We start from the raw sequence: 57,671 nt of genomic DNA on the forward strand, positions 1-57,671 counted from the left end.
CCTGCGTAAGGATGCGTTGCTCCCCAAAGTGTAATTACTTTTACACCCAACATCGCAGCAATATGTGCATTTCCAGAATCCATGGAAAGCATGATATCTAAATTGGAAATTACTTCTAATTCTTGTTTGAATTTTAGTTTTCCAGCCAAAACGATTACATTTTCGTGTTGGTTTTGTAATTGATTCAACAATTGAATTTCTTTTTCGCCTCCACCAAATAAGAAGATTTTATGATTTTTATTTTCTGCTAAACCATCAATTACTTCTTGCATCAAATCGATTGGATAGACTTTACTTTCGTATTGAGCAAACGGCGCAATTCCAATCCAATTTTGATTTTTATTCCCTGTTATTGAAAGAATCACTTTCGATAAAGTCGCTTTTTCAGGAAATTGAGGATTCGACAAATCAATTGAAAATCCAAGTTGCTTGAACGTTTCCACATGTCTTTCAACCATTGGTTTAACTGGAGCAAAGACTTTGTTGGTTAAACTGGTTAAGGCTTTCTTTTCGGCTCTACCTTTATCAGTTGCAGCGACTTTTTTTCCGCTTAAAGCGAATAAGGTTCGAACAACTTTAGAACGAAGTACATTGTGTAAATCGGCAACTACATCAATATTTAATTTTCGTAAATCAGAAAATAATCGAAGTAATCCGATGAAACCTTTATGACGTTCTTTCAAATCCACACCAAAGAAATCTACATTGGGAATTCCGTCAAAAAAAGGTTGAAAAAAAGGTCTGGAAACTACCGTAATTTTTACTTCGGGATATTGCAAAACTAAGGCTCTCAACACAGGAACCGTCATTGCGACATCACCCATGGCTGAGAGCCTTATTACCAATATGTGTTTTGGTTTAGACATCAAATGATGACTATTTTTTATTTTGATACAACACCGGATTTAACTCCTCGTCGTTGTACATTTTCATTTGTTTGTACACTTTCATGTATTTGTCACCCGCTTCAATATCTTCAATTAATTGACTGATTGAAGTAAACATATCGTTCTTTTGATCTAACAATACATTCAATTTTTCTTGACATTTTGCTCTGTGTTCAGCCGTTGCTTCTGCACGCGTTGCTTCTTCGTTCATGTGGTAAATTTTCAAAGCCAAAATCGATAAACGGTCAATTGCCCAAGCTGGACTTTCCGTATTGATTTTTGCATTTGGTTTTACTTGAACGTCTTTGTATTTATCTAAGAAATAACTATCGATGTATTCCACCATATCCGTACGAACTTGGTTGGAAGCATCAATTTTACGTTTTAAATCTAAAGCTGCAACCGGGTCAATATTTGGATCACGAACGATATCTTCATAATGCCATTGCACGGTGTCTACCCAGTTTTTTGCAAATAACAAATATTCAATAGTTCCTTTTTCATAAGGATTTACAACAGGTTGATACACATCGTCAATAATGTGATATGTTTTGATACTTTGTTCAAAAATGGGAAATGCAAATTCAGCAAACATAATTATCTCTTTTAAATTGATACAAAAATAGCGATTTTTTGTACTTTTATCCTGAATTACAAAAAATAAAATCGATGCACATTCATTATATCTCCGAACAAAACAGTATTCTTAATCATTTTTTGGCGCAAATTCGCGATGTGAACATCCAAAATGATAGCATGCGTTTTAGAAAAAACATTGAGCGTATTGGAGAAATAATGGCCTACGAATTAAGCAAAACACTTGATTATAAAAATATCGATGTGCAAACACCATTAGGAATTAAACACACTACAACTATTGCAGAACCTGTAGTTTTATGTTCGATTCTTCGTGCTGGTTTGGCCTTACATCAAGGTTTTATGAGCTTTTTTGATAACGCAGAAAACGGATTTGTTTCGGCATACCGTCATCATTATGACAACGATGATAAATTTGAAATTTTGGTAGAATATCAAGCAGCTCCATCATTTGAAGGGAAAAATCTGATTTTAATTGATCCAATGTTAGCTACTGGACAATCGTTAGTCGCTGTTCTACACAAATTACATTTGGAACAAAAACCAAAAGAAATTCACATTGCGGTTGTTATCGCGACTCCAGAAGGAATCGAATACTTAGAGAAAAACGTTCCTGAAAATTGTCACTTATGGGTAGCCGCCTTAGATGAAAAGCTAGACAAGCATAATTACATCGTTCCTGGTTTAGGCGATGCTGGTGATTTGGCTTACGGAATTAAATTATAATTGCATTACAAAGAAGAAAATTCCCAAAGCTAACAAGGAATAAACTACAATTTCTTTTACCCAATTGTTTTCAATTTTCTCGATAAAATTAGCTCCGATAATTGCTAATGGTCCAAAACAGAATGCTAAACTTCCATTGTTTTTATTTGCCGAAAGCACGTAAATTCCAACACCTAAGATAAAAGAAAACAAAATCGTTTTGTGTGACGATTGCATGTTCAAGGCTTTGTTTGGCACATCAAAAACATGCAAAACAAACGCAAATAAACTTAGTGATGTAAAAACCGCTAAAGCAATTCGTTGGTAAATATTTTCGAAATAATAAAAATCGAAACTGATATAGGTTTTACTTAACAATGAACTCATTAGACTATTATCTAACAAACTATTGGCAAGAAAAAACAAAATAGTTACAGCAAATAAAGCTATGAAAGGAATTATCCAATTTCGATAATCTTTAGAAACATGAAGAATGACAGCTATAAATACCAAAATAATGTAAAAAATACTCCAAAAGTGAAATAATGCTGCCAGGAAAATCCAAAATGAAGCATCAAAAATTTTCTCTTTGGTTTGTAATAATGATTTCAGAGAAATTAATCTTCTCAATGCCAAAAGCAATAAGAAATTGGAAATAATGATATTTTTATTCTGGAAAATGGACGAAAAAAACAGAAGAAAAATAAAAAACAACAATAAGGAGTAATTGTTTCCTTTGGTTAATCCGTTCTTAAGCGTGATGAAATTTAAAATGAATAATGAAGCAAAAAGAAGTAAGTATAAACCAAACTCTTCAGCATAGTAAATCCAATTAGCATTAGGTTGTGCCAGCGCTATTATCTTCACAGAAAAGAAAAATAGCGATAAAATACCTACTACTAAATAATTAAATGGTCTTGTTTTACTAAAAATGCTTGCTAACATTAGAATATTTTATATTTTTGTGGTGTAAATATAATACTTTATCAAAATGAAATCATTTTTTGAAGGAATACAATCACTTTTCGTAGATTTTTTATTCTTACCAATGGATTGGTTGAGAAAACTAGAATTAACTAATTGGTGGACTGCAAATATCTTAAACTGGATTTTTATTATTATCTGCTGTGCAGCTATGACTTATTGGATTAAGCAATTGAACATCTTCAAATCAAACAATGAAGATGAGCAAGATACTACTGCACACTCATTTTTAAAATAATCTTAAGATATTAGCAAGGATTACAAATCCTTACCAATATCGGTTCTAAAATACATCTTATCAAATTGTAGTTTTGCTATACTTTGATAAGATTTTTTTATGGCTTCTTGAAAGTCATTTCCGTACGAAGTTACTGCAATAACGCGACCTCCGTTAGTCACTACTTTTCCGTTTTCTAATTTTGTTCCTGCATGAAATGGAATAGAATCGGTGATGTTTTCCAATCCGAAAATCTCTTTTCCTTTTTCATAATCTTCTGGATAACCACCAGAAACCACCATAATAGTTGTAGCGGCTCTTTTATCAATTTCCAAAGTAATTTTATCTAATTCTTGGTTTGCGATGGCTTCAAAAATTTCAACTAAATCACTTTTTAATCTTGGCATAACCACTTCTGTTTCTGGATCACCCATTCGAACGTTGTATTCGATAACCATTGGTTCTCCCTTCACGTTGATTAATCCGATGAAAACAAATCCTTTGTATTCGATTCCGTCTTTTTGTAAACCTGCAATGGTTGGTTTTACAATTCGAGTTTCGATTTTTTCTAATAAAACAGCATCCGCAAACGGAACTGGAGAAACTGCTCCCATTCCACCTGTGTTTAATCCTGTATCACCTTCCCCAATTCGTTTGTAATCTTTTGCTGTTGGTAATACTTTATATGATTTTCCATCGGTTAAAACGAAACAACTTAATTCAATTCCGTCTAAAAATTCTTCGATAACTACTTTTGAACTTGCTTGGCCAAATTTAGCTCCAACTAACATATTTCTTAATTCGGCTTTCGCTTCTTCTAAATCCGATAAGATTAAAACGCCTTTTCCAGCTGCTAATCCATCTGCTTTTAAAACGTATGGTGCTTCTAAAGTTTCTAAAAATTGACAACCTTGCTCTACGGTTTCTTTGGTAAAACTTTCGTAACGAGCGGTTGGAATATTGTGTTTTACTAAAAATTCTTTGGCAAATTCTTTACTTCCTTCTAATTGCGCTCCCACTTTTGATGGACCAATTACAGGAATATGATTGATTTCAGCATCATTTTTAAAGAAATCATAAATTCCTAACACCAATGGATCTTCTGGACCTACGACAACCATTTCCACTTTTTCTTGTAAAACAAAAGCTTTAACGGCATCAAAATCATTCGGATTTAAAGCTACATTTTTTGCAATGGTTGATGTTCCTGCATTTCCAGGTGCAACAAAAAGAGAAGTGCATTTTGAAGATTGAAGCATTTTCCAAGCCAGTGCGTGCTCACGACCGCCAGAACCAAGTAGTAAAATAGTCATTTTGTGTGTTGTTATGTTGTTTGGCAAAAATACTTCGTTTTAAAGACAAATAATAATTTTTTTTCCTACCTTTGGCGTTAGTAACGCAAAAAGTATGATAATTTCTTTTGGAGATAAAAACACCGAGAAAATTTGGAATGGTATAGCCGTAAAAAAGCCTTCCGTCGAAATTCAAGAAATTGGAAGACGAAAATTGAGAATGTTACACAATTCAATTGATATCAATGACTTAAAAATTCCACCATCGAACCGATTGGAAAAATTAAAAGGAAACTTAAAAGATTTTTACAGCATCCGGATTAATAATCAATGGCGCATTATTTTTAAGTGGGAAAATAACAATGCATTTGAAGTTGAAATTCTAGATTATCACTAATTATGAGTAGATTAAAAAACATACATCCAGGTGAAATTTTATTGGAAGAATTCATGATTCCATTAGAAATAACAGCTTATAAATTAGCTAAAGATATTGATGTGCCTCAAACTAGAATATCGGAAATTATCAAAGAAAAAAGAAGAATTACGGCTGATACTGCAATTAGACTGAGTAATTATTTTGGAAATTCAGCCAAATTTTGGTTGGGATTACAAGACGATTATGATATTGAATTTGAAAAAACCCAAAAAGAAATCGAATTCAAAAACATCATTCCTTTTGATGATAAAAAAGTAGCCTAATGTTCAACTTGTTTCATCTTTCTTTAAAATTAAGCGGTTTTCCGATTGTGAAAGCTCAGGCTGATTTTGAGAAAATTCTACAAATTTCGGAAGCAGATTATCCCGATTATCTCGAAACTAAAAAGCGAGAAATTGTGGAATTTCATTTGAAAAATAACACTTTTTATCAAAATTTAGTTGGAAAAGAAAGCTTTGAAAGTTGGACAGATTTACCCGTTCTAACCAAAAAAGATTTGCAAAAACCATTAAAAGACCGACTTTCCAAAGGCTATTCTGAGAAAACTGTTTTTGTGAATAAAACTTCGGGTTCGAGTGGTGATCCATTTGTTTTCGCGAAAGACAAAGAGGCTCATGCGATTACTTGGGCTTCGATTATTTATCGTTTTGGTTGGTATGGTGTTGATTTTAATTCGTCATATCAAGCAAGATTTTATGGGATTCCGTTGGATTTTATTGGATATCGAAAAGAACGTTTGAAAGACTTTTTAAGCAAAAGATATCGTTTCCCAATTTTTGATTTATCTGATAAAGTTTTAGAGGGTGTTTTGAAACATTTTAAAACTAAAAAGTTTGATTATATCAATGGTTACACGAGTTCGATTGTGCTTTTTGGAAAATATTTACAAGCGCGAAATATCATTTTAACCGATGTTTGTACAACTTTGAAAGTTTGCATGGTGACATCGGAAATGTTGTTTGAAGAAGATAAAATTTTGCTAGAAAAACACTTGGGAATTCCTGTTGTGAATGAATATGGCGCTTCAGAATTAGATTTAATTGCTTTTCAAAATCCGAAAGACGAATGGCAAGTAAATTCGGAAACTTTATTTGTAGAAATTTTAGATGAAAATAATCAACCCGTTCCGTATGGAAAAGAAGGGAAAGTGGTGATTACTTCGTTATACAACAAAGCGCATCCGTTTATTCGTTATGAAATTGGTGATGTGGGAATTTTGGATGAAAAAAGCACATTGAAAAAACCAATCCTTAAAAAATTAATTGGAAGAACCAGCGATGTAGCACTTTTACCAAGCGGGAAAAAATCGCCTGGATTAACGTTTTACTACGTAACCAAAAGCATCATCGAAGACGATGGAAACGTAAAAGAGTTCATCGTTCGCCAAACAAAATTGGATAGTTTTGAAATTGATTATGTGAGTTCAGTAGAATTGACTTCATATCAGATTCAAGAAATTGAAAAAGCAATTGCGAAATATTTAGAGCCGGGATTGCATTTTACTTACAATCGAAAAGATGTTTTGGAACGCACAAAAAGAGGAAAATTGAAGCAATTTCAGTCGGTGATATAATTTTTAAACACGAATTTCACAAATTACACAAATTACACAAATTACTCTTAACATTAAATCTTTCAAAGCGAAGCTACTTCAATTAACTTTATTAAATTTTGTGAACTTTGCGAAAGACTTTAAAACTTTGCGTTAAAATCTAATTTCTATACTTCATAAAACCGCGATACATCCAATGCAACATATAATAAGCCGATTGAAAAATATTCAGCTTTTCAACTTCTCTGTAAAATTGCCATTGGTATTTAATTAAATCTGATTTTTTTCTTGAAAGTGAATTTTCTCTGATTCGGTAAATCGCTTGCGTTTCTTGGATTCCGTGAGCGAATGGAATTACTTTTAAATAGTTTAACCACAATCCCATATCTTGACGTTTTCGGATAAGTGGCATGTACTTTTTACCTAATTTTTTAATATCCAAAAATGCTGTCAAACAACTTATTGAATTGGACTTTAAAATATCGGTATACGAAACTTTATGTGGTACAATAAAATCAGAATACACAAATTCTAATTGTTCATTGGCCCTTCTGTAAGATGAAAACACAAATGGAATTCCAGTTTCTTGAATCGTTTTGATATTGTTTTCGATGAAGGTTGGGAACCAAATATCATCTGCATCAATAAAAGTCATATAATCACCAGAAGCTTTTTCAATTCCTGTATTTCTAGCTACTGCTGGACCAGAATTTTGGCTTAACTTATGAAATTGGATGCGATTATCATTTTGGAGTATCGATAAAACGACATTTTCTGTATCATCCGAAGAACCATCATCTACGATAATCATTTCCCAATTTGGATAGGTTTGATTTTGCACTGATTGAATGGTTTCAGCAATAAATTTTGCAGAATTATAGGAAGGTGTAATTATAGAAACTAAAGCATCATTCATTAGTAAGCTTTTTTCTCTCCTTTAATGGCGTTTACTACTGTTGCAAAAATAATTTTAATATCTAACAAAATAGACCAATTTTCCAGATAGAAAATATCATATTTTACTCTGTTAATGATGTCTTTTTCTGTTTCTACCTCTCCTCTAAATCCATTAGTTTGGGCTAAACCTGTAATTCCCGGTTTAATAAAGTGTCTTACCATAAATTTATCAACCGTTTTGGCATACATTTCAGTATGGCTTACCATGTGAGGTCTTGGTCCAACAACCGACATGTCTCCTAATAATACATTAAAAAATTGTGGTAATTCATCAATACTTGTTTTTCTGATGAATTTTCCAATTTTAGTAATTCTTGGGTCGTTTTTTTGAACTTGTTCAACATCTGCGATAGGGTTCAAATGCATCGAACGAAATTTATAACAATAAAATTCTTCGTAGTTTAATCCGTTTCGTTTTTGTTTAAAAAATATTGGTCCTTTTGATTCAAATAAAATCAACAAGGCTATCAAAGGTGTCAACCATGATAGTATTCCAATAATAATTAACAAAGAAAAAACAACATCAAATACTCTTTTTAATCGTTTATTTACTTCTTTGTCTAATGGTATTGTTCTTAACGAGATAATAGGGATATAATCGTAATATTCAACCGCTAAATTTCTTAAAAAAGTATTTTTACTATCTGGTAAAAATTTAATCGTTTTTAAATTATTATCTGCAAAATGAATTAAATTATCAATTTCCCTATTTGTAAGAGTATTAATAGAGGCGTATATTTCATCTATTTTATGAGCAATTACATAGTCATTACTCTCTAAAAGTTCGGTTTTCTTATTTCCTTTTAAATCAAAAATATGGACAAGATTGTATCCGTAATCTGGATTATTGGTAAAAAAATCCTTTAGTTCATCAACACTCTTTCCATGTCCAACAATGATTACGTTCCTATGATTTCCACCATATAAAAGGCGATACTTTTTGAGTAAAATAAAAATTGAAAATTTCAATAACCCAACTAAAAGAAACGACCAAAGGATATATCTTCCAACTTCTTCTGTTGTTACATATTTATATTTGTATCCAACATAAGCAAAAGTAATTAAGCTTATAAAGAAAAACTGCTTTAATAATTTCCCAAAAATCTCAATTCCTTTAGTAAAACGATAAACTTCATAATATCCGGAATAATAAGATATTATTAACCAAAAAACGGTTAGAATTGAGTGATAACCAAAATTACTCATAGCCGAGCGCATACACAATAACACTAATAGATTTACAATAACTAAATCTAAAAATATTATTATGGGCCTAATATAGACTGAGTATCTTCCGGTTTTATTTTTCAATTAGTGAATGAATTTTGTAAAATCTTTGTGTTCTTCCTTTAATAATTCTTCTGTTGACAAGGTCTTAAAATAATCATACGTAATTTTCATACCTTCGGATCTTGAAACTTTAGCTTCCCACCCTAAAATTTCTTTTGCCTTAGTGGTATCGGGTTGTCTTTGCATTGGGTCATTTACAGGTAACGGATGATAGACTACTTTTTGATTTGTACCTGTAAGCTTGATAATTTCTTCAGCAAAATCTTTAATTGTAATTTCATCTGGATTACCAATATTTACAGGCAAATGATAATCAGAATGCAACAATCTAAAAATACCTTCTACTTGGTCATCCACATAACAAAACGAACGCGTTTGACTTCCATCACCAAAAATAGTTAAATCTTCACCACGCAATGCTTGTCCAATAAATGCAGGAATTACACGGCCATCATTTAATCGCATTCTAGGACCATATGTATTAAAAATTCTAACGATTCTAGTTTCTACACCATGAAAAGTATGATAAGCCATAGTTATCGATTCTTGAAAACGTTTGGCTTCGTCATAAACTCCTCTTGGTCCAATAGTATTTACATTTCCGTAGTATTCTTCTGTTTGTGGATGAATCAATGGATCGCCGTAAACTTCAGAAGTTGATGCGATAAGAATTCTTGCCTTTTTTACACGAGCTAAACCTAATAAATTATGCGTCCCTAATGAACCAACTTTCAAGGTTTGAATAGGAATTTTTAAATAATCAATTGGACTAGCTGGAGAAGCAAAGTGTAAAATATAATCTAATTTACCAGGTACATGAACAAATTTGGTAATATCATGATGGTAAAATTCAAAGTTTTGAAGTTTAAAAAGATGTTCAATATTTTTTAAATCTCCAGTTATAAGGTTATCCATTCCAATCACAAAATATCCTTCCGCTATAAAACGATCACACAAATGGGAGCCTAAAAAACCTGCGGCGCCTGTTATTAATATTCTTTTCATTTTTACTTTTTTTCTAATTTCGAAGTGCTTTCTGCGTTAAATAAGCAATATAAAACCATAAAAAACAAAACACCTCTTTGTCTCCACAAGAAAGATTCTGTCAAAAATAAGCTTATCATTAAAACTGCAAAAGCAATATGCATAAAATCTTTAGTACCAAAGGCTTTTTTTGTGTTTATGTACAAAATAATCAGTAATAGTAAGAATCCAACTACACCTAACTCGGCAAAATTTTGTACGTATTGATTGTGAAAATTAAAAGTCCCATAACCTGGATACAAATTATATTGTTTTTCCTTTTCTAATAATTTATTTAAGGAAGCATTAAGGCCAAATCCTTTCCAAAAAATAACATCTTCCTCTAAAAATTCTGTAAACATTCTAAATTGATAAACTCGAAAAGCAGTTCCAGGAAAATAATCAGATGGATGAAATTGTTCTTTGGTCCAAGCATCAGCAATACTAATGTTGTTGATTCCTTCGCTTTTATTTAATGCTACATTGTGTGAAATACTTTTGTCAGAATTAGTTCTAAATTCCACCAAAAAGCGTTCTTTAATTTTACTGAAGGAAACTATAAATCCTAACAAAATTAATATAATGGTAAGATTTCGCAATCTAAGACGATTAGCAATTTTTGAATAGAAAAAAACCTGAATTAGAATTAATAAAACTAAAACTAAAATGATATTTTTAGAAGATAAAAGAATTACAAAAACAAACAATAAGATACTTGCAGCTTGTTCCCACTTTGTTTTGTGTTCTTTAATAAAAAAATAAAAGAATGCAATTGAAACATATACCGAAACGTGAATAGCATTTAATAATCTAGGTACTAATCCTGTATCCGTTTCATTATCTGGTCCGTGGTAAAAGAAAACGCTAGTATCCTTAGTTATTAAAAACCGAATTAAAGCTCGAATTAAAAAAAACACAACGTAAATCAACATTGTGTAACTGTAATATTTTAAAATCCTATCTTTTTGCTCTTTCGTAAAAGTAGGAATTAACATAAAGGCAATAGGAAGTAATAATAAAGCAATTTCTTTTGGTATTGCACTAAGAGTTCGTTTTAAGTCGATAGACCAAAAATAAGAAACACACATCCAAACAAACAAGAGAATTGGAATCAAAAAAGTAACCGACAAAACGAACTTGTTTTTTCTTATGTATAGAAGCGACGATAAAAAAAAGACTCCTAATAAAATATTATTAACTGCCATTGAAATTGGCAGAGTAATTAACAATAATAAAAAAGGAATAAACGCTTTGTTTTGTTTATTTTCTTCTAAAAGTTCCTTCCAAACATTGCTTAAAAAGCTGTAAATATTGTTCATTTATTTTCTCCCAATTAAAAGCTGAAGCTATTGCATCATAGTTATTCTCTACAAACTGCAAGTTATTACTTTTTTTGATTTCATTTAAGATTTTTTTAACCTCTTCGGCAGATGTAAAATAAAAGGCATTTTCTTTTAATACGCCTTTGTTGAAATCGTTATTGTGAGCTGCAATTAGAGCCTTTGATGCCATGGCTTCTAACAAAGAAGGATTGGTTCCTCCAACAGTATGTCCATGAAAGTAAAGGTTGGAATAATATCGTAAATTATTTAAGTGGTCTAAATTATAAACCGCTCCTAAAAATCGGATATGAGAAAAAGCTTCGAACTTATTTTTTAAATAAGTTCCATATTTAGTGTTGTGATTTCCAATTACTAAAATTGGTGTTTTATCTTCCGCCATGGCAACTCCTTCAAGCACCATATCTAAATTATTTTCAGGCTCAAAACGGGCCATAATCATGTTGAAATTTTCTTTTTCGACTTGATATTCTTTTAAAATTTCTGGATTAGGATCATTGAAATTATGTGCGCCATAGGCAATGTAAGTGCTTTCTTTTTGATACTTTTCTTTGATATATTTTTGAATTCCAATAGAGTCTGCAATTAAATAATCGCTCTTTTTTACCGCTAAACGTTCTGCTATTTGAAGTGCTTTTTGTACTTTTTTTGAATATTTAGTGCGTTTCCATTCTAAGCCATCCATATTGGTAATCACAATGGCGTTTTTGGGATGTAATGAAAACCAAACAGAGCTACTTGTATAGCCTAATTGAAGAATAATATCAAAATCTCTTTTTCTGGCGTCTCTAATGCAATTTAAGTCATAAATAAACTGACCAACAGTTCCTATTTTATTTTCAGGATCATAGCAATGCACAATATGTACACCTCTGAATTGCTTTTCTTGATAAGGATGACTATGGGAATTATAAACATATACCTCATGTCCTTGACTTGCGGCATAAGTGGCGAAAAATTCTGCAAACTGCTCAAAACCCCCATAATGATTAGGGATTCCTCGCGTTCCTAAAACTCCAATTTTCATTTAGATTTTTTTAACAAAAGCAAAAATAGGGGTTCTCATTTGTTTATTACTCATTTTAGACCATTTTTTTGAGGTTTATGACAAATGTCATCTAATTTATCTAATTTTATTTTCTATTTTTGCTACAATACAAGAATATTATTATGATAAATTTCGAGTTTTTAGAAAGCAATCAAGAGGCACTTAGAACAAAATATTTAACCGCTCAACCATTTCCGCATTTAATAATTGACGGATTTTGCGATGAAGAAAAATTAAATAGAGCTTATGCTTCAATTCCAGAATTAGAAAACAAGAGTAGAGATTATGCTTTTGCTAATAACAAATTCGAAAAATCAAATTACAAAGTTTTATCTCCTGAGTTAGAAGAACTTTATAATGACTTGTCTTCAGAGCGTTTTAATAAAATTTTATCATTTATTACAGCTAAAAAAGTGTTTGTTGATCCAAAGAATCATGGAGGTGGTTTACATCAAGGTAAAAAGAATAGTTTTTTAGATATGCATCTTGATTTTAACTATCATCCTATCAATAAAAATTGGTACCGAGAGTTAAACTTATTGCTTTATTTAAACAAGAATTGGAAACCTGAATACAAAGGAGGTCTTAAAATTAGAGATTTAAGAACAGATGAAGAAGCAGAATTAAATGTGCCTTTTAACAGATTAATCATTCAACAATGTGCTCCATATACACTTCATGGATATGATATGACCAATTTCCCTGAAGGAAATTATAGAACATCTATTGCTACATATGCATATCAAATTCATAATAGACATTTAGAAACTCCTCGTACCACCGATTGGTTTCCAAAAGAAGATGCTTCTTTCTTTAAAAAACAATTAGCAAAAAACTACAATTTTTTAGTACAAACTAAAAATAAATTGTTTGGTAGTGGAACTGCTAAAAATCAGTAATTAAAATGAAAAATGTTTTAATTGTCAATCAGTCGGCCGAATTATACGGTGCTGATAAAGCAATTTTGGAACTTATAAATAATTTCCCAGAAAATTATGCTCCTATTGTAGTATTACATGAGGAAGGTCCATTAAAACAATTACTTGAAAAAAAAGGGATACAAGTAATCTATTCATCAGTAATAAAAGTAAAAAGAGGAATTTTAAAACCCTCTTTTTTTATCAAATTACCTTTTGAAATTATAAAATCTTTTTTTTCAATAAAAAGACAGCTGAAAGGAAAAAAAATACATCTAATTCATTCCAATGCAACATCAGTTTTTATTGGTGCTTTTTATTCCTTTTTTTTTAGAATTCCACATCTTTGGCATGTACACGAAATAATTGAGAAACCTAAAAGAATTGCCTTAATTTATCCAAAAATTATTCATTTTTTTTCAGATAAAGTAATTTTTAACTCTATTGCCACTTCAAATCATTTTACTTCAATTTATCCGAAAATTAAGAGTAAATCGAACATTATTTATAATGGTCAGGAGAGAAATATTAACAAAATTGATGAAGTGGAAATTGCCAAAATTAAAAGTTCAATTTCCTCGGAAATTAAAAATAAAGTATTAATTGGATTAATCGGTAGAATCAGCCAAATTAAAGGTCAAGATTTAATGTTAGATGCATTTGTAATTTTACAAAAAAAACACTCTGATATCCACCTAGTATTTATCGGTTCTGCTGTAAAAGGAAAAGAAGAATATCTAGATAGAATATTGAAGAAAATTGAAGAAAATTCTTTGCAAAGTAAAGTTTCATTTGTTGATTTTCAGGAAAATATTTGGCCTTATTACGATATCATAGATATAACTGTTGTGCCTTCCACCGAAAAAGAATCATTTGGACTAGTCGCAACTGAAGCAATGCTTTCAAAAAAACCAGTAATTGCAGCTAATCATGGTGGTTTAGTAGAGATTGTAAAAGACCATGAAACAGGGTTATTATTTGAAGCAAATAATGCTAAAGATTTAGTAGAAAAAATTTCTCTCCTGTTAGAAAACCCAGAATTAATTAAAATTTATGGAGAAAATGGGTTTAAAAGGGTAAACGAGAACTTCTCTACAAAAAAATACGTAAAAAGTTTTTCGGATGAATATGAAAAATTAACTCGATAACTGATTTAACTTTATAATATCTTTTTCTACTTTTTCAACAGCTAATAAACCTCCTAGAATAAAAACTACTGCATCTATGGGAATATAAATTCCAGTAATAATTAACGAACTGAAAAAATAAAAAACACTAATACTAACAATAATTCTATCAACAAAATAAGCTTCTTCAGAAGTTTTTTTAGTATAAATTTTCAAGTATAAATTAATTAAAAAAACAAAATATAGTATCAAGCCTATAAAACCTGTTTTATACAAAACAAAAACATAGCCATTATGTATTCTTGAAATGAATTTCATGTCTTTCTCTCCAACAGGTGCTTTGAATTTTAAATTCACCAAAGAGCCATATCCCGCTCCTAACAAATAACTTTTAGGGTTTTCATTCATTAAGGCTATTGCTCTTTTTGCTTCATACCCGCGCCAGTGATCCCATAACTCTTTATGATTTTCCCTATCTATTTTGGTTTCGAAAATTTCTTCTGGAGCTATCTTTATTTTATATAAAAACGCTTCCACTCCTTTGGCATTTCGGTCAATTTTAACTGAAAATAAATAAGCATATAATAACCCAATCAGTAAAAATGCAAATCCTATGAATTTTAAGGTTCCTGTTGTAATTTTAGCATACCCGAGCATTGAAAAACCTACTAAAAAGAAGGCTACCAACATCGTTCTAGAAAAATAAAGATAAATCGATAAAAGAAAAACTACAACCAATACATAATACCATCTTCTATCTTCTACAATTGGTTTTCCTAAAAAGCGTTTGGAAAACAAAAGAATATATAAAGCAAAAATTTCAATAAAATTATCTAAACCAAAATCACCTCTTAATTCATGAATCGAATTGGATCTGAAATCTCCTAGTATAAATATTCCAAATAAATGTAAAAATGCCGTAAAAGCAGCAATAAACACAATTGCTTTTAAGAATAGAAACATATCATTTTGCTTCTTTATTAAGACATAGCTTAAAACCAAAACAATGATAGGTTTTAAAAAATAAGTAATATCTTTAATGGTGGCAGACAGCGGATAAAAATCTAGTAAATATCCTAGAAACCCAACAAGAAAAATGGATAATAAAGGAAGAATTGTTTTAAAAAAACGCAGAGAAATACTGGACTTACTGATAAAAACAACAATAGCTAAACTAACAAACTGAATAGCAAAATTTAACTTGTAAGAAGGCAAATAAAGTTCGCACAATAAAACAAGTGTAAATAACGTTATTGGGATGTGTTTTTTTGCAATCAAATTCTAGTATTTAGCCCCCAAATATAAAGCTATTTCACAAAATATATTGCTAAAAATTATACAATTACTTTTTAAGATATATATTTGTAGCTATTAAATTTTTTACCCGAGATGAAAAAAGCGTTAATTACCGGAATTAATGGGCAGGATGGTTCGTATTTGGCCGAGTTGTTATTAGAAAAAGGATACGAAGTTCACGGAATCATAAGAAGAAGTTCTACTTTTAATACCGAAAGAATTGAGCATTTATATATTGAATCTCTAATCAGAGACTTACATAAAGATAAAAAAATCAACCTTCATTATGGGGATATGACCGATTCTACGAGTCTAATCCGCCTAGTGCAACAAATAAAACCAGACGAAATTTACAATTTAGCAGCGCAATCGCACGTAAAAGTGTCTTTTGATATGCCAGAATATACGGCAGAAACCGATGCTGTTGGAACGTTACGTTTGTTAGAAGCAATCAGAATTTGTGGGTTGACCGAAACAACAAAAATTTACCAAGCTTCTACTTCTGAATTATACGGAAAAGTGCAAGAAGTACCTCAAAAAGAGACTACTCCTTTTTACCCACGTTCTCCCTATGGTGTAGCTAAAATTTATGCATTTTGGATTACCAAAAATTACCGCGAATCTTACGGCATGTTTGCTGTAAACGGGATTTTATTCAACCACGAATCAGAACGTAGAGGAGAAACTTTTGTTACTAGAAAAATTACACTTTCCGCTTCAAGAATTAAACACGGATTACAAGAGAAATTATATTTAGGAAACCTTAACGCTATGCGTGATTGGGGTTATGCTAAAGATTACGTAGAATGTATGTGGTTAATGCTACAACAAGAACAACCAGAAGATTATGTAATTGCTACAGGAATTCAATATTCAGTTCGTTACTTCTGTGAACTAGCGTTTAGAGAAGCGGGAATTGAACTAGAATGGCAAGGAGAAAATGAAAACGAAAAAGGAATTTGCAAAGCTACCGGAAAAGTAATTATTGAAGTTGATCCTAACTATTACAGACCTGCTGAAGTAGAAAGTTTATTAGGAGATCCTACAAAAGCTAAAACTCAATTGGGTTGGAATCCAAGTCGTACTTCTATCGAAGAACTAGTTAAAATCATGATGCAACACGATTTAAACTATGTTGTTCGTTTTAAAGACAGAGATTCATTAAAAAGATACGAATAATTTCTCTATGAAGATATTAGTTACAGGCGGTAATGGCATGGTTGGCAAAAATATTTTGGAACATCCAAAAGCAAATCAACACACCTTATTATCACCATCAAGTGCTGAACTGAATTTAAGAGATTATAACGCAGTTGATGCTTATCTAAAAAAACACCAACCTGATTTCATAATCCATTCTGCAGGTTTAGTGGGTGGAATTCAAGCCAATATGGCAAGACCTGTGGATTTTTTAGTTTTCAATTTAGACATGGGAAGAAATATCATCATGGCGGCTAAAGAAAACGGAATCAAAGGGTTTATGAATATGGCTAGTTCTTGTATGTATCCGCGTGAAGCACAAAATCCATTACAAGAAGAATTAATTTTAAAAGGCGAACTAGAACCTACAAATGAAGGGTATGCTATTGCAAAAGTTGTCGCTACTCGTTTGTGCGAATATATTGTAAAAGAAAATCCAACCTTGCAATACAAAACCGTTATTCCGTGTAATTTATATGGAAAATACGATAAGTTTTCACCTGAACATTCACACATGGTTCCGGCAGTAATAAAGAAAATTTATGAAGCCAAACAAAACAACGCTACTGAAATTGATATTTGGGGCGATGGTTTAGCCCGAAGAGAATTCATGTACACAGGAGATTTGGCCGACTTTGTATTTTATGCTTTAGAAAAATTTGACCAAATGCCACAAAACATAAACGTGGGATTAGGATTTGATTATACGATTAACGAATACTATCAAACCATTGCCAACGTAATTGGATTTGAAGGAAAATTTGTTCACGATTTGTCTAAACCAATCGGAATGAAACAAAAATTAATTGATGATACCAAACTGAAGCAATTTGGTTGGCAACATCAAACATCCTTAGAAGAAGGAATTAAAAAAACAGTTGAATACTTTAAAACATCGGTTTTACATGATTAAATATCCATTAGCATCCTCAACTTGGGATGAAAAAGAAATAGAAGCCATCAATGGTGTTATCGCAAAAGATATGTACACTATGGGCGAAGGCGTAAAACAATTTGAAGACGATTTTGCAAAATTTGTCAATTCAAAATACGCGGTTATGGTAAATTCGGGCTCATCTGCTAATTTAATTGCAGTTGCCGCAATGTTTTATACTAAAAATCCAAAATTAAAAAGAGGCGACGAAGTTATTGTACCAGCCGTTTCTTGGTCAACCACTTATTATCCACTATACCAATATGGATTAAAATTGAAGTTTGTAGATGTAGATTTACACACGTTAAATTTCGACTTAGACCAATTGAAATTAGCCGTTTCGGATAACACTAGAATGATTTTAGCAGTAAATCTTTTGGGTAACCCAAATAATTTTGATGCTATAAAAGAAATCATCGGTTCTAGAGATATCATCTTAATGGAAGATAACTGTGAATCAATGGGAGCGGAATTCAAAGGAAAACAAACGGGAACTTTTGGTTTAGTGGGAACTTTTTCTACTTTCTTTTCACATCACATGGCAACCATGGAAGGTGGTTTAATCGTAACCGATGACGAAGAAATGTATCATGTAATGGTTTGCTTAAGAGCACATGGTTGGACACGTCATTTACCAAAAGAAAATAAAATTTCTAACAAAAGTGATAATTGGTTTGAAGAATCATTCCGTTTTTTATTACCAGGTTACAATGTGCGACCAGTTGAAATGAGCGGTGTTATTGGGGTTGAACAATTAAAAAAATTACCTTCGTTCTTAGACCAAAGAAGAAAAAATGCAGCGTTGTTTATTTCTCTATTTAAAGATAGCAACGACTTCTACATTCAAAAAGACATCGATAACAGTAGTTGGTTTGGATTTAGTTTTATCATTAAACCCGAGTCTAATTTAAACCGATTGGATATCGTAAAAAAATTAGAAGAAAACCACATCGATTGTCGCCCTATTGTTACTGGAGATTTTACTAAAAATGAAGTTTTGAAGTACTTCGATTGTGAGATTTTTGGCGAAATGAAAAACGCACAATACTTAGACAAAAAAGGTTTCTTTGTTGGAAATCACCAAATCGATTTAACAGAAGAAATTAAGCACTTGCATCGAGTTTTAACTTCGCTGTAATTAAAATTTTTACTCATGAAACAATTTACTTTGGTTAAAACCAATTTCAATCACCATGTTTCAATGGACTTGTATTATGAGTTTGAAGCTAGAATTATAAATAAACCCAATTGGGAAATAATAAATGGAGTGGGAAGCATTCAAGCGCGAATGCTTCGCCAACTTCTTAAGTTTATTCCGCCGATTCAACTACCCTTTAAAAAGCATAAAAACTATGTGGTAATAGGGTATCAAAAAGAAAAGTTTTTCCCTTACTTTCATTTCAATGTCGATTTAAAAGTGCTTTGGATGTATGATGCTTGGGAACCTTTGTTTGATGAGATTGAAAAAACAATACGTGCTTATAAAATTAATTTAGTTTTCACAGCAAGTAAGCAATCGGCAGAATATTTCAACACTTTAAATATTCCGAATTTTCAATCGCATTGGATTCCAGAAGGAATTGATGTTACCCAATATCAATTTATACCTTATCAAGAAAGAACCACCGACGTTTTACAATTAGGCAGAAAATGGAATGAGTATCACAAAAAAATTAAATCCATTGAATCCGATTTAGTTTACCAATACGAAAAAAAAGCGGGTCAAATTATTTTTCCTTCACGCGAAGACTTTTTATTTGGTTTAGCCAATTCTAAGATATCTATTTGTGTCCCTTCAGACATTACACATCCTGAAAGAACTGGTAAAATTTCTACCATAACAAATCGTTATCTGCAATCGATGGCGTCTAGATGTTTAATTTTAGGCAAACTACCACACGATATGCTTCATCTGTTTGATTACAATCCTATTATAGAAATTGATGAAAAAAATCCCGTAGCACAAATTGAAGCTATTTTAGCTAACTTTGACACTTATATTCCGCTTATAGAAAAAAATTATGAAGTCGTGAAAAACTTCCACAATTGGGACAATAGAGTGACTCAAATTGAAAATTTTATTCTTAATTCCAAATAAAGAAACGCTTGCAAAAATCGAAACTTCTTTTCAATTCAATCGCTGCGATAGGACAAGTTCTCGTCGTGGGAATTGTTTATTTGCTTTTGTATCGTTACTTATTGGTTACATTAGGAATTGAATTACTGGGTGTTTGGTCTTTAATCATTGCTTCAACCTCATTAGCTTTAATTGCTAATTTTGGCATCAGTACAAGTATCGTTAAATTTGTAGCCACTTATCAAACCCGAAACGATTTTGAAAGTTTAAAAAAACTGATTTTTACTGCTTCCGTTTTTATAATCGTTACGTATTCCATTATTTCGGTTATCATTTTAATAGCGGGAAGTTATGTTTTACCTCATTTTATTGAAACTCAATATCTACCAATAGCATTAGAAATATTACCATTTTCACTAATCAGCTTAGTTATTAATGCCTTAGGAGGGGTTATTAGCAGCTGCTTAGATGGGATTCAAAAAAATTATATTAAAAGCTATATTGTTAGCTTTACTTCTATCTTGCTTTTTGTTTTAAGCGTTTTACTCACTCCAAAATTTGGCTTGAAAGGATTAATTTTTGCCCAAATTGTTCAAGCTGCAGTAGTCTTATTAACTTCCCTATACTTCTTGTCGAAATACATAAAAGGAATTTTTACCTTCCAATGGAACTGGTCAAAAAGCTTATTCAAAGAAATTATTGATTACGGCTTAAAAATGCAAGCTTTATCGTTCATGCAAATGTCATTTGAACCTATAACAAAAGCATTTTTAAGTAAATATGGTGGGTTAGCTATGGTGGGTTATTATGAAATGGCGAGCCGATTAGTAACACAATTGCGTGGTTTAATTGTAAGTGCTAACCAAGTTATTATTCCAGTTGTGGCTGAAGCAAAAGAAACCAATGAAGATTATGTAAAAACATTGTATATAAAAACGTTTTCAATAGTACTACTTTTTGATATTGTTTTAATTACAGGCATTATTATAACAGCTCCACTAGTTTCCTTCTTGTGGATTGGAGAAATTGTTCCGTTTTTCTTGTTTGCTGTAGTTTTAAACAGCATTGTTGCCTTTGTTAATATTTGTAGCAATCCGGCATATTTTAGTTACTTAGGAGAAGGCAAATTGAATTGGTTGATTTATTCGTATTTAGCCATTACAATCATCAACCCTATTTTTGGTTATTTTTTAGGAGTTCATTTTGGCGGTTATGGTGTAATATTAGGTTGGAACGTTGCGTTTTTAATTGGTTCGTTATTGGTTTTGTTTTCTTACCAACATGAGAACAAAATTTCATGGAAAAGCTTACTACTAAAAAATGACTTATTCTTTGTAATTTCAGCTATTGGTACAAGCTTTTTTGGATATTTTACCATAATTAGTTGGTTTAATGGTACTTTAAATTACTTATTTATCTGTATTTTTGTTTTATGTCTTATCTTTTTTGTTCTTTCATTTTTCAAGAACCAGTATTTGAAAAGTGTAATCGGAAAAGTAATGCAATTATTTACAAAAAAATAAATGAGTACAACCCCATTTTTTAGCATCGTTACCGCTTCTTACAATAGCGAAAAAACAATTTCAGATACCATCACATCGGTACTAAACCTAGATTTTAAAGATTTTGAATACATCATAATTGATGGTAATTCGTCTGATAACACTTTGGAAATTATACAATCATTTGTACCCAAATTTGAAGCTAAAGGAGTTCCTTATAAATTTATCTCAGAAAAAGACAAGGGAATTTACGATGCTTGGAACAAAGGAATACAACTAAGTTCGGGGGAATGGATTAGTTTTTTGGGATCTGATGATATGTATATGGATGACGCATTAATTAATTATTCAAACAAAATTAATAAAAGTGATATTGGAACCAATTATATTTCCTCACAAGTAGAAATTATTGATGAAAAACACCAGTTTATAAGAGTAATTGGAAAGCCATTTGTTTGGGAAAAAGTTGTAAGAAATATGAACATTGCCCAAGTAGGTTCCTTTCATAAAAAGGAATTATTTGAAAAAGTGGGCAAATTTAGTACAGCATATAAAATTGTGGGCGACTTGGATTTTTATATACGTTGTAAAGATTATATTCAACCAGCGTTTTTTGAAAGCATCACGGCTAAGATGCAAAATGGCGGTGTGAGTAATCAAATTTATAAAGCCCTTAAAGAAGCACTTGTGGTGAAATTAAAATATGGGTATAACCCTAGTTTCTTATCCTATTTTGATTTCTATTTTTCCTTGTTGAAATGCTACATAAAACTTATACTAAAAAAATAGGGAGCTAAAATTTAGCTCCCTATTTTTTTTATAATATTTAAAACGTTATTCTACTTTTTTAGCGTATAATGTTTCGATTTGTTTCTTTAAGTCTACTGTTGAACCTAAGATTGGATCATAAGGTTCTCCTTCTAATAATTTAATTTTAGCAGTTGTATTTACAGTATCAATTTCAACTTGAGTGTTAGGATAAAAATACTTGAAAAAATCTGCTGTAGTTCCTTCAATTTTTTTGTCTAAATACTCGATTTTAAAGCTTTTGAAAGGAACTTGCTTTAATTCTTTATTAGCTCCAATATCGAATCGTAAAGACATTGGCATAGCTTCTTTTGGTAATTCAAAAACTAAATCTTGTGGCTGAGTACTACCTTTGATGTTTATAGTTACTGCATCTTCTGGAGCAAAATTATCTCCTCCATCTTCATTGTAAAAAACTTGAAAAGTATCATCTTTTTCAACTACTGCGTTGAATGTAACTGTAAATGTCTTAGACTCTGCTTTTGCAGTTTCATTTGTATCAACTGCTTTGTCATCTTTACATGAAGTAAATAAAACACTAAGTAATAATCCTGATAAAATAAATGCTTTCATTTTTTGATTTTATTTTTGTGCAAATATATAATTTTTTGAATTGCAATTCGTTTTTTTTTTATAAAGTTAATTTTTTTTCAAATTGCTTATAATGAGAACTCTTCTCATTTGTATCTTCAATGATAACTCCTACTCTGTATTCACCTTTTGGTAATTCTTTTGTTAGAAACTTAAATTCAAATCCAGAATAATCATAATTATATTTATTCTCATTAGCTAAAGTAACATCGTTTCTTGTAACTAAATTAGTGTCATATAAATACATCTTAGATTTGGATAATAAAACTATTTTTATTTTACAATTTATTGAGTTTCTCTTTTCTAAAGCCGCCCAACCACTCATTTTTATAAAATTATTTTTGTTTTCAATGGTTTCTAAATTAGACATAATTATTGATTTAGAATCTGGTAATTTATTAATTAAAGTAAATGTTTGATATTTTCTTTTTCCAACTTCTGATAACTTATCTGTTTTAGAATAATGATATTTCCCGTTTTGATCTTTAATTACTATTCCTAGCTCATAAGATTGCTTAGGAAGTTTTTCCGTAAATAATGTAGTAGAAAATCCTGAATTATCTAAATTTCCTTTTTTGTAAACCGCAGTAATGTCACCTCTTGAAACAGCAGTTGTTGGAAAAAGATATGTTTTACCTTTGTTTGTTAATGCAATGAAAATAGAATCATTTAAATTAGTAGAAACTGATTTGTTAAAAGCCCAGCCACTAATCTGCATTACATCATCTTCAAATGAATAAGCTTCTACATTAAACTGGATGTTTTCTTTTGAATTCCAATTATTAGCAACTTCCTTAAAACTCATGTTTTTTAAATATGAATTCTTAACAGAATCTATATACTTTAAATTGAGTTCACTTGAGATAAAATCAGTTTTTAAACTTGTTCCCTTTGAATAAATAGCAATAAAGCCATCAAGACGTTTTAAATTAACTTTATCTTTATAAATCAATACGTTAAAATCTTTAAGATTGGCAGCGTTAGTTATATAAATTCTATTTTTAGCAATTTCTCCACTTTTCAATGAATTGATTATTGAATCTTTAAAGATTTGTCCTTCAACAACATTCTCTCTGGCCACATAACCAATTGAAATGGGTTTGTGAGATTTTAATGCAACATACATCAAATCTTGATAATCCATATTATAAACCATGTTATTGGTATAAGCTGGATAAGTTATTACCTCATCAAAATTTTCTAACAACAATTTCCATTTCTCCTCATCTAATTTTGAATCAAATGAACCATATTTTAAATCTCTAGAAGTTAGTAAATTTTCTATATCATATAATTGAAAAAACGTCAAACCAACAAAAACAAAATACTTAACATATGTATTAAATTTTAATTTATTAAAAATCAAAATTGAACCTATAATTAATAAATAATAAAAAGGCCAAGAAAATCTACCATTTGCTCTAAAAATATTTCCTAGCTTTTCGATAATACCTAATGTTGGATATTTAAACAAAACTTGCTCTCCATAAGTTACAATATTAGTTATTGCAAAAAATAACATTAATGTACAAAGCAATATTAATGGTAATAAATATTGATGGTTTTTGTTAACCTTTTTAGTAACAATAAAATATTGAAACACAAAAATTGAAGTGATTACTAAAAACAATAATCCAAGTCCAAGATATCCAAATCCTTCATGCTGTAAATCAGTTACCATTCCTAAATGTGGTATGAATTTTGAATAATGACCATAAGAATTAAAGAATGAATTCAAATTAAATCCATACTGACCATAAATATTTCCTACATCAAGATTAGTGGCTTTATTGAATTCAATTAATCCAAATATTATCCAAAAAAACAAACCTGAAGCGATTGATAAAAAGGGTAACAAAAAAACTTGTTTTATTAAAATCGATTTTTCATAATAATAGTTTTTTATAGCCAATACAATATTAAAGCCCGCCACCATAATAGCTAAATATGGGTTTATTGTTGCACTTAAAAAAAATAATATCCCTTGTTTTTTATAATTACTTACTGCGTTTTCTTTAGTTGTAGGAACCAAATAATAATAAAAAGATCCTAAAATAAGCCAATGAGCACACAAAGCAGGATGCATACCTCTAAAAACAATTACAGGATTTGTAACAATTAGAACTGCTGCTATATAGATAACTAAATTACTTACTTTAAATAATTTTAATATTTTAGTAGTATAAAAAGCATTTAAAAACAAACAAGATAATAACCAGATTCCAAAATATTGAAAATCTTCAGGAAGTAAAAAAGAAAAAATCTTGAAAACAAAAGCCAATAGTGGAATTGAATCTGTAAATCCAACATTAGTACCTACAGGATAATAAAAATTATCCATTTTACCTAAAGGAAAACTCCAGTCGGCATCTCTATAATAAGCCCATCCCAAATAATGCTGACCCCAATCATGGTACATCGACATTAACCAACTTATATTGGTTGGAATTAATGTTTCTAAACCATAAATAACGTCGTAAGCTATAAATGAAATTAAAAATAAAATAAAATAAACAATCTTGTTTCCCTTCAATATTCTATTTTTCATATGATATATCTTCTATAAAATCTTTGTAAATTTTTGGATTAGGTGCGCTTATATTTTTTCTTGAACTTAATTGCAATAACAATACAATTAAAGTAACTGAAAACAATTGTAAAATTATGCCTGATATAATCAAAATCAAGCTTGAAGCCCAACCTGGAATGGCATTATCTGTAAATAATTTTTGATACAAAATAAATAAAACCGAAACAAAACAAATTCCGATTCCATAAAGCGAATATCTTAATATTCTCAAGGATAAAAAATCAAAATAAACAGCAATAGAACTTAATCCGTGAATTATTAAACTATTAAAATTCATTTTTGAAACGCCTTTGTAACGCTTTCCTCTGTCGAGTAAAACTTTTTCAAAAGGAATTTTAGATTGGATAATTCCGCCCGAATAATGGTTCCAAATGTTATTTTGATGTACTACTTTTGAAAGTAACTTTTTTGGAATTACACTGAAATTTCCAAAGCTGATCTTTTGTCCTGTTAGGAAATAGAATAAGTATTTATAAAAGAAATACCCTATTTTAAAAAACGTAGATTCTTGACGTTTTTTTCGTTGGGCGAAAATGATTTTCTTTTCCTGTTCTTGTTCTGCTTTATTGATTAATTCTTTTATGTCTTGAGGCTTATCTTCACCATCACTATCCATTACCACAACAAAATCATAATCGGATACTTCATTGTAAATATATTGCAACCCAACAGCAATAGCTCTTTGGTGTCCAATGTTTATTTTTAAATTTAAAACCGTAGCAGATATATTCTTGTAATCAAAATCTTCAGGAATATCTTCAGTTGAACCATCATTAACGGCTACTATAAAAAAATTGTAAGTACTAAAATTTTGTTTTAAAAGACTTATTTCTTGAATCAAAACAGCAAAGCTTTCCCAATCGTTATAAATGGGTGTAAGGCAATAGATGTTCTTGTTTTGATTCATATTTAATAAATTACTCTTCCTCGATACACTTCATCCACATTTACAACGGGAGGTACATTTTTTAAAACAACATTTCCTGTTGCAAAAATAGTTCCTTCTATTTTTTGAATTGGATATACAAACATATCGTTTGAACCTCTGTGATATAATTTTATATTTTCAGCTCGTAAGTTTTCTCCATAAAAACGTCCATCTCCAAAGTAAAAATTTAATAACATTTCTGAACAATGTCCAGAAATATAAAAATTGGAAACATTATTACTTTCCACAACTAATTGCCCATTATCAACTGTTATGTGGAAGTCTGCAGTTCCTGCCCCATCACCATCATCACCAATTGAAAACAAACGAATAATTGGTGAGTGCAATATTCCATCAGACTGTATTTTTTGTTCTGTTTTACAATGTAATTCTAACTCTTGAACTAAAGGTAAAATAGTTCCATCAGGAATCGTTATATAAACTATTGTTTGTCCGTAATCCCTAGCAATATTACAAGAAGAATTATCTTTAATCACAAGCATATTTCCTTCTAACTTTACATCTAAGTTATCAATGATGTTTTCTGATGTTTTTATTTTAACTTCATAATTAGGTCCTTCTTTAACAACCAACCCAACACCATCATATACTTTTATTCTAGAAAAACCTTCAAAAGGAAAAGTTTGCGTAATTTGATTGCCATTTCCTTTAAAACAATCTTCGGAAATACCACAGCTTGTTACCAAAATTAGGCAACACAAAGTAACTATATGTAAAATAAATTTTCTCATCTTATAATCGTACTCCTAGGGTAGCTTCTATTGCTTCGGCTCTTCCGCCGTGAGTTTTTAATCCAACTCCTGTAAAAAAGTTTTTGTAAAGATAATATTTTGCTCCGATTCTTTGATAAATATCAATTTCATAATCAAATGGCTTATAAACATAATAGCCAAGTTGTGTTTCAATGGAAAGTTTATTAATAAATAATTCGTGTCCAACAAATAATCCAACTCTCTTATAATCGGTATCAGCGTCTGCATATGATTCATGTCCAGGAGGAAAAGCCACCGAAACAAAATCAATATAATCTTTCAAATATCTTGAAAAGAAAACATCGGTTCCTAATTGTAAAGCACTTTTTCTTCCTATCCTTTTATCGGCATATAAACCGATGTGATAAAATTGACGCTGTCCTAAATTTGGAACTGGTCCTTCAGAAATACCCGTTCTAAAAGCAATGTTATACTTAATTCGTTCTTTATACGTTGATGATGCTGGTAAAGAATCCTTAATGTATTCTTGCTTTTCACCTAAATTATAGTTTAATCCAACGTTTAATGCAATGGTGTTAATTCCGCTATTTGGAGCTTTGAATCTTCCGTTTGAAAAATGTGTTAGCATAAATCCTGCTTGAAAACCAATTCGATTAATAAGATTTTCTTTTTTATACTGCAACATAAAGTAGGTATTATCCATCACTTTAGTTCCAAAAGCGTTATTTTTATTGTTGGTTTCCTTATCATAAGGACTCGATGTCATCCCAATTCCTTGTGAAATTCGAAACATTAAATTTCGATTAAAAAAGTAAAAATTATAGTGTAATCCTAAGGCCACATTATACCCTAAATATTGATTTTTAAAGTCTAAATAGTGAAATGAAATTCCATAATCTGGATAATTATAAACTTGCTCCCATTCTTTTTTACCAAAAGTTTTCCAGTTGTAACTTACTAAAAATCCATCCGGATGACCTGAAATCAAATGCCCAACATCTTCTGAATGTTTTATAATATTTCCTCTAAAAAGTTGAACATCAAAATAACCCGATGATTTCTCTTGAGAGAAAGACAATGCCACTGAAAAACAGATAAAAAGTAAAGCTTTTTTCATTAATTTAAATGGTTTAAACTTACGGTTAAACTTTCTTTCCAATCTTTAATTTCAACTCCAAAAACCTTTTTTATCTTCTTTTTATCCAAAACACTATAAGCAGGTCTTTTAGCTGGCGTTGGATAGGAATCTGTTGGAATAGGCTTCAAATCAATCTCTATTCCTTTTTGATGGAATATTGTTGCCGCAAAATCGTACCAAGAACAAACGCCTTCGTTTGAAAAATTATAGATCCCGAAAACTTCGTGTGACTCAGTCTGACAAGATGTAATTATTTTTAGTAAAACCTCAGCTAAATCAACCGCATTTGTAGGTGTACCAATTTGGTCGTTTACAACAGATAAGTTATCTCGTTCCGAAGCCAAACGTAACATCGTTTTCATGAAATTATTTGCAAATTGAGAATACACCCAAGAAGTTCTTACAATGAAATGTTTTTCCCAATTTTTTTGAATGGCAATCTCTCCATCTAATTTCGTTTGTCCGTAAATACTTTTCGGATTTGGAACATCGGTTTCTAAATAAGGAACTTTTGAAGTACCATCAAAAATAAAATCTGTAGAAATATGAACTAAAATAGTATCGAATTCTTTACAAACTTTGGCTAAATTTTCAGGACCAACAGCGTTAATTAAATGCGCTTTATCCGATTCACTTTCAGCTTTATCAACAGCAGTATAAGCGGCTGTATTGATACAAAAATGAGGTTGGTGTTTTGCAAAAACTACTTTACAATTTTCAATATTAGTAATATCCATTTCTTGAAAATCGGTATATACAAACTCAATATTTGGATATTTATTAGCAATAAACTGTATCGATTGTCCTAATTGACCGTTAGCTCCCGTTACTAATACTACCATACTTTCTTAGTGTTTTCAAGATTAGGTAATATTTGATCTTTGTCGGAAATTATCAATTCATTCAAAGGAAAATTCCAATTGATATTAACGGTTGGGTCATTGTAAATTAATCCGCCCTCGCTTTCTTTATTATAAAAATTATCGCATTTATAAAAGAAAGTTGCGGTTTCAGATAACACTAAAAAACCATGTGCAAAACCTCTTGGAACAAAAAACTGTTTTTGATTTTCTGCAGAAAGCAACACTGCTTCATATTGACCGTATGTTTCAGAATTAGGTCTTAAATCAACAGCTACATCTAAAACTTCACCTTGTAAAACACGAACTAGTTTGGCTTGCGCATGTTCGCCACATTGGTAATGCAATCCTCTCAAAACACCTTTAGTGGAAAACGATTGGTTATCTTGAACAAAAGTTACTTTATGCCCTACTCCATCTTGAAAAGTTTTTTCATTAAAACTTTCCATGAAGTAACCACGTTCGTCTTTAAATATTTTGGGTTCAAGGATAAAACATCCTTTTAGTTTGGTCTCTATAAATGTCATATGCTACATAATGTGCCAATTTTTAATATGTCAATGAGTCCTTTTTGTTCACATTAGCATATTATCACATTGACAAATTGACTAATTAAATTAGGCTTATTAAATGTTTTCCATAACCGCTTTTTAATAACGGTTCGGCCAATGCTTTTAACTGATTTGCATCAATGAAGCCCATTTTGTATGCCGCTTCTTCAATGGCTCCAATTTTTAATCCTTGACGTTCTTCAATAACTTCAACAAATTGACCCGCTTGCATTAATGATTGAAACGTTCCTGTATCTAACCAAGCAGTTCCTCTATCTAAAATACTTACTTGTAATTTACCTCGGTTTAGATATTCTTTATTCACATCGGTAATTTCTAGTTCGCCTCGGTGACTTGGTTTAATATTAGCTGCAATATCTAAAACATCATTATCATAAAAATAAATTCCAGGAACAGCATAGTTTGATTTTGGTTGGACTGGTTTTTCTTCAATAGACAACACTTTTCCATCTTTATCGAAATCAACCACTCCATAACGCTCTGGGTCGTGTACATGATACGCATAAATAATGCCACCATCAGGATTGTTATTCGCTTGAAGTAATTCCGCTAAACCAGTTCCATAGAAAATATTGTCACCTAAAATTAAAGCAACTTTGTCGTTTCCTACAAATTCTTTTCCAATAATAAATGCTTCCGCTAATCCGTTTGGATGTTCTTGAACAGCGTATTCAAATCGACAGCCTAATTTACTTCCATCGCCTAATAATTGACGAAATAAAGGTAAATCATGAGGTGTTGAAATAATTAATATTTCACTAATTCCTGCCCACATCAAAGTTGACAATGGGTAATAAATCATCGGTTTATCGTAAATAGGCATCAACTGCTTACTCACCGCTAATGTTAACGGATGTAAACGTGTGCCTGAACCTCCCGCTAATATAATTCCTTTCATTAGTTGTTATATTTTTGTAAATACCATTCGATGGTTTTCTTAATACCTGATTCAAAATTTTCATCAGCTTTCCAACCCAATTCATTCTCGATTTTTGTTGCATCAATTGCATAACGCAAATCATGACCAGGTCTATCTTTTACAAATGTAATTTGATCTTGATATTTTCCTCCAGATTTTGGTTGTAATTCATTCAAAATCGAACAAACAGTGTCAACGATGTACAAATTATTACGTTCGTTTCTTCCGCCAATATTGTAGGTCTCTCCAGCTTTTCCTTTTTTGAAAGCTAATTCAATTCCTTTGCAATGATCCAAGACATATAACCAATCGCGTACGTTTTTTCCATCTCCATAAATAGGAATATTTTCACCTTGTATTGCTTTACGAATAATGGTTGGAATCAACTTTTCGTCATGTTGTTTTGGTCCGTAATTGTTAGAACAATTTGTGGTTACAACGTTCATTCCATATGTATGAAAATAACTTCTTACAATCATATCTGAACCTGCTTTTGAAGCCGAATAAGGACTATTTGGAGCATACGGAGTCGTTTCTTCAAACAAACCAGTTTCACCTAATGTTCCGTAAACCTCATCCGTAGAAACATGATGAAAACGAGAATTTTCAAATCCAACATTGTATTGATTTGGAGCAGACATCCAAAGTTTTCTTGCGGTATCTAATAAATTAAAAGTGCCTAAAACATTGGTTTTAATAAAAGCTTCTGGACCAGAAATTGAATTATCTACATGACTTTCTGCTGCAAAGTGAATGACATCGTGAAATTGATATTTTTGAAATAAATCTTCTACAAAATTTCTATCGCAAATATCACCTTGAACAAACGTATATCTTGGATGGTTTACAACTTCTTTTACATTGTCAAGATTCCCAGCATAAGTGAGTAAATCTAAATTTACTAAATGATAATTGGGATTATTCTCAATAAAGTAAGGGACAAAATTGGCTCCTATAAATCCTGCACCACCTGTAACTAATATATGTTTCATTATCCTTTAATTCTAGCTAATTGTTTTCTGTACAAATTATTAAACTTAAAACCAATCAAATAAAAAATTACAAATACAAAAGGTAAGATTAATTTCATTTTGTTATTAATACCTTTTGTGTTAAGATTATTTAATGAAACATTTATTACTTTAACTATTTGTTCGTATTCTCCTTTATTTAATTTTAAGTTTTGTGATTCTTTAATCAATTCATCTTTCTTATTAATCAATGCTGTAATACTACTATTTTCTGAAATAGTTACATTACTAGCGCTTTTAGAATCTGTTAATTTAATTATTAAGCCATCGATTTGTTTTACTAATGAGTCATTAAACTTGATTTTTTCATCAATATTCTCTTGATGAATCACTTGTTGCTTTTGATAGAAGGTGTTTACTTGATAATACTTCAAAATAGGATCGATGATTTCTTTTTGATTAATCTTTTCAGAAGTAGAAATGGTAATATTATGAGAATAGTAATTTTTACTTGTAAAATCTTCTTTTATAATTTCTTTCAAATTTCCATCTTCAGCCATTAATTTTAATAATTCAAAATTGGGCTCGCTTGAACTAATAAAACCAAAAACTCCATTAAAAGCTTCTACATTAATTTTAGTTATCTTTTTAAAATCTTTAACACCTAATGATTTAAAAAAAGCCTCGTCATTTTCTTTTAAACGTGATTGCAAAAAAGCAGTTTTGGTATACAAATACTCATTACTTCCAAAATTAGGAATTACCGAAATCTCTTGATTGTAAGAAAAATCTTTGTCTAAGAAAAAACCTAATACTATACCTACTACAAATAGACCTCCAATAATTACAATCTTCTTTTTAATAAAGAATATAAAATCGAAAATGGAATTCACTATTCCATTGAAAAAGTTCTTAATTCCGGTTCCGATTTGTCCTAAATCGATTTCTTGACCTTGAGAATTTGTACTCATTAATGCTTATTTAACGTTAAAGATTTGTTCTAATATTTTAATCGTAATTAAATACGTAGGTTTTACTCCTGTGGTTCCTAATCCACCCGATGCTAATGTACTTCCTGTTTCTAAAGGGTTATCAGAAGCATAATAAGCGTATCTCACTTTTACATCTGGATTAATACTTTTTCTAATTTTTGAAGCCGATTGAATTGCTTTTTGATAATAAGCTCCTTCCATTTCTAAACCAATCGCTTGCCAAGTGGATTCGTGGAAAAATTTCAACAAATCTCTATTTTGAAGCGATGTTCCTAAAACCGTAATCATAGGTCCAGCAAAAACTGGAATTCCATTACCCTCAAACATTGCTGCCGTTAACTCATTTTCAAAAGGATAGTTATCTGCTGTTCCTTCATTTACATGAGCGCACGGAATCATGATATCTCCTTTTCCACCCTCTAAAATTCCAGCTTTACCCATAATGGAAACCGATTCTACATTTAAGAAAATTTTATTTTTCTTTTCTGCTTTGTAAGGTTTCAATAATTCATCAATCGTTTCAAATGCTTGCTCACCAAAAGCGTAATCCATTACAATGATAACCGGTTTTTCTTTAGCTAATTTAGCTTCTGCAAATATTGTTTTCTTGAAATCAATTTTAGCTGTATCAAAAATTTGAACGTCGATATTGGTTCCTGATGCATCTGGCAACGAAATCATTCCTTGTTGTAACGCTAATTCTTCTACTTTCTTGCGTAACTCTTTGTTTGCCGAACTACTTAAATCCTCAAATATCTGAAATTCAGGTGTGTTTTTGTATTTTTTTCCTAAAACTGGTTCTGCAAAAATAGAATTCATCACACTGTGCATATTCGCACTAATAATGTGAATTGGTCTATCAATTAAATCGTTTTTAAGTAAAACTTCTTTAATTGTGGTTGCCCAAATATCCCCATAAATATGATGACCTAATCGTTCTCTCAAAATCGGGCTGAAAGTTATCGTTCTTTTGTTATTATCGACTACTTCTTCGATAGCTAATTTTCCTAACCAATACACTACGTGTAAGAATCTGTCTGGAGCTTCAGCTGTAGCGAAATCGTCGTAAATGTCTTGTACTTCAGCGAACGTTCTTCCTAATACGTTAGCAGCATGAGAAATTGCTTTTTCACGATCAATCAAGCTTAATTTTTTAGTTTGTTTTACCGCTAATTCTAATTTTTGCCAATCGCGTGAAACTGAACCTTCATCATCAATTAAAACTCTATCTTTAATTTTGTGCGATTCGATAAAAATAAAGGTCAAATGCGTTAAAATATCGTAAATATCCGAACGACCACGTGTGATTTCCACATTCATTTGTTCGTCGTCAATACGGTAACAGTTTCTTCTTCTTTTTGGTGGAACAATCGCTTTAAAGTGCGAATTTGAATAGCCTTCATCTGAAGTTAAATTGATGTAACGGCATTCTTCAATTCCAATTGGTAAACGTTCAATTACGTATAAAAGCCCGTTTAATTCTACCTTTTCTTCGGCGATAGAACCGTAAATTTCTGGTCGAAGCGCTAATAAAGCTTCTCTTAAAGTTTCTCCTGAAACACCCATTGGTTTATAGAAACCTCTGTTAAATAAATGTCTCATGGTAATGTACAGTCGCTCAATAGCTGCTGAGGACTCTTGCGCTCTTGAGCGCGAAATGTTTTTAATGTCTTTCATTAATTTTTATATTTTCTAACCTACAAATGTAGTGTTTTTTATTTTAGTTCGATAAAATTAGGTTTATTGAGGGCTCATTTACGCTGATTTTTTCTGAATTTTCACCAGATTGCTTACTCCATTTTCCGTAAGCATATGTATAAAAAAAGTCTCTTTCAACATAATTATACAATACATAAGGTTGGTATTTGGTACCGGTTTTGTTACTTTCAATTAACAATTTTTCATACGCCACAAACATTCCTTTTTCTGGGAAAACCAAATCAAATTGCGAAATATTAAAACGATGTTTGATAACCCCTTTTTTCAAGGTAACAATGTAATCTTTAGTTAACAATTCTTCGCCCGGAAATCCGTTTTCATCTACACTATAAAAGTGAAGTTTTATTGTCGCATCATCTATTCGACTATCAGTAAAAATAGTTACTTCTTTTATAAACTTTGTTTTACTGTACGAAGCTTGATAAGGAAAAAACTTCGCTTCGATTTTTGGTCCGTTATCAAACGATTGAAAAATAGCGTTCTTGATATCGCCAATTTCAATTTGCTTGGATTGCTTTTTATTTAGAATTACGATTTCTCTTAAATCATAAGTGGTAGGTTTTAAAAACACTTCCGAAATTTCACTTCCTTTCAACGTTTTTCTTTCGTAACCTAAAACCGAAATCACAATACTTTTTTGTTTTGAAGCTTCTAAGAAAAATGTTCCGTCAGCTTCCGAAGTAGTTCCAATCGTTTCATTCTCCACCCAAATATTCACAAACGGAATGGGTTCGCCAGAAATACTGTCTTTTACTACGCCTTTTATTTGGGCTGAAATTGAAATTGATATCAAAAAAAACAAATACTTCATTGTTTTATTCTGTTAATGTAAGTTTCAATGCTAATTCAATCGATGAATAAATAGGAAAGTCATGTTTATCTTTTCCTTCATGATTTAATAATCTTAATGTTTTTGATTCAGAATAGAAGCCTAGTATTGTTGGTTCATATTTATAACCTCTTTTTTTTCCTTTTATTCCTGATTCAGTATAATTATATTCATATCTATTTTGAGAAATTCTTAAATACTCAAAACCTATAATAATCCCTTCAGAAGGAATTCTAATATTATAATTTGATAAATCAACTTTATTAATTTTTTTCCCTTTACTTATTGTAACGATAATGTTTTCATTAGTAACTTCATTTATAACATTTCCTTCAAAATCTAGATTAAAAATTCTAATTCTAACTAATACATTATTTAAGTTAGACCTAGTTACAAATTCTAATGATTTAACTTGTGGAAAATTCTTAATTTTATCGTTTGATTTTATAAACTTACCCCAAATATGTGTTTCTTGTTGACCAGAATTTGAAACTCCTATTTTAAGTTTTATTTTTGAAAAATCTCCAATAACAATTTCTTCTGGTTTCTTTGGATTTGAAATCACCACTTCATTTAATTCAAAAACCTTAGATTTTAATAAAATGACCTCGTTTTTAAAGGATATTTTTTTTGTTTCATAACCCAATGCCGAAAAAACCAATACTTTTTCTTCTTTTATATCTAATGAAAAACTTCCATCTGCTTCCGAAGTAGTGCCAATCGTTTCATTCTCCACCCAAATATTCACATACGGAATCGGTTCGCCAGAAATACTGTCTTTGACCACGCCACGGATTTGTGAAAACACAAATTGGGAAACGATAAGAAAAAACCAAATCAATCTTTTTTCTTTCATCTTTATTCTTTTATCTCAAAAAACTGTGCAATTTTTCTATCGTTACTTAATCTAGGTAATTTATTTTGTCCGCCTAATTTGCCTATGGATTTCATATAGTCTTGAAAACCATTTTTTGGAACGCTTGTGATGACTAATGTTCGCAGCACATTCCCAACAATCAAATCGTCGTAATACACGTTTTGTTTGCGCATCGCAGCATCAATTTTTAACGCGAAATCTTCTAGATTATTGGGTTCATTTTCGAATTCAATAAACCATTCATGATACGGCAAACCTTCGGTTGGTGTAATTTGTGGCGCAACTGTAAATTCATTTACTCGAATATCTGTTCCCTCCATTACTTCTTTTAGTGCTGATTCCACTTCTTTTCCAATTACGTGTTCGCCAAAAGCAGAAATATAATGTTTAATTCTTCCTGAAACGATTACTCTATATGGTTTTAAACTCGTAAACTGAACCGTGTCACCAATGTTATAAGCCCAAAGTCCAGCGTTAGTAGAAATAATTAAAACGTAATTGACACCTAATTCTACTTCGCCAATCGTATAGCGTTTTGGATGTTCAGTGAAAAATTCGTCTGCTTTTATGAATTCGTAGAAAATTCCAGAATTCAATAGCAATAACATTCCTTTATCTTTCTGAGAATCTTGATAAGCAAAAAAGCCTTCAGAAGCTGGAAACAATTCAATCGAATCGACTTTTCTCCCAATTAAATTTTCAAATTTCGCTCTGTAAGGTTCGTAATTCACACCACCATAAATAAACAAATTGAAGTTTTTGAAGATTTCGCCAACAGGTTTTCCTGCTTTTTCCTTTAACTTTTCAAAATACATTTGCACCCATGACGGAATTCCAGAAATCACCGTCATATTTTCCTTGATGGTTTCTTCTACAATGGCATTGACTTTAGTTTCCCAATCTTCGATGCAATTGGTTTCCCAACTCGGCATGCGATTTTTTTGTAAATATTTCGGAACAAAATGCGCTACAATTCCAGATAATCTTCCGAGTTTGATGCCGTTTTTTTCTTCTAAAATGGGACTTCCTTGCAAGAAAATCATTTTTCCGGATACAAATTCGGCTTTTCCAGTTTCATGAATGTAACTTAAAATCGCATTTCGAGCGGCTTGAATATGAAACGGCATTGATTCTTTAGTGAGTGGAATATATTTCGCACCGGAAGTAGTTCCAGAAGTTTTAGCAAAATATAAAGGTTTTCCTTTCCAAAGTACATTCTCTTCGCCTTTTACGACTTTATCTACATAGTGTTTCAAACCTTCATAATCTCGAACGGGTACATTTTGTAGAAAATCGGAATGCGTTTTTATTGAACCAAAATCGTGGTCTTTTCCAAATTGTGTTTGAGCCGCTTCTCTGATTAATTCTTGAAATACTTTTTGTTGGGTTTCAATTGGATTATTAGCCCATTTTTGAGTTTTGGCATGAATTCTTTTGGCAAATAACTTGGCCGCAAAAGCTTTTACTGACATGTTAATTGAAATTGATAAATTGGGTTGGATCAATTGGGAAACCATCTTTCCATAATTCAAAATGTAAGGTCGCACCCGAATTTTGAAGCGTATTTGCGTTTCCTGCAAGAGCGATAACTTCTCCTGATTTCACTGTGTTTCCTTGTTTTTTAGTTACCGAAGCCGCATTTTTATACACCGATAAAATATCATCTTTATGACGCACAATCACCACATAACCTGAACTTGGAGTCCAATCGGAAAAAATAATGGTTCCGGCTGCTACGGCTTTGATTGGTGTGTTATTCGTAAGTGCAATGGTAACAGCTAAATGTTTATTTCCAACATTATATTTTTGTAAAATACTTCCTTGTGCTGGGGGAAACAATACAAAACTTACTTTAGGTTTTGAAGTTTCAAAAACATTGTATTTGTCTTCTTTTATTACTTGTTCGCGAAGTTCTTTTTCTTTTTCTGTAGGAGTTAATCCTGATGCGTCAATTTCAGAAACGTCTAATGCTTTTATAGAATCTTTGTTTAATTTGGCATACTCTAAATCGCCAGTAAGTACTTTTTTGATAGAGGCAATATAAGCATTATTAATCTTCACCGATTTTTCAAGAGAATCTGATTTTATTGCCATTTCCAAGGCTTCTTGCTTCAATTTAGTAGAGGCATAACCTGGAATATATTCACGAAGTGGTGTAAAAGCAATAATATAAGTCGTTACAAAAATGATTAATATAGCGCCAACACTTGCCACTACAAAGACGTTCATTAAATTTAATTTTAATGAAAAAGTTTCTTCAAAAGTGTCTTCGTTAAGAATAACTAACCTTCTCTTGTTGAATAATTTTCTTAATAAAAGTTGTCTTTTTAGCCTTTTATTAGCCATTTTTAAAAGATATTAATTACACAAATATACTAAATACAACGGGTTTCTAATTTCGAATTGTATAATTAATCGTTAAAAAATAATCATTTGTTAATTTCTTTATATCTTTGTACTTTAAAATTTAGAAAAAATGAATGCACTAGCTATATTTTTAGGAGTTGTTGGTCCAACACAAGTTATTCTTATAATCGCTATTATTGTTTTACTTTTTGGTGGTAAAAAAATTCCAGAATTAATGAAAGGAATTGGAACTGGTATCAAAGAATTCAAAAACGCAGCAAAAGACGACCAACCTGCTAATTCTAAAAAACAAGAAGAAACAAAAGAAAAAGAGTAATTTTTCTTTTCCTTGAATATTAAAAATCCTAAACTCCTATTTAATGAAGTTTAGGATTTTTTTTAATTATTAGTATATTTATAAATAATTTTTTAAAACTAGACTTATGAGAGTTCTTTTTCTCTTTATATTTATTCAAGTTACATTACTTTGTAATGCACAAAACCAAGCTGATGTTTATCAAAATTTTGGGTCATACCCTGGATTTGATGGATCAGTATATGCTAGTGCTATTCAAAGTGATGGTAAAATATTGGTTGGTGGAATTTTTTACTCTTATAGAGGTTTATCAACTAAATTTTTAACTCGTTTGAATCCAGACGGCTCTGTTGATACTTCTTTTTCATTTGGAGGTAGTGGTTTCAATGGGGTTGTTTTTTCTATTGACATACAATCTGATGGGAAAATACTAGTTGGTGGTGCATTTACTACTTTTAACGGAGAATTTGCGAGTAGAATTATTAGATTAAATCCTGATGGCTCAAAAGATACTAGCTTTGTGGCTGGATTTAATAGTATTGTTCACTCTATAGTTGTTCAAAATGATGGTAAAATACTTGTTGGAGGTGAGTTTACTTATAATAATGGAATAGGAAACCGACTTGTTCGATTAAATTCAAATGGAATTATAGATGTTGGATTTTATACTGGAACTGGTTTTAGTATTCAAAGTGTTCGTGCAATTGCCCTACAAACGGATGGTAAAATAATTGTGGGAGGAGATTTTCAATCATTCAACGGAGAGGTGGTAAATAAAATTGTTCGTTTAAATTCTAATGGTTTTAGAGACTACTCTTTTAATACAGGAACTGGTTTTAATTATAATTCACTTGCGCCTCCTCCTATCATATGTATTACAATACAAACAGATGGTAAAATACTTATAGGTGGAACATTTTCTACATACAATGGTGTTTTTCGTGATGGCATTATCCGTTTAAATATCGATGGAACAATAGATAGCTCTTTTAACATAGAAACTGGTTTTAGTGGTAATGTACATTCCATAAAATTACAAACAGATGGAAAAATTGTTGTAGGAGGAGATTTTATTTCTTATAATAACATAAACTCTATAAATAAGATTGCTCGTTTAAACATAGACGGAACTTTTGACAATACCTTTAATACTCAAGGCGGTTTTAATAATGCTGTCACTTGCCTTTCTATCCAAAATGATGGAAATATAATTGTTGGCGGGCATTTTATTTCTTATGATGGTTTACTTCAAAATAAAATTATGTGCATAACTCCAGCAGGAGCTAAAAACGAAAATTTTAATACGGGTTCAGGATTTGATACCTTTGTAAACGCAACTTCTCAACAAACGGATGGTAAAATAATTGTAGCGGGTGCTATTACTAATTACAAAGGAATTCCAGAGAAAAAAATAATTCGTTTACATACAGACGGAACTAAAGACATTACTTATAATACAGGAACTGGTTTCAATAATAATGTGCGTTGCATTGCTAAACAAAATGACGGTAAAGTAATCGTTGGAGGGGAGTTTACTACATTTAATGGTAGCGCTCAAAATTATATCATTCGTTTAAATACAGATGGAACAAAAGACACAAGTTTTAATATTGGAACAGGCTTTAATAATTTTGTGAATACTATAACTATTCAAAATGATGGGAAAATTCTTGTTGGTGGTGATTTTAACTTGTATAAAGGAGCATTAGAAAACAAAATTATTCGTTTAAACAGTGATGGAACTAAAGACACATCATTTAATCCTGGAGGAGCAGGTTTTAATGATTCTATTAATGCAATAGTTATACAAAATGACGGAAAAATTCTAGTCGGTGGTGCATTTACATCATTTAATGGTTTACAAGAAAATAGAGCTATTCGTTTAAATAATGATGGAACTAAAGATACTTCTTTTAACCTTGGAACAGGCTTTGATTCTTCTGTTCAAGGTATTGCGGTACAATCTGATGGGAATATTTTTGTATTTGGTAATTTTAACAACTTCAAAAATCTTTTAGATAAGAAAATAGTTCGATTGAATTCTACTGGTTCAAGAGATTCTTCTTTTAACACAGGTATGGGTTTTTCTAACTCTTATGTTGATTATGTAAAATCTGTAATTATTCAAAATGATGGTAAAATTATTATAGTAGGTGCTTTTAATTCTTACAAAGGATTAGTTGAAAACAACATTATCAGATTAAACTCTGATGGAACAAAAGACACCTCTTTTGATACAGGAATAGGTTTTAATAATAAAGTCAATTGCATTAGTTCCCTAAATGATGGTTCAATACTTATTGGTGGAAATTTTACCTCATATAAAAACCTTATAGATAGCTCATTTTTAGTTGCTTTAAACGGAAATAGTGTTTTGTCTAACGACAGTTTTGATTTTCAAAACGATGTTTATTTCTGGCCAAATCCAACAAAAAACAATTTAAATATTAAGAATTTAGATAATATTATTAATTCAATAACTATATATAATATTGAAGGTAAATTAATTTATGAAAATACAAATGTTGGCACTACTATCGATGTTAGTAATTTAACTTCTGGCTTATATTTAGCTAAAATTGTAACCGAAAAAGGAACAATTACTAAAAAGTTTATTAAAGAATAATTTAACTTCAAATCATAAAAAAATCCCAAACTCTAAATTTAGAATTTGGGATTTTTTGTTTTTACAAAATCATCGTCAACTGAATTCTCTTTCTCGCTTCATCCACCTCTACGACTTTTACTTGCACATGTTGGTGCATTTTTACTACTTCGTTTACATCGGAAACATAGCCTTCTTTTAGTTGTGAAATGTGCACCAAACCACTTTCTTTGATTCCTAAATCTACAAAACAACCAAAAGCGGTAATGTTATTTACAATTCCGGGTAAAATCATGCCGGTTTTTAAATCGGAAATAGAGCGAACATTTGGATCGAATTCGAAAATTTTTGCAGCTTTTCTTGGATCTAAACCAGGTTTTTCTAACTCTTTTAAAATGTCTTTTAAGGTTAAAATTCCGATTTCTGATGTGATGTAGTTTTCTGGTATTATTAGGGCGATTTTTTCTTTATTGGCGATTAATTCAGTGGTTTTGATGCCCAAATCTTTTGCCATTTTTTCCACGATTGGATACGCTTCTGGGTGAACAGCTGAGTTATCCAACGGATTTTTTCCATCACGGATTCTAATGAAAGCTGCTGCCTGTTGGTACGCTTTTTCTCCTAAACGCGGTACTTTTTTCAGTTGTTTTCTATCTTCAAAAGGTCCGTTTTCGGAACGATAAGCAACGATATTTTCCGCCATTTTTTCACCAATTCCAGAAACATAACTCAACAACGATTTACTAGCGGTGTTGATATTAATTCCAACAGAATTCACGCAACTCATTACAGTACTATCCAATGCGGATTGCAATTTGGTTTGGTCCACATCGTGTTGATATTGTCCAACTCCAATCGATTTTGGATCGATTTTTACCAATTCAGCCAATGGGTCACTTAATCTTCTTCCAATGGAAACCGAGCCACGAACGGTAACATCGTAGTTTGGAAATTCTTCTCTCGCAATTTTACTAGCAGAATACACCGATGCTCCCGCTTCCGATACTACAAAAACTTGGACTGGTTTATCAAAAGCGATTTTTTTGATGAAAAATTCGGTTTCACGAGAAGCCGTTCCGTTTCCAATAGAAATGGCTTCAATGTTATACGCATTTACCATCGAACGGATTTTTTTCATCGCCATAGCAGTGTCGTTTTGTGGTGCGTGTGGATAAATGGTTTCGTTGTTTAGTAAATCTCCTTTTTCATCCAAACATACCACTTTACAACCTGTTCTGTAACCTGGGTCGATGGCTAAAATTCGTTTTTCACCTAATGGTGGCGCTAACAACAACTGACGTAAATTTTCGGAAAATACGTCAATCGCTTTGATATCGGCTTTTGCTTTTGCTTCTTGTAAGGTTTCGTTTGAAATGGCTGGTTCTAACAAACGTTTGTAACTGTCTTTAATCGCTAATTCTAAATGTTCGGTTGAGTCCGAATTTTTATTTTTGATGATGTTTTCTTCAATAAAATCTAAAGCTTCTTCTTTTTCGATTGCGACATTAAGTTTCACAAAACCTTCTGCTTCGGCACGCAACATAGCTAATAATCGGTGCGATGGTGCTTTGGAAATCGGTTCCGACCAATCGAAATATTGGGAGAATTTTTGAGCCGCTTCATCATCTTTTTTAGTTTTCACGACTTTGGTTGTGATTTCAGCTTTTCGTTGGAACAAACGACGTAAATTTTTACGGATAAAAATGTTTTCATTAATCCATTCGGCAATGATATCGCGAGCGCCTTGTAAAGCTTCGTCTTCATTTTTTACATTCTCATTCAAATATTTCGAGGCTAAAAACTCAATATCCTCATTTTTTTGACTCATAATGATTTTTGCCAAAGGTTCTAATCCGTTTTCACGAGCAACATCGGCTTTAGTTTTTTTCTTCTTTTTGTAAGGCAAATAGAAATCTTCTAATTCTTGTAAATCAAAACTATATTCGATTTTCGATTTCAATTCAGGTGAAAGCGCATTTTGTTCTTCAATCGATTTTAAAATGCTTTCTTTTCGTTTGATGATTTCGTCAAATTGCTTGTTTAATTTCGAAATGGCTTCGATTTGTACCTCATCTAAATTTCCGGTTTGATCTTTTCGGTAACGCGAAATAAACGGAATCGTACAATCTTCAGAAAGTAATTTTATAGTAGCTTCAATGCTTTTTGGAGCAATGTTGGTTTGGTTTTGAATGAATTGAATGTTGGTCATCGTAAATAAAAATTGAATTGCTAAAATACTATCTTTGGACAAAATTCTTAGCTTTTGGAAGTACTATTTATTTATTTAATTGTGATCAACAGCCTTTGTTTTTTAACTTATGGCTACGATAAATGGCTAGCTAAAAATAATAAAAGACGCATTTCAGAATTCAATTTACTTGTATTGGCTGGAATTGGTGGTACTATTGGAGGAATTATAAGCATTTATCTTTTCAAACACAAAACCAATAAATTTTCTTTTATTTTGAGTTTCTACGCAATTGCGATACTTCAGATTGTTTTATTGTATTTCGGAATTCAAGCTTTTAAAAGCTAATCCGATATTCTCAATAACATCAGTTATCAACATACTTTCTTCGCTTTGTGTTTGAAGTGTAATATCAGCAGCTAATCCGTGCAGATAGACTCCTAATTTAGCCGCTTCTAAAGTTGTATAACCTTGCGCTAAAAATGAAGTAATCATTCCGGTTAACGCATCTCCAGAACCGCCTTTTGCTAAACCTGAATTTCCGGTAGTGTTTTCAAAAGTGTAAGTTCCATCCGTAATAAACGTTTTATGTCCTTTTAAAACAATAACGCAATTTAATTCTTTAGCTTTTTTGATGGCTGTATTTCTTCTTTCAGATTCGGAAATATGTTCACCAAATAATCTATCAAATTCTTTTGGATGTGGCGTTAAAATACTTTGGATTGGTAAAAGAGAAAGCCAATCTTGGTTTTTAGCTAAAATATTCAAAGCATCGGCATCAAAAACAACTGGATTTTTGACCTTTATTAAAACGGAATAAAGTAATTTTTGAGCCGCATCGTCTTGATTAAGTCCCGGCCCAATTCCTATAGAAGTAAATCCTGAAAAATCGAATAATTCATCTCTAAAATGAAACATTGCTTCAGGAATACTTGTTGCTAAACTAACTTTTTCTGATTTTGGTATAGAAACGGTTAGTAAACCAACACCACTTCTTAAACAAGCTTTTGAAGCAATGATGGCAGCTCCTATTTTATTTTCAGAACCAGCAATTAACAAAGCATGACCATGTGTTCCTTTATGAGAATCACATGGTCGTTTTTTATAAGTGTTTTTAATGCAATTCAAATCTAATTTTAAAACTTCCATTTGAATTGATTTTTAAGATTATTGGTTATTTACAAGCGATTTTTTTTACGCGATTAGCGTGTCTACCGCCTTCAAATGGGGTATTTAAAAATGTGTCTACCATTTCAACAGCTTGCTGAATAGAAGTGTAACGAGCTGGAATACTAATAATATTCGCATCGTTATGTTGGCGTGCTAATGCAGCAATTTCTTTTGTCCAACAAAGTGCACAACGAATATCTTGATGTTTGTTAGCGGTCATAGCAATTCCGTTTCCTGAACCGCAAATTACGATTCCTAAATCGGCTTTTTTACTTTCTACATCGTAGGCTACTGGGTGACCAAAATCAGGGTAATCTACACTATCAAAAGAATCGGTTCCGTGGTTATAAACCGTATGTCCTTTTTCTTCTAAAAATTGAACAATAGCCTTTTTGTAATCTGGACCAGCGTGGTCATTTCCAATTGAAATTTTCATAAGTTGTTGTGTGTTTTATAGATGCAAAAATACTAAAGATATAGGAGTAATAACAATATGATTCAGGTTTTGATATTTTTTTAATCATTTCGTTTAAAATCAGATAATTATACAATAAACTAACCTTAAAAATACAGTTTGTTAACTTCTAAATGTAAATCGTTGAAAATCAGTTAATATTAAATTAACATTCATTGTTAACAACTTTGGATAGAAATTTAGAAGTTTTTTTAGGTTGTAAAGAAAAAATTCTTAATCAAAAATTGAAATGAAAAAATCAAGCAGAGTTATTATTTTTTGTTGAAAAATTATCAATATAAATTCACAGGTTATTAACATAAATTAACAAGTAAACTTATTTACAATTTTATACTGAAATTTAATTTCAACAGTTGTTAATAAGTAGAAAATAAAAATAAAAATAACTCAGATTTTCAATTCATTAAATAAAATTAGCATTGTTAATTAGTTTGTATAACTAAGAATAACTTTTAAAAACTACTTCTGTAAAAAAACTTATTCCACATATTAACACGCTATAATAACCATCATAAATTTAAATTTAATTAAAAATATTTTTTGTTGTTTTTAATATATGTTGAAAACTTTCAGCTTTAAAAAAATTAAACAATTTTTAAATGATCGTCTTCGTTTAGTTTTTTAAGAATTTCTTTTACGGTTGCTTCATCGTTTGGATGTACTTTTAATTTGATTCCGCCGTAAGCTATTGTGGCAAAAGGATCGATTCCAACGATAGTTTCGTTTTCAAAAAAATAAGCAATTCCTTCTTGCTCTAATAAATTTTTAATAATTAAAGTTTCGTGTTGGTAGTTAAAAATAGCAACGGTTACAAAATTTTCCATCTGAATTGATTTACTCTATAAAGTTACGATAAGTTATTTTTATATTAAAACTGAAATACATTTTCGTTTTACATCGTTGTATTTTGTAACTTTAACCAATAATTGAAAATGATACAATGAGTAAGAAACCAAAAAAATTAGGAAATAAACCAAAAGATTTTACTGCACAAATATTTAAAATACTTTCAAGAGAACCTTCTAAATCTTTTAATTACAAGCAAATAGCTGCTGTTTTAGAGTTAAGCGATACCAAAAGCCGAAATGAAATAATTAGAGATTTAAAAATACTTAAAGCACAAGATAAAATTCACGAAACGGAAATTGGAAAATATCAAATTATTTCCAAAGCCGAATATTACGAAGGAGTTATCGATATGACGTCTCGTAAAACAGGATATTTTGTTTGTGACGAATTAGAAGACGATGTTTTCATTCCGTTTATCAACTTAAATCATGCTTTAGATGGTGATAAAGTAAAAGCTTATATCTACAATAGAAGAAGTTCACGTAAACCAGAAGCAGAAGTTTTAGAAATTTTAGAACGTGCTAAAACAGAATTTGTTGGGGTTATTGATGTACAAAAAAACTTTGCTTTTGTAACGACTGCCAATGCTAAAATGTATACTGATATTTTTATTCCAAAAAATAAAATTGGTGAAGCTGAACACGGTGATGTTGTTTTAGTAACTTTAGAAGATTGGCCTAAAAAAGCCGATTCTCCTTTTGGTTCTGTGATTAAAGTATTAGGAAAACCTGGTGAACACAATACAGAAATTCATGCAATTTTAGCAGAATATGGTTTACCTTATGATTTTCCAATTGAAGTAGAAGCGTATGCAAATAAAATTGATACTTCAATAACCGAAGAAGAAATTAAAAAACGTCGCGATATGCGTGATGTTTTAACGTTTACAATTGATCCAAAAGATGCTAAAGATTTTGATGATGCGTTATCGTTTCAGGTTTTAGAAAATGGAAATTACGAAATTGGAGTTCATATTGCCGATGTTTCACATTATTTAAAAGAAGGAACTATTTTAGATGATGAAGCGTATAAAAGAGCTACTTCGGTTTATTTGGTAGATCGAGTAGTTCCAATGTTACCAGAAGTGTTATCCAACTTTGCTTGTTCACTTCGTCCACATGAAGAAAAATATACATTTTCAGCTGTTTTTCAATTAAACAATAAAGCAGAAGTTTTAGATGCATGGTTTGGACGAACAGTAACGTATTCTGACCAACGTTTTGCGTATGAAGAAGCACAGAGTATAATTGAAACGAAATCAGATGTAATTCCAGCTGAAATTTCATTAACTGGAAGTGAATATATTGTTCCAAAACCAATTGTTGATGCTACTTTAAAAATGGATGAATTAGCAAAAATTCTTCGTAGAAAAAGAATGGCTGCCGGAGCAATTTCGTTTGATAAAGTGGAAGTGAAATTCAATTTGAATGAAGAGGCGGAACCAATTGGAGTGTACTTCAAACAAAGTAAAGATGCGAATCATTTGATTGAAGAATTTATGTTGTTAGCGAATAGAAAAGTAGCGGAATTCATTGGGAAACAAAAGAAAACCTTCATTTACAGAATTCACGATGAACCAAATGAAGATAAATTAATCAATCTTCAAACTGTGATTGCTAAGTTTGGATATTCTATAAATTTTAAATCTAAAAAAGACATTTCAAATTCGTTGAATAATTTACTTTCAGAAGTTGTTGGTAAAAAAGAACAAAATTTGGTTGATACACTTACAATTCGAAGTATGAGTAAGGCGGCGTATTCTACTGAAAATATTGGTCACTATGGATTAGCTTTTGATTATTACAGTCATTTTACATCGCCAATTCGTCGTTATCCAGATGTTATGGCACATCGTTTGTTACAACATTACATAGACGGCGGTAAAAGTGTAAGTGAAGAAGAATACGAAGAAAAATGCCAACATTCTTCACAAATGGAAGCTTTAGCCGCTCAAGCGGAACGTGATTCTGTGAAATACATGCAAGTAAAATACATGCAAGATCACAAAGATCAAGAGTTTTTAGGGGTAGTTTCAGGTGTTACCGAATGGGGAATTTATGTAGAAATCATCGAAAACAAATGCGAAGGAATGGTTCGTATTCGTGAAATTAAAGATGATTATTACACGTTTGATGATAAACAATATGCTTTAGTAGGTGAAGTTTCTAAAAACATCATACAATTAGGCGATGAAGTTTACGTTAAAGTAAAAAATGCCGATTTAGTGAAAAAACAATTGGATTTTCATTATTTGAGAAAGAGAGAATAGTTAATTTCTTAATAGGATTTAAATAAAATAAAATGAAGAAAATAGTTTTTAGTCTTTTATTAATTAGTTCAATAACTTTTGCCCAAACCGAAAAAAATGTTGGTGATTTTACTAAAGTAACCGCTTTTGATAAAATTGATGTCAACTTAGTAGCTTCAACTGAAAATAAAGTTGTTTTAAAAGGCGCTAATTCGCAAGAAGTAGAATTAGTAAATAAAAATGGCGAATTAAAAATTAGAATGCCATTGACAAAAATGTTAAGTGGTGACGATGTTTCCGCTACGGTTTATTACAAAAAAATTGATGCTGTAGAAGCAAATGAAGGAAGTAGAATAGCATCTAAAGATGAAATTTCTGCCATTAATTTTGATATTATTTGTAAAGAAGGTTCTGAAGTAAAACTAATTAATTTGCAAGCCGATAGATTACAAATTCGTGTTTCACAAGGAAGTATTGTAACTACAAAAGGAACAGTTAAAAATCAAGATATTGTATCGAATTCAGGCGGAAAATATGATGGTCAAGATTGTAAAACACAACAAACTGTAGTAACCGTAAATGCTGGTGGAATGGCAAATGTATATGCAACTGATTTTGTGGACGCTAAAACAAGAGCTGGTGGTGAAATCACTATTTATGGGAAACCAAAACAAATCAATCAGAAAACAATTGCTGGTGGAATTATCGAACAAGCTAAATAATAGTAATCAGTGTTCAGCTTTTAGTTGGCAGATTTTTTTCGTAAATTCGTTTTTTATTAAATGCACTGAACACTAATAACTGAATACTGAACACTTGATTTTACAAGACATACTTACCGCAATTCCTTGGGGACTTTTGTTAGCTTTTTCAATTGGTCCTGGTTTTTTTGTTTTACTTGAAACCAGTATTACTAAAGGTTTTAGAGCAGCTTTTGTTTTTGATTTAGGAATTGTTTTTGGAGATATTATCTTTATTTTAATTGCGTATTTAAGTACCAATCAACTTTTAGAACAATTAAAAGATAATCCGACACTTTTTGTTATTGGTGGAATTATTATGTTGGCTTACGGATTGATTTCGTTCATTATGCTAAAACGAAATTTTCAAAAACAACAAGTAATAGAACAAGACGATGATAACATTCCTAAAAAGAACTATTTCGCTTTATTCTTTAAGGGTTTTTTATTGAATTTCATTAACATTGGAGTTTTAGGTTTTTGGATGATGATTATCATTACTTACGGACCTCAAATGGAAATGAATACTTCTCGAATTTCTATCTTTTTTGCTGCCATTTTATTCTTTTATTTAGCTTTTGATGTAGCAAAAATTCTATTAGCAAAACAACTAAAACACCGATTAACACCAATAAACATTTACAAAATCAAGCGTGTTATTAGTTTAGTAATTTTAATTTTCGGATTGTTTTTTATCCTTCAAGGTTTCTTCCCAAAAGAAAAAGAAATGATAACGAATAAGTTGTTACCTGATACAACAGTTACTGAATAATTTTAAAACTTCATACTATGAAAAAGCTTCTATTATTCCTATTTATAATTAGTTTTCATAGTTATGCTCAAGACACTATTCCAGCTGCAAAAAGTGTAGTTGCTTTAGATAAAATGAACGTGGTTTATCGTGGTGTTGAAAATCCTATATCAATTGCCGTAAATAATGCTAAATCATATGTTATTTCAGGAAGAGGAGTTTCAAAAAAAGAGGATGGAAGTTATGTTCTTCGTCCAGGTTCAGGTAGTGAAACAAAAGTATTTGTTGAAATAGAAAATTTTGATGGTTCAAAAGTTATTGAAGAGCATGTATTTAGAATTAAAGGATTGCCTGCGCCAATAGGTACTTTAAATGGTGAATATAGTACTAATGGAAATTTATTTTTTTCTTTAAAAGAACTTGAAGAAGCTGAAATTAGTTTTAAGTTTATTGATTTTCTATTCCCAATTGATTTAAATGTTACACGTTTTTCTATAAAAGTTTCTAATTATCCAATTGTTAATATTGAAGGAAACAAAATTACTAGTGAAGTTTTTAATTTATTAAAGAAAGCTAGAAAGAATGATTTAATTGTTATTAGCCATATTAGAGCTAAGTATATGGAAGGTGATGGTTATCATAAATCAATAGGACCAATTATTTTTCAAATTATTAAATAAAAAAACCTCTAAGTTTCCTTAAATTTTTTAGAGGCATCGCCCGGATTCGATATATCTTTTAATTAATTTTTTCTAAAAATTATCCCATAAAAAAAACCTCCTAATTTCTTAGAAGGTTTTTGAGGCATCGCCCGGATTCGAACCGGGGTAGACGGTTTTGCAGACCGCTGCCTAGCCGCTCGGCCACGACGCCATTAGTTGAACGGACTGCAAATGTATATAAAAAGTTTATAGTTTAAAAGTTTAAAGCTTAAAAAGTTTTACAATTAACCCGAAACTTTTACCTCAAAACGTGTTTATTAATTTCTGAATTCTTCCATTTCAATCGTAACTGCTTCTACATCACCACCAATAGGAGGATTTAATTTAGAAACCGCTAATTTTATTCGAGAAATTGAAGGAATTTCAGCAAAACATCTAGTGATAATGCGTTGGGCAACATGTTCTAATAATTTAGAGCGAATCGCCATTTCTTCCACCACAATTTTGTTTAGATGCACATAATCAACGGTATCGGCTAAATCATCCGTTTGAGACGATTTACGTAAATCAGTTTTTATCTCTAAATCTACGCGGTAGTCTGAGCCTATTTTTCCTTCCTCAATTAAGCATCCGTGATAAGAATACGTGCGAATATTTTGTAATTTAATTGTTCCCATAAAATTTTAGTTTCAAGTTTGAAGTTTTTTAGGTTTCAAGTTGTTTTTCTTTCTTCAAAGTTACATAAAACCTGAAACTTTTAAACTTGAAACCTGAAACATTTTCTATCTTTGCATAAATTTTTGATACTATGTCAACAGAAGAAAAATCATTGAATTTTATAGAGCAAATCATTGAAGAAGATTTAAAAAATGGTTTGTCAGCAGATAAATTACGTTTTCGTTTTCCACCAGAACCAAATGGGTATTTGCATGTTGGACATGCGAGTGCTATTTGCTTAAATTTTGGTTTAGGAATCGATTACAAGGCTCCAGTTAACCTTCGTTTCGACGATACGAATCCTTCTAAAGAAGAGCAAGAATATGTTGATGCTATCAAGCGCGATGTGGAATGGTTAGGCTATAAATGGGATAAAGAATGTTATGCTTCTGATTATTTCCAACAATTGTATGATTGGGCAGTGGAATTAATCAAAAAAGATAAAGCGTATGTAGATAGCCAAACTTCGGAAGAAATGGCAAAACAAAAAGGTACGCCAACTACTCCAGGAACTGATTCTCCTTACAGAAATCGTTCTATCGAAGAGAATTTAGACTTATTTACACGCATGAAAAACGGAGAATTCGAAAAAGGAACTCACGTTTTACGTGCTAAAATTTCAATGAGTGCTAACAATATGTTGATGCGTGATCCAATCATTTATCGTATAATGCATGCGCATCACCACAGAACTGGAAACGATTGGTGTATTTATCCAATGTATGACTGGGCACATGGTGAAAGTGATTATTTAGAGCAAATTTCACACTCGTTTTGTACGTTAGAATTCTTGCCTCACCGTGAATTATATGATTGGTTTTTAAATCAAATTTATGATCCAACGAAAGTTCGTCCGAAGCAAAGAGAATTTGCGCGTAGAAATTTATCGCATACTGTAGTTTCGAAACGTAAATTATTGCAATTAGTTGAAGAAAAGCACGTTACAGGTTGGGATGACCCAAGAATGTCAACGATTTCTGGTATGAGAAGACGCGGTTATACGCCAGCTTCAATCCGAAATTTTGCTAAAACTATCGGAATTGCAAAACGTGATAATTTGATTGATGTTTCGCTTTTAGAATTCTGTGTTCGTGAAGATTTAAACAAAATTGCACCACGTGTAATGGCGGTTTTAGATCCTGTGAAATTAGTAATTACGAATTATCCAGAAGGACAGGAAGAATGGTTAGAAGCCGAAAATAATCCGGAAGAAGAAGTAATGACATACAGAAAAGTGCCGTTTTCTAAAGAATTATATATAGAAAGAGAAGATTTTCAAGAAGAAGCTCACAAGAAATTTTTCCGTTTGACATTAGGAACTGAAGTTCGTTTGAAAAATGCGTATATCATTAAAGGTGAATCAGTTGTAAAAGATGAAAACGGAAATATTACCGAAATTCACGCTACTTACGATGTAGATTCTAAATCAGGAAGTGGAACAGAAGCAAGTCAAAGAAAAGTAAAAGGAACCATTCATTGGGTTTCGATTCCTCATGCAAAAGAAGCGGAAGTTCGAATTTATGACAGATTATTCACTAACGAAAGTCCAGATAAAGACAAAGAAGTTGATTTTAAAGAATATATCAATCCAAATTCATTAAAAGTAATTACTGGTTTTGTAGAACCAAGTTTGGTAACTTCAAAAGAATTAGATCATTTCCAATTCCAACGTTTAGGTTATTTCTGTGTAGATAGAGATTCAACAGCAGAAAAATTAGTTTTCAACAAAACGGTTGGCTTGAGAGATACTTGGGCTAAAATTTCAGAACAATAAAAATTTCGATTTTTGTCAAATCGAACGAAGTCGAGATTTTTTAAATAATTTAAACCTGCAAAATTTCTTTGCAGGTTTTTTTATTTTAATTTGAATAAAATAAGTATTACTAATTATTTTTAATTTTTTAATCTGTTTTTATTATCATTAATAAAAACTATTGAAATAAAATTTTTAATAATTAAAAACTTAAAAAAGTGACTTTCATAAATTAATTGTAAGAAAAAAACTTTTTTAGCTAAAGTGTTTTTACATCTTTAGTATTGAAAGTGTCAGAAATCGCTTTATTTTAATTTTCGCTTAAAATCGAGGTAGTTTTTCTCTAATTTTCTTTTCTTGGAGCGGATTTTAAAAAATTATCACTAAAATTATAAATTTCTAACATTTGGTTATAAAAAAACCACCAATTAAAAATTGATGGTTCTAAAATTAATTTTGATAATTCTATTATACTTCTTCTGAATTTTCAATTCCGAAATTTTCGTTTGAAGCATCTTTCTTATTTACCTTTTTGGTTTTGTGTGCATTTTTCATTGCTTCACCTACTTGGTTACTTGCTGTAAAACTCGCTACCATGTTGTTCAACATATCACTTCCCGCTTGAGGTGAATTTGGTAATAAAATTAAATTACTATTTGCATCAGCACCAATTGCTTGTAAAGTATCGTAATGTTGTGTTACAACAATTAAAGCGGAAGCTTCTTGAGAATTGATTCCCACTTTGTTCAACACATCTACTGATTCTACTAAACCACGAGCAATTTCTCTTCTTTGGTCAGCAATACCTTGACCTTGAAGTCTTTTACTTTCTGCTTCTGCTTTAGCTTTAGCAACAATTCTAATTCTTCCAGCTTCTGCTTCGTATTCTGCAGCTGTTTTTTCACGGTCAGCCGCATTGATACGGTTCATCGCATTTTTAACTTGAATATCTGGATCAATATCAGTAATTAACGTATTGATGATGTCATAACCATAAGTTGTCATCGCCTCGTTTAACTCACGTTTTACTGCTACTGCGATATCATCTTTTCTTTCGAAAACGTCGTCTAATTTTAATTTTGGAACTTCAGCACGCACTACGTCAAATACATAAGACGTAATTTGATCGTGTGGATATTCTAATTTATAAAAAGCTTCGTATGTTTTTTCTTGTAACACTTTGAACTGTACCGAAACTTTCATTTTAACGAATACGTTATCTTTCGTTTTGGTTTCGATGATAACATCTAATTGTTGAATTCTTAAATTAACTCTTCCAGCAATTCTATCCACAACCGGAATTTTTAAATGTAAACCTGAATTTCTCAAGCTAAGAAATTTTCCAAAACGTTCCACAACAACAACAGTTTGCTGTTTCACAGTAAAGAAAGAAGAAAAAAGTACAATTAATCCAACGAAAATAATTGGAAACATGATAAACTCCATAATTTTATAGTTTTAGTTATAATGATTATACGCTTTTTAAAGTAAAAAGTTACAAAAAACCAATTTTTAAGTTTACTTTTGGCGCTTAAATTTTTACAAATGAAGAAATTAGCTTTCATATTTCTTATGATTTCAACAGTTGCACTTGCGCAACGTGGTAACAAAGACAGTAATCGAATTGGAATAGGTGGGGGTTTAACCCAATTAAATATTTTTACCGATAATTTTACCGTAACACCAGAAAGTGGATGGATCGGAGGTTTAAGTGTTAGAGGAAATTATTACAACAATTGGCAAATGAGTTTTGGTATGTTTTTTACCGATAGTAATTTTTCGATTCCAACACAAAAAGGATTATTACAAACACAAACTAGTTTCAAAATGTCTGCCGTTCAAATTTATATTGTACCAAGTTATGTGGCAATTCCCGATCATTTGAATTTAGAATTTGGTCCCGTTTTACAAGTAAATGGTAAGTTAACTATTGATGATTCAGATGAAAATAACATTTTGTTAGACCAACCTACCTTACTTGCTAAAGATATTTTAGATGTTTCAAAGTTTAATGCAAATATTTATGTTGGTATTAATGGCGGAATCAAAAACGTAAGAGCAAGAATTGGTTACCAATATGGTTTAACGAATTTCTTTGGAAATCTAAACAACAATGATAAGATTGAACTACTAGGCGAAAAAATGAAAGGAAATATTGGTTTAATTAGTGGTCAGATTACGATATATCTTTAAAAAAAAACCCTCTGAATTTCAGAGGGTTTCTTTTTTATAAACTAGCTATTGCTTTTTCTATTCTCTTCACTGTTTCTTCTTTTCCTATCATTTCAATAATGTCGAATAAATGTGGTCCTTTTAAAGCTCCTACTAAACTTAATCGTAGCGGTTGCATTACTTTCCCCATTCCAATTTCGTTAGCTGTCATCCATTCTTTTAATAAGGTTTCGATGTTAACGGAAGTAAAATCTTCAATCTTTTCTAATTCCGAAATCACTTGTTGCATTAATCCTGGTGTTTCTTCTTTCCAGTTTTTAGCTGCTTTTTCGTCATAAGAAGTTGGAGCCTCAAAGAAATAATCGGCTAAATCCCAAAATTCGTTTACGAAATGCGCTCTTTCTTTAATTAAAGAAACAACTCTTTCTAAATCCAATGTTGTTGAAACACCTCTTTTTTCTAATTCTGCAGCAAAACTTATCGCTAATGCCTTATCACTTTTCCCTATTAAATACTGATGATTGAACCATTTGTTTTTCTCTGGGTCAAACTTTGCTCCTGCTTTGTGAATTCGGTTTAAATCAAATTTTTCAACCAATTCTTCTAACGAGAAAATCTCTTGTTCGGTTCCATCATTCCAGCCTAATAACGCTAAAAAGTTGATAACCGCTTCTGGGAAAAATCCGTTTTCTCTGTAACCAGATGAAATTCCTTCTTCTGTTTTCCATTCCAAAGGAAATACTGGGAATCCCATTTTATCGCCATCACGTTTTGATAATTTTCCATTTCCAATTGGTTTTAAAATCAATGGTAAATGCGCAAATTCTGGAGCATTCCAACCAAAGGCTTTGTATAATAAATGATGTAAAGGCAAACTTGGTAACCATTCTTCACCACGAATTACATGAGAAGTTTCCATCAAATGATCATCTACAATATTCGCTAAATGATAGGTTGGCATTCCGTCCGATTTGAATAATACTTTATCGTCTAACAAATTCGTATCAAACTTAATATCACCACGAATGATGTCTTTCAATTCTAAAATTTCATTCACAGGTGTTTTAAAACGGATTACATAATGTTCGCCAGCAGCAATTCGTTCTGCTACTTTTTCACGTGAAACCGTCAACGAGTTATCCAATTGTTCTCTTACCGAATGATTGTAAATAAACGTTTTCCCATTCGTTTCAGCTTCTTTACGCATCGCATCTAAACTTTCAGCCGTATCAAAAGCATAATATGCCCAACCTGAATTTATCAATTGATCCGCATATTGTTGGTACATCGCTTTACGTTCGCTTTGACGATATGGTCCAAATTTTTCATTCTTTCCTACAGTTTCATCAGGTGCAATTCCTAACCATTCTAAAGCTTCAAAAATATAAGCTTCTGCTCCTGGAACAAAACGCGTTTGATCGGTATCTTCAATTCGTAAATAGAAAGTACCACCATGTTTTTTGGCAAATAAATAATTGAATAAAGCGGTACGAACACCACCAATATGCAAAGGTCCTGTTGGACTAGGTGCAAATCTTACTCTTACTGACATTTCATTAAATTTTTGCAAAGATACGATTCCAATTTAGAAGTAAGAATTTAGATTTTAGAAAATCATTAGGTTATTAACAATCCAAAGCTACAAATGTTAAGTTTCACTAAAAACCTATTGACAATTCTAGGAAGATGTTGTATTTTTATCGGTTATAAACAGTATATCAACAATTTTGGAAGCAAAAAGCATTATTTTCGATAAGCTTGAAGAGTTTATCAAGAAGTTTTACACCAATGAACTGATAAAAGGAGTCATTCTTTTCATCGGATTGGGCTTGTTGTATTTCATTTTTACTTTATTGATTGAATACTTTTTATGGTTATCAACATCTGGAAGAACTATTTTGTTTTGGTTGTTTGTTGGTGTGGAATCGTTTTTATTTATTCGATTTATCGCATTTCCATTGTTTAAATTATTCAAATTGCAACAAGGAATTAATTACAAACAAGCCTCAGAAATCATCGGAAATCATTTTTCGGAAGTACAAGATAAATTGTTGAACTTTTTGCAATTAGCAAATCAAAGTCAAACTTCGGAATTATTAGCAGCTTCTATCGAACAAAAAGCAGCTTCGTTACAACCAATTCCGTTTTCGAATGCGGTGAATTTTGCTAAGAATAAGAAGTTTTTGCCTTATGCGATTATCCCAATTCTATTATTGATACTGTTTTTCGTTACCGGAAATTTTGAAATCATATCGAAAAGTTTTACTCGAGTTGTGAATTATGAAACGAAATTCGCTCCACCAGCTCCGTTTGAATTTGTGGTGTTGAATAAATCGTTAACCGCACAACAGAATTCCGATTTTGTACTTCAAGTGAAAACACAAGGAAAAGTATTGCCTGAAAATGTAGCGATTCAAATTGGTGATGAAGAATATTTTCTACAAAGCACAAAACCAGGAGTTTTCGAATATACATTTTCAAAATTATCGAAAGATGTTACTTTTTCACTTCTAGCTAATGGATTAAATTCGAAAGAATATCAGATTAATGTTGTGGATGTTCCTACGATTGCCAACTTTGAAATGGTGTTGCAATATCCATCTTACTTGGGAAAGAAATCAGAAATCATTCAAGGAACTGGAAATGCTGTAGTTCCTGAAGGAACAGTTGTTAATTGGAGAATTAACGCTTTGGCAACCGATAAGGTTAGTTTCAAATCGAATAACCAAGTAAGTGTTTTTGCTAATAAAGAAAATAACTTTTCGCTT

At 31.1% G+C, this 57,671-nt stretch carries 55 protein-coding genes and 1 tRNA gene (2 of these 56 cut by a window edge); 23 read left to right on the plus strand and 33 right to left on the minus strand.

What is annotated here, in order from left to right:
- Together IM755_RS03335 and IM755_RS03340 are read right to left on the minus strand one after the other, a co-directional pair.
- Nucleotides 1-866: the 5' portion of a glycosyltransferase family 9 protein gene (locus IM755_RS03335; protein ID WP_194093614.1), read on the minus strand. The gene continues 172 nt to the left of window position 1, outside the view; 866 of the gene's 1,038 nt are visible here — the first part of the coding sequence; the start codon lies at nucleotides 864-866; its stop codon lies beyond the left edge, outside the window.
- A 10-nt stretch (nucleotides 867-876) separates the two neighbouring features.
- Nucleotides 877-1,482, minus strand: a complete 606-nt coding sequence (locus IM755_RS03340) for a DUF4254 domain-containing protein (RefSeq protein ID WP_194093615.1) — start codon at nucleotides 1,480-1,482, stop codon at nucleotides 877-879.
- 74 nt (nucleotides 1,483-1,556) lie between these two features.
- On the opposite strand from IM755_RS03340, the gene upp reads away from it, so the two are divergent.
- Nucleotides 1,557-2,210: a uracil phosphoribosyltransferase gene (gene upp, locus IM755_RS03345; RefSeq protein WP_194093616.1), complete on the plus strand. Its 654-nt coding sequence runs from the start codon at nucleotides 1,557-1,559 to the stop codon at nucleotides 2,208-2,210.
- Here upp and IM755_RS03350 read toward each other — a convergent pair.
- Complete coding sequence (locus IM755_RS03350) at nucleotides 2,205-3,134, minus strand: DUF6427 family protein (protein ID WP_194093617.1); 930 nt, start codon at nucleotides 3,132-3,134, stop codon at nucleotides 2,205-2,207. The genes upp and IM755_RS03350 overlap by 6 nt on opposite strands.
- A 46-nt stretch (nucleotides 3,135-3,180) precedes the next feature.
- Here IM755_RS03350 and IM755_RS03355 point away from each other — a divergent pair, with 46 nt between their 5' ends.
- Nucleotides 3,181-3,411 carry a DUF6341 family protein gene (locus tag IM755_RS03355; RefSeq protein WP_194093618.1) on the plus strand — a complete coding sequence of 77 codons (231 nt, stop codon included), beginning with the start codon at nucleotides 3,181-3,183 and terminating at the stop codon, nucleotides 3,409-3,411.
- Nucleotides 3,412-3,431: 20 nt separating this feature from the next.
- Here the strand turns inward: IM755_RS03355 and purD are convergent, their stop codons facing one another.
- Nucleotides 3,432-4,703 carry a phosphoribosylamine--glycine ligase gene (gene purD / locus IM755_RS03360; RefSeq protein WP_194093619.1) on the minus strand — a complete coding sequence of 424 codons (1,272 nt, stop codon included), beginning with the start codon at nucleotides 4,701-4,703 and terminating at the stop codon, nucleotides 3,432-3,434.
- Nucleotides 4,704-4,797: 94 nt separating this feature from the next.
- Between purD and IM755_RS03365 the strand changes: the two genes are divergently transcribed.
- Genes IM755_RS03365 through IM755_RS03375 form a run of 3 tightly spaced genes read left to right on the plus strand, consistent with a single transcriptional unit; the run spans nucleotide 4,798 to nucleotide 6,694 of the window.
- A complete protein-coding gene (locus IM755_RS03365; protein ID WP_194093620.1) occupies nucleotides 4,798-5,079 on the plus strand; it encodes a type II toxin-antitoxin system RelE/ParE family toxin in 282 nt (93 codons plus the stop codon).
- A gap of 2 nt (nucleotides 5,080-5,081) precedes the next feature.
- The gene (locus IM755_RS03370) at nucleotides 5,082-5,384 is read left to right on the plus strand and encodes a HigA family addiction module antitoxin (RefSeq protein WP_194093621.1); all 303 of its coding nucleotides are present in this window, start codon (nucleotides 5,082-5,084) and stop codon (nucleotides 5,382-5,384) included.
- Entirely contained in the window at nucleotides 5,384-6,694 is a 1,311-nt protein-coding gene (locus tag IM755_RS03375) for a phenylacetate--CoA ligase family protein (protein WP_194093622.1), read from the plus strand. The genes IM755_RS03370 and IM755_RS03375 overlap by 1 nt, the downstream gene beginning before the upstream one ends.
- 139 nt (nucleotides 6,695-6,833) lie before the next feature.
- Here the strand turns inward: IM755_RS03375 and IM755_RS03380 are convergent, their stop codons facing one another.
- The 5 genes from IM755_RS03380 to IM755_RS03400 are packed head-to-tail and all read right to left on the minus strand — an operon-like array spanning nucleotide 6,834 to nucleotide 12,310.
- Nucleotides 6,834-7,589: a glycosyltransferase family 2 protein gene (locus IM755_RS03380; RefSeq protein ID WP_194093623.1), complete on the minus strand. Its 756-nt coding sequence runs from the start codon at nucleotides 7,587-7,589 to the stop codon at nucleotides 6,834-6,836.
- The gene (locus tag IM755_RS03385) at nucleotides 7,589-8,941 is read right to left on the minus strand and encodes an exopolysaccharide biosynthesis polyprenyl glycosylphosphotransferase (protein ID WP_194093624.1); all 1,353 of its coding nucleotides are present in this window, start codon (nucleotides 8,939-8,941) and stop codon (nucleotides 7,589-7,591) included. The genes IM755_RS03380 and IM755_RS03385 overlap by 1 nt, the downstream gene beginning before the upstream one ends.
- Entirely contained in the window at nucleotides 8,942-9,925 is a 984-nt protein-coding gene (locus IM755_RS03390; RefSeq protein WP_194093625.1) for a UDP-glucuronic acid decarboxylase family protein, read from the minus strand.
- Between the two features lie 2 nt (nucleotides 9,926-9,927).
- Nucleotides 9,928-11,262: an O-antigen ligase family protein gene (locus tag IM755_RS03395; protein ID WP_194093626.1), complete on the minus strand. Its 1,335-nt coding sequence runs from the start codon at nucleotides 11,260-11,262 to the stop codon at nucleotides 9,928-9,930.
- Nucleotides 11,204-12,310, minus strand: a complete 1,107-nt coding sequence (locus IM755_RS03400) for a DUF1972 domain-containing protein (RefSeq protein ID WP_194093627.1) — start codon at nucleotides 12,308-12,310, stop codon at nucleotides 11,204-11,206. Before IM755_RS03400 ends, IM755_RS03395 begins: the two co-directional genes overlap by 59 nt.
- Nucleotides 12,311-12,453: 143 nt before the next feature.
- Here IM755_RS03400 and IM755_RS03405 point away from each other — a divergent pair, with 143 nt between their 5' ends.
- Nucleotides 12,454-13,230, plus strand: coding sequence for a 2OG-Fe(II) oxygenase (locus IM755_RS03405; RefSeq protein ID WP_194093628.1), 777 nt, complete (start codon nucleotides 12,454-12,456; stop codon nucleotides 13,228-13,230).
- 5 nt (nucleotides 13,231-13,235) lie between these two features.
- Nucleotides 13,236-14,396: a glycosyltransferase family 4 protein gene (locus IM755_RS03410; RefSeq protein WP_194093629.1), complete on the plus strand. Its 1,161-nt coding sequence runs from the start codon at nucleotides 13,236-13,238 to the stop codon at nucleotides 14,394-14,396.
- Here the strand turns inward: IM755_RS03410 and IM755_RS03415 are convergent.
- The gene (locus IM755_RS03415; RefSeq protein WP_194093630.1) at nucleotides 14,385-15,338 is read right to left on the minus strand and encodes an O-antigen ligase family protein; all 954 of its coding nucleotides are present in this window, start codon (nucleotides 15,336-15,338) and stop codon (nucleotides 14,385-14,387) included. The genes IM755_RS03410 and IM755_RS03415 overlap by 12 nt on opposite strands.
- Nucleotides 15,339-15,764: 426 nt before the next feature.
- On the opposite strand from IM755_RS03415, the gene gmd reads away from it, so the two are divergent.
- From gmd to IM755_RS03445, 6 genes are read left to right on the plus strand one after another with little or no spacing between them, the layout of a single operon-like run.
- Nucleotides 15,765-16,850 carry a GDP-mannose 4,6-dehydratase gene (gmd, locus tag IM755_RS03420; protein ID WP_194093631.1) on the plus strand — a complete coding sequence of 362 codons (1,086 nt, stop codon included), beginning with the start codon at nucleotides 15,765-15,767 and terminating at the stop codon, nucleotides 16,848-16,850.
- A 7-nt stretch (nucleotides 16,851-16,857) separates the two neighbouring features.
- Entirely contained in the window at nucleotides 16,858-17,784 is a 927-nt protein-coding gene (locus IM755_RS03425) for a GDP-L-fucose synthase family protein (RefSeq protein WP_194093632.1), read from the plus strand.
- Nucleotides 17,777-18,943 carry a DegT/DnrJ/EryC1/StrS family aminotransferase gene (locus IM755_RS03430; RefSeq protein WP_194093633.1) on the plus strand — a complete coding sequence of 389 codons (1,167 nt, stop codon included), beginning with the start codon at nucleotides 17,777-17,779 and terminating at the stop codon, nucleotides 18,941-18,943. The genes IM755_RS03425 and IM755_RS03430 overlap by 8 nt, the downstream gene beginning before the upstream one ends.
- 15 nt (nucleotides 18,944-18,958) lie before the next feature.
- Entirely contained in the window at nucleotides 18,959-19,903 is a 945-nt protein-coding gene (locus IM755_RS03435; RefSeq protein ID WP_194093634.1) for a glycosyltransferase, read from the plus strand.
- An 8-nt stretch (nucleotides 19,904-19,911) separates the two neighbouring features.
- Nucleotides 19,912-21,405 (plus strand): oligosaccharide flippase family protein, encoded by a 1,494-nt coding sequence (locus IM755_RS03440; protein WP_194093635.1) that lies wholly within the window; start codon nucleotides 19,912-19,914, stop codon nucleotides 21,403-21,405.
- Entirely contained in the window at nucleotides 21,406-22,173 is a 768-nt protein-coding gene (locus IM755_RS03445) for a glycosyltransferase family 2 protein (protein WP_194093636.1), read from the plus strand.
- Nucleotides 22,174-22,218: 45 nt separating this feature from the next.
- On the opposite strand, the gene IM755_RS03450 is transcribed toward IM755_RS03445, so the two are convergent.
- From IM755_RS03450 to IM755_RS03520, 15 genes are all read right to left on the minus strand, one after another.
- The gene (locus IM755_RS03450; RefSeq protein ID WP_194093637.1) at nucleotides 22,219-22,764 is read right to left on the minus strand and encodes a hypothetical protein; all 546 of its coding nucleotides are present in this window, start codon (nucleotides 22,762-22,764) and stop codon (nucleotides 22,219-22,221) included.
- Nucleotides 22,765-22,822: 58 nt separating this feature from the next.
- Nucleotides 22,823-25,330 (minus strand): DUF6311 domain-containing protein, encoded by a 2,508-nt coding sequence (locus tag IM755_RS03455; RefSeq protein WP_194093638.1) that lies wholly within the window; start codon nucleotides 25,328-25,330, stop codon nucleotides 22,823-22,825.
- Complete coding sequence (locus tag IM755_RS03460) at nucleotides 25,320-26,279, minus strand: glycosyltransferase family 2 protein (RefSeq protein WP_194093639.1); 960 nt, start codon at nucleotides 26,277-26,279, stop codon at nucleotides 25,320-25,322. The genes IM755_RS03455 and IM755_RS03460 overlap by 11 nt, the downstream gene beginning before the upstream one ends.
- A 2-nt stretch (nucleotides 26,280-26,281) precedes the next feature.
- Entirely contained in the window at nucleotides 26,282-27,052 is a 771-nt protein-coding gene (locus tag IM755_RS03465) for a GIN domain-containing protein (RefSeq protein ID WP_194093640.1), read from the minus strand.
- Between the two features lies 1 nt (nucleotide 27,053).
- The gene (locus tag IM755_RS03470) at nucleotides 27,054-28,151 is read right to left on the minus strand and encodes an acyloxyacyl hydrolase (protein WP_194093641.1); all 1,098 of its coding nucleotides are present in this window, start codon (nucleotides 28,149-28,151) and stop codon (nucleotides 27,054-27,056) included.
- Nucleotides 28,151-29,014 (minus strand): dTDP-4-dehydrorhamnose reductase, encoded by an 864-nt coding sequence (gene rfbD, locus IM755_RS03475; protein WP_194093642.1) that lies wholly within the window; start codon nucleotides 29,012-29,014, stop codon nucleotides 28,151-28,153. Before rfbD ends, IM755_RS03470 begins: the two co-directional genes overlap by 1 nt.
- Nucleotides 29,008-29,559, minus strand: coding sequence for a dTDP-4-dehydrorhamnose 3,5-epimerase (gene rfbC, locus IM755_RS03480; RefSeq protein ID WP_194093643.1), 552 nt, complete (start codon nucleotides 29,557-29,559; stop codon nucleotides 29,008-29,010). The genes rfbD and rfbC overlap by 7 nt, the downstream gene beginning before the upstream one ends.
- Nucleotides 29,560-29,644: 85 nt before the next feature.
- On the minus strand, nucleotides 29,645-30,502 hold the full coding sequence (rfbA, locus tag IM755_RS03485; protein WP_194093644.1) for a glucose-1-phosphate thymidylyltransferase RfbA: 858 nt from the start codon (nucleotides 30,500-30,502) through the stop codon (nucleotides 29,645-29,647).
- Nucleotides 30,502-31,515, minus strand: coding sequence for a dTDP-glucose 4,6-dehydratase (rfbB, locus tag IM755_RS03490; protein WP_194093645.1), 1,014 nt, complete (start codon nucleotides 31,513-31,515; stop codon nucleotides 30,502-30,504). Before rfbB ends, rfbA begins: the two co-directional genes overlap by 1 nt.
- Entirely contained in the window at nucleotides 31,515-32,465 is a 951-nt protein-coding gene (locus IM755_RS03495) for a hypothetical protein (RefSeq protein ID WP_194093646.1), read from the minus strand. The genes rfbB and IM755_RS03495 overlap by 1 nt, the downstream gene beginning before the upstream one ends.
- A 6-nt stretch (nucleotides 32,466-32,471) precedes the next feature.
- Nucleotides 32,472-34,163 carry a DUF6909 family protein gene (locus IM755_RS03500; RefSeq protein WP_194093647.1) on the minus strand — a complete coding sequence of 564 codons (1,692 nt, stop codon included), beginning with the start codon at nucleotides 34,161-34,163 and terminating at the stop codon, nucleotides 32,472-32,474.
- A gap of 43 nt (nucleotides 34,164-34,206) precedes the next feature.
- Nucleotides 34,207-35,016, minus strand: coding sequence for a carboxypeptidase-like regulatory domain-containing protein (locus tag IM755_RS03505; RefSeq protein ID WP_194093648.1), 810 nt, complete (start codon nucleotides 35,014-35,016; stop codon nucleotides 34,207-34,209).
- A gap of 4 nt (nucleotides 35,017-35,020) precedes the next feature.
- The gene (locus IM755_RS03510) at nucleotides 35,021-35,890 is read right to left on the minus strand and encodes a carboxypeptidase-like regulatory domain-containing protein (RefSeq protein ID WP_194093649.1); all 870 of its coding nucleotides are present in this window, start codon (nucleotides 35,888-35,890) and stop codon (nucleotides 35,021-35,023) included.
- Between the two features lie 2 nt (nucleotides 35,891-35,892).
- Nucleotides 35,893-37,383 carry a GH3 auxin-responsive promoter family protein gene (locus IM755_RS03515; RefSeq protein ID WP_194093650.1) on the minus strand — a complete coding sequence of 497 codons (1,491 nt, stop codon included), beginning with the start codon at nucleotides 37,381-37,383 and terminating at the stop codon, nucleotides 35,893-35,895.
- Between the two features lies 1 nt (nucleotide 37,384).
- Nucleotides 37,385-38,257: a murein hydrolase activator EnvC family protein gene (locus IM755_RS03520; RefSeq protein WP_194093651.1), complete on the minus strand. Its 873-nt coding sequence runs from the start codon at nucleotides 38,255-38,257 to the stop codon at nucleotides 37,385-37,387.
- 130 nt (nucleotides 38,258-38,387) lie between these two features.
- Between IM755_RS03520 and tatA the strand changes: the two genes are divergently transcribed.
- Together tatA and IM755_RS03530 are read left to right on the plus strand one after the other, a co-directional pair.
- Nucleotides 38,388-38,594: a twin-arginine translocase TatA/TatE family subunit gene (gene tatA / locus IM755_RS03525; protein ID WP_194093652.1), complete on the plus strand. Its 207-nt coding sequence runs from the start codon at nucleotides 38,388-38,390 to the stop codon at nucleotides 38,592-38,594.
- Nucleotides 38,595-38,700: 106 nt separating this feature from the next.
- On the plus strand, nucleotides 38,701-41,199 hold the full coding sequence (locus IM755_RS03530; protein WP_194093653.1) for a T9SS type A sorting domain-containing protein: 2,499 nt from the start codon (nucleotides 38,701-38,703) through the stop codon (nucleotides 41,197-41,199).
- A 61-nt stretch (nucleotides 41,200-41,260) separates the two neighbouring features.
- On the opposite strand, the gene IM755_RS03535 is transcribed toward IM755_RS03530, so the two are convergent.
- Complete coding sequence (locus tag IM755_RS03535; RefSeq protein WP_194094455.1) at nucleotides 41,261-43,387, minus strand: Tex family protein; 2,127 nt, start codon at nucleotides 43,385-43,387, stop codon at nucleotides 41,261-41,263.
- Nucleotides 43,388-43,468: 81 nt separating this feature from the next.
- Here IM755_RS03535 and IM755_RS12875 point away from each other — a divergent pair, with 81 nt between their 5' ends.
- Complete coding sequence (locus tag IM755_RS12875) at nucleotides 43,469-43,714, plus strand: DUF1294 domain-containing protein (protein ID WP_394368301.1); 246 nt, start codon at nucleotides 43,469-43,471, stop codon at nucleotides 43,712-43,714.
- Here the strand turns inward: IM755_RS12875 and IM755_RS03545 are convergent.
- From IM755_RS03545 to IM755_RS03555, 3 genes are all read right to left on the minus strand, one after another.
- On the minus strand, nucleotides 43,679-44,515 hold the full coding sequence (locus IM755_RS03545; RefSeq protein WP_194093655.1) for an NAD(P)H-hydrate dehydratase: 837 nt from the start codon (nucleotides 44,513-44,515) through the stop codon (nucleotides 43,679-43,681). The two genes, IM755_RS12875 and IM755_RS03545, sit on opposite strands and share 36 nt — an antisense overlap.
- A 25-nt stretch (nucleotides 44,516-44,540) precedes the next feature.
- Complete coding sequence (gene rpiB, locus IM755_RS03550; protein WP_194093656.1) at nucleotides 44,541-44,972, minus strand: ribose 5-phosphate isomerase B; 432 nt, start codon at nucleotides 44,970-44,972, stop codon at nucleotides 44,541-44,543.
- A gap of 623 nt (nucleotides 44,973-45,595) precedes the next feature.
- Nucleotides 45,596-45,835: a DUF2007 domain-containing protein gene (locus IM755_RS03555; RefSeq protein ID WP_194093657.1), complete on the minus strand. Its 240-nt coding sequence runs from the start codon at nucleotides 45,833-45,835 to the stop codon at nucleotides 45,596-45,598.
- A 116-nt stretch (nucleotides 45,836-45,951) separates the two neighbouring features.
- Between IM755_RS03555 and rnr the strand changes: the two genes are divergently transcribed.
- From rnr to IM755_RS03575, 4 genes are all read left to right on the plus strand, one after another.
- Nucleotides 45,952-48,129: a ribonuclease R gene (gene rnr, locus IM755_RS03560; RefSeq protein ID WP_194093658.1), complete on the plus strand. Its 2,178-nt coding sequence runs from the start codon at nucleotides 45,952-45,954 to the stop codon at nucleotides 48,127-48,129.
- Between the two features lie 32 nt (nucleotides 48,130-48,161).
- Entirely contained in the window at nucleotides 48,162-48,830 is a 669-nt protein-coding gene (locus IM755_RS03565; RefSeq protein WP_194093659.1) for a head GIN domain-containing protein, read from the plus strand.
- Between the two features lie 97 nt (nucleotides 48,831-48,927).
- Entirely contained in the window at nucleotides 48,928-49,620 is a 693-nt protein-coding gene (locus IM755_RS03570) for a LysE family translocator (RefSeq protein ID WP_194094465.1), read from the plus strand.
- A gap of 17 nt (nucleotides 49,621-49,637) precedes the next feature.
- Nucleotides 49,638-50,279, plus strand: a complete 642-nt coding sequence (locus IM755_RS03575; RefSeq protein ID WP_194093660.1) for a GldM family protein — start codon at nucleotides 49,638-49,640, stop codon at nucleotides 50,277-50,279.
- A 122-nt stretch (nucleotides 50,280-50,401) separates the two neighbouring features.
- Here the strand turns inward: IM755_RS03575 and IM755_RS03580 are convergent.
- Together IM755_RS03580 and folB are read right to left on the minus strand one after the other, a co-directional pair.
- Nucleotides 50,402-50,472 (minus strand) — tRNA-Cys (locus tag IM755_RS03580).
- Between the two features lie 106 nt (nucleotides 50,473-50,578).
- Nucleotides 50,579-50,938: a dihydroneopterin aldolase gene (folB, locus tag IM755_RS03585; RefSeq protein ID WP_111566519.1), complete on the minus strand. Its 360-nt coding sequence runs from the start codon at nucleotides 50,936-50,938 to the stop codon at nucleotides 50,579-50,581.
- Between the two features lie 131 nt (nucleotides 50,939-51,069).
- On the opposite strand from folB, the gene IM755_RS03590 reads away from it, so the two are divergent.
- Nucleotides 51,070-52,752, plus strand: coding sequence for a glutamine--tRNA ligase/YqeY domain fusion protein (locus IM755_RS03590; RefSeq protein WP_194093661.1), 1,683 nt, complete (start codon nucleotides 51,070-51,072; stop codon nucleotides 52,750-52,752).
- A 447-nt stretch (nucleotides 52,753-53,199) separates the two neighbouring features.
- On the opposite strand, the gene IM755_RS03595 is transcribed toward IM755_RS03590, so the two are convergent.
- On the minus strand, nucleotides 53,200-54,177 hold the full coding sequence (locus tag IM755_RS03595) for an SPFH domain-containing protein (RefSeq protein ID WP_394368296.1): 978 nt from the start codon (nucleotides 54,175-54,177) through the stop codon (nucleotides 53,200-53,202).
- Between the two features lie 99 nt (nucleotides 54,178-54,276).
- Between IM755_RS03595 and IM755_RS03600 the strand changes: the two genes are divergently transcribed.
- Nucleotides 54,277-54,924 carry a PorT family protein gene (locus IM755_RS03600; RefSeq protein ID WP_194093662.1) on the plus strand — a complete coding sequence of 216 codons (648 nt, stop codon included), beginning with the start codon at nucleotides 54,277-54,279 and terminating at the stop codon, nucleotides 54,922-54,924.
- 34 nt (nucleotides 54,925-54,958) lie between these two features.
- On the opposite strand, the gene gltX is transcribed toward IM755_RS03600, so the two are convergent.
- Complete coding sequence (gene gltX / locus IM755_RS03605; protein WP_194093663.1) at nucleotides 54,959-56,455, minus strand: glutamate--tRNA ligase; 1,497 nt, start codon at nucleotides 56,453-56,455, stop codon at nucleotides 54,959-54,961.
- Between the two features lie 175 nt (nucleotides 56,456-56,630).
- Here gltX and IM755_RS03610 point away from each other — a divergent pair, with 175 nt between their 5' ends.
- Nucleotides 56,631-57,671, plus strand: partial view of a DUF4175 family protein gene (locus IM755_RS03610; protein ID WP_194093664.1) — the beginning only. It continues 2,274 nt past the right edge of the window; the window shows 1,041 of its 3,315 coding nt (coding positions 1-1,041); it begins with the start codon at nucleotides 56,631-56,633; its stop codon lies beyond the right edge, outside the window.

Source organism: Flavobacterium proteolyticum, assembly GCF_015223105.1.
Classification (GTDB): domain Bacteria; phylum Bacteroidota; class Bacteroidia; order Flavobacteriales; family Flavobacteriaceae; genus Flavobacterium; species Flavobacterium proteolyticum.

Excerpts from the sequence above, each read along its gene's own strand:
- IM755_RS03340 (WP_194093615.1), bottom strand. The coding sequence starts at position 1,482 with ATGTTTGCTGAATTTGCATTTCCCATTTTTGAACAAAGTATCAAAACA.
- upp (WP_194093616.1), top strand. The coding sequence starts at position 1,557 with ATGCACATTCATTATATCTCCGAACAAAACAGTATTCTTAATCATTTT.
- IM755_RS03350 (WP_194093617.1), bottom strand. The coding sequence starts at position 3,134 with ATGTTAGCAAGCATTTTTAGTAAAACAAGACCATTTAATTATTTAGTA.
- IM755_RS03355 (WP_194093618.1), top strand. The coding sequence starts at position 3,181 with ATGAAATCATTTTTTGAAGGAATACAATCACTTTTCGTAGATTTTTTA.
- purD (WP_194093619.1), bottom strand. The coding sequence starts at position 4,703 with ATGACTATTTTACTACTTGGTTCTGGCGGTCGTGAGCACGCACTGGCT.
- IM755_RS03365 (WP_194093620.1), top strand. The coding sequence starts at position 4,798 with ATGATAATTTCTTTTGGAGATAAAAACACCGAGAAAATTTGGAATGGT.
- IM755_RS03370 (WP_194093621.1), top strand. The coding sequence starts at position 5,082 with ATGAGTAGATTAAAAAACATACATCCAGGTGAAATTTTATTGGAAGAA.
- IM755_RS03375 (WP_194093622.1), top strand. The coding sequence starts at position 5,384 with ATGTTCAACTTGTTTCATCTTTCTTTAAAATTAAGCGGTTTTCCGATT.
- IM755_RS03380 (WP_194093623.1), bottom strand. The coding sequence starts at position 7,589 with ATGAATGATGCTTTAGTTTCTATAATTACACCTTCCTATAATTCTGCA.
- IM755_RS03390 (WP_194093625.1), bottom strand. The coding sequence starts at position 9,925 with ATGAAAAGAATATTAATAACAGGCGCCGCAGGTTTTTTAGGCTCCCAT.
- IM755_RS03395 (WP_194093626.1), bottom strand. The coding sequence starts at position 11,262 with ATGAACAATATTTACAGCTTTTTAAGCAATGTTTGGAAGGAACTTTTA.
- IM755_RS03400 (WP_194093627.1), bottom strand. The coding sequence starts at position 12,310 with ATGAAAATTGGAGTTTTAGGAACGCGAGGAATCCCTAATCATTATGGG.
- IM755_RS03405 (WP_194093628.1), top strand. The coding sequence starts at position 12,454 with ATGATAAATTTCGAGTTTTTAGAAAGCAATCAAGAGGCACTTAGAACA.
- IM755_RS03410 (WP_194093629.1), top strand. The coding sequence starts at position 13,236 with ATGAAAAATGTTTTAATTGTCAATCAGTCGGCCGAATTATACGGTGCT.
- IM755_RS03415 (WP_194093630.1), bottom strand. The coding sequence starts at position 15,338 with ATGTTTCTATTCTTAAAAGCAATTGTGTTTATTGCTGCTTTTACGGCA.
- gmd (WP_194093631.1), top strand. The coding sequence starts at position 15,765 with ATGAAAAAAGCGTTAATTACCGGAATTAATGGGCAGGATGGTTCGTAT.
- IM755_RS03425 (WP_194093632.1), top strand. The coding sequence starts at position 16,858 with ATGAAGATATTAGTTACAGGCGGTAATGGCATGGTTGGCAAAAATATT.
- IM755_RS03430 (WP_194093633.1), top strand. The coding sequence starts at position 17,777 with ATGATTAAATATCCATTAGCATCCTCAACTTGGGATGAAAAAGAAATA.
- IM755_RS03435 (WP_194093634.1), top strand. The coding sequence starts at position 18,959 with ATGAAACAATTTACTTTGGTTAAAACCAATTTCAATCACCATGTTTCA.
- IM755_RS03445 (WP_194093636.1), top strand. The coding sequence starts at position 21,406 with ATGAGTACAACCCCATTTTTTAGCATCGTTACCGCTTCTTACAATAGC.
- IM755_RS03450 (WP_194093637.1), bottom strand. The coding sequence starts at position 22,764 with ATGAAAGCATTTATTTTATCAGGATTATTACTTAGTGTTTTATTTACT.
- IM755_RS03455 (WP_194093638.1), bottom strand. The coding sequence starts at position 25,330 with ATGAAAAATAGAATATTGAAGGGAAACAAGATTGTTTATTTTATTTTA.
- IM755_RS03460 (WP_194093639.1), bottom strand. The coding sequence starts at position 26,279 with ATGAATCAAAACAAGAACATCTATTGCCTTACACCCATTTATAACGAT.
- IM755_RS03465 (WP_194093640.1), bottom strand. The coding sequence starts at position 27,052 with ATGAGAAAATTTATTTTACATATAGTTACTTTGTGTTGCCTAATTTTG.
- IM755_RS03470 (WP_194093641.1), bottom strand. The coding sequence starts at position 28,151 with ATGAAAAAAGCTTTACTTTTTATCTGTTTTTCAGTGGCATTGTCTTTC.
- rfbD (WP_194093642.1), bottom strand. The coding sequence starts at position 29,014 with ATGGTAGTATTAGTAACGGGAGCTAACGGTCAATTAGGACAATCGATA.
- rfbC (WP_194093643.1), bottom strand. The coding sequence starts at position 29,559 with ATGACATTTATAGAGACCAAACTAAAAGGATGTTTTATCCTTGAACCC.
- rfbA (WP_194093644.1), bottom strand. The coding sequence starts at position 30,502 with ATGAAAGGAATTATATTAGCGGGAGGTTCAGGCACACGTTTACATCCG.
- rfbB (WP_194093645.1), bottom strand. The coding sequence starts at position 31,515 with ATGAAACATATATTAGTTACAGGTGGTGCAGGATTTATAGGAGCCAAT.
- IM755_RS03495 (WP_194093646.1), bottom strand. The coding sequence starts at position 32,465 with ATGAGTACAAATTCTCAAGGTCAAGAAATCGATTTAGGACAAATCGGA.
- IM755_RS03500 (WP_194093647.1), bottom strand. The coding sequence starts at position 34,163 with ATGAAAGACATTAAAAACATTTCGCGCTCAAGAGCGCAAGAGTCCTCA.
- IM755_RS03505 (WP_194093648.1), bottom strand. The coding sequence starts at position 35,016 with ATGAAGTATTTGTTTTTTTTGATATCAATTTCAATTTCAGCCCAAATA.
- IM755_RS03510 (WP_194093649.1), bottom strand. The coding sequence starts at position 35,890 with ATGAAAGAAAAAAGATTGATTTGGTTTTTTCTTATCGTTTCCCAATTT.
- IM755_RS03515 (WP_194093650.1), bottom strand. The coding sequence starts at position 37,383 with ATGTCAGTAAAAGCTTTTGCGGCCAAGTTATTTGCCAAAAGAATTCAT.
- IM755_RS03520 (WP_194093651.1), bottom strand. The coding sequence starts at position 38,257 with ATGGCTAATAAAAGGCTAAAAAGACAACTTTTATTAAGAAAATTATTC.
- tatA (WP_194093652.1), top strand. The coding sequence starts at position 38,388 with ATGAATGCACTAGCTATATTTTTAGGAGTTGTTGGTCCAACACAAGTT.
- IM755_RS03530 (WP_194093653.1), top strand. The coding sequence starts at position 38,701 with ATGAGAGTTCTTTTTCTCTTTATATTTATTCAAGTTACATTACTTTGT.
- IM755_RS03535 (WP_194094455.1), bottom strand. The coding sequence starts at position 43,387 with ATGACCAACATTCAATTCATTCAAAACCAAACCAACATTGCTCCAAAA.
- IM755_RS03545 (WP_194093655.1), bottom strand. The coding sequence starts at position 44,515 with ATGGAAGTTTTAAAATTAGATTTGAATTGCATTAAAAACACTTATAAA.
- rpiB (WP_194093656.1), bottom strand. The coding sequence starts at position 44,972 with ATGAAAATTTCAATTGGAAATGACCACGCTGGTCCAGATTACAAAAAG.
- IM755_RS03555 (WP_194093657.1), bottom strand. The coding sequence starts at position 45,835 with ATGGAAAATTTTGTAACCGTTGCTATTTTTAACTACCAACACGAAACT.
- rnr (WP_194093658.1), top strand. The coding sequence starts at position 45,952 with ATGAGTAAGAAACCAAAAAAATTAGGAAATAAACCAAAAGATTTTACT.
- IM755_RS03565 (WP_194093659.1), top strand. The coding sequence starts at position 48,162 with ATGAAGAAAATAGTTTTTAGTCTTTTATTAATTAGTTCAATAACTTTT.
- IM755_RS03575 (WP_194093660.1), top strand. The coding sequence starts at position 49,638 with ATGAAAAAGCTTCTATTATTCCTATTTATAATTAGTTTTCATAGTTAT.
- folB (WP_111566519.1), bottom strand. The coding sequence starts at position 50,938 with ATGGGAACAATTAAATTACAAAATATTCGCACGTATTCTTATCACGGA.
- IM755_RS03590 (WP_194093661.1), top strand. The coding sequence starts at position 51,070 with ATGTCAACAGAAGAAAAATCATTGAATTTTATAGAGCAAATCATTGAA.
- IM755_RS03595 (WP_394368296.1), bottom strand. The coding sequence starts at position 54,177 with ATGGAGTTTATCATGTTTCCAATTATTTTCGTTGGATTAATTGTACTT.
- IM755_RS03600 (WP_194093662.1), top strand. The coding sequence starts at position 54,277 with ATGAAGAAATTAGCTTTCATATTTCTTATGATTTCAACAGTTGCACTT.
- gltX (WP_194093663.1), bottom strand. The coding sequence starts at position 56,455 with ATGTCAGTAAGAGTAAGATTTGCACCTAGTCCAACAGGACCTTTGCAT.